At 51.3% G+C, this 57,671-nt stretch carries 50 protein-coding genes, 1 pseudogene and 1 riboswitch (1 of these 52 running past the window's edge); of the genes and pseudogenes, 23 read left to right on the top strand and 28 right to left on the bottom strand.

Features of this window, described 5'->3' with window-relative positions:
- The 3 genes from KDM89_RS16915 to KDM89_RS16905 form a co-directional block, all read right to left on the bottom strand.
- Nucleotides 1–1,645, bottom strand: partial view of a DUF3857 domain-containing transglutaminase family protein gene (locus KDM89_RS16915; protein ID WP_212689103.1) — the 5' portion only. It extends 1,067 nt beyond the left edge of the window; the window shows 1,645 of its 2,712 coding nt (coding positions 1–1,645); it begins with the start codon at nt 1,643–1,645; its stop codon lies beyond the left edge, outside the window.
- Between the two features lie 372 nt (nt 1,646–2,017).
- Nucleotides 2,018–2,530: a GNAT family N-acetyltransferase gene (locus KDM89_RS16910; RefSeq protein WP_212689102.1), complete on the bottom strand. Its 513-nt coding sequence runs from the start codon at nt 2,528–2,530 to the stop codon at nt 2,018–2,020.
- A gap of 350 nt (nt 2,531–2,880) precedes the next feature.
- Complete coding sequence (locus tag KDM89_RS16905; RefSeq protein ID WP_212689101.1) at nt 2,881–3,624, bottom strand: SDR family oxidoreductase; 744 nt, start codon at nt 3,622–3,624, stop codon at nt 2,881–2,883.
- 219 nt (nt 3,625–3,843) lie between these two features.
- Between KDM89_RS16905 and KDM89_RS16900 the strand changes: the two genes are divergently transcribed.
- Nucleotides 3,844–4,767 carry a LysR family transcriptional regulator gene (locus tag KDM89_RS16900; RefSeq protein WP_212689100.1) on the top strand — a complete coding sequence of 308 codons (924 nt, stop codon included), beginning with the start codon at nt 3,844–3,846 and terminating at the stop codon, nt 4,765–4,767.
- A 292-nt stretch (nt 4,768–5,059) separates the two neighbouring features.
- Here the strand turns inward: KDM89_RS16900 and KDM89_RS16895 are convergent, their stop codons facing one another.
- Nucleotides 5,060–5,935 carry a hypothetical protein gene (locus tag KDM89_RS16895; RefSeq protein WP_212689099.1) on the bottom strand — a complete coding sequence of 292 codons (876 nt, stop codon included), beginning with the start codon at nt 5,933–5,935 and terminating at the stop codon, nt 5,060–5,062.
- Between the two features lie 394 nt (nt 5,936–6,329).
- Between KDM89_RS16895 and KDM89_RS16890 the strand changes: the two genes are divergently transcribed.
- A complete protein-coding gene (locus KDM89_RS16890) occupies nt 6,330–7,112 on the top strand; it encodes a substrate-binding periplasmic protein (RefSeq protein WP_212689098.1) in 783 nt (260 codons plus the stop codon).
- Nucleotides 7,113–7,237: 125 nt separating this feature from the next.
- On the opposite strand, the gene KDM89_RS16885 is transcribed toward KDM89_RS16890, so the two are convergent.
- Both KDM89_RS16885 and KDM89_RS16880 read right to left on the bottom strand, forming a co-directional pair.
- Nucleotides 7,238–7,864, bottom strand: a complete 627-nt coding sequence (locus tag KDM89_RS16885; protein WP_212689097.1) for a hypothetical protein — start codon at nt 7,862–7,864, stop codon at nt 7,238–7,240.
- Nucleotides 7,865–8,006: 142 nt separating this feature from the next.
- Nucleotides 8,007–8,390, bottom strand: a complete 384-nt coding sequence (locus KDM89_RS16880; RefSeq protein WP_212689096.1) for a cupin domain-containing protein — start codon at nt 8,388–8,390, stop codon at nt 8,007–8,009.
- 390 nt (nt 8,391–8,780) lie between these two features.
- Here KDM89_RS16880 and KDM89_RS16875 point away from each other — a divergent pair, with 390 nt between their 5' ends.
- Nucleotides 8,781–11,060 carry a TonB-dependent receptor gene (locus tag KDM89_RS16875; protein WP_212689095.1) on the top strand — a complete coding sequence of 760 codons (2,280 nt, stop codon included), beginning with the start codon at nt 8,781–8,783 and terminating at the stop codon, nt 11,058–11,060.
- Nucleotides 11,061–11,118: 58 nt separating this feature from the next.
- Here the strand turns inward: KDM89_RS16875 and KDM89_RS16870 are convergent, their stop codons facing one another.
- On the bottom strand, nt 11,119–11,703 hold the full coding sequence (locus KDM89_RS16870; RefSeq protein ID WP_212689094.1) for a hypothetical protein: 585 nt from the start codon (nt 11,701–11,703) through the stop codon (nt 11,119–11,121).
- Nucleotides 11,704–12,109: 406 nt separating this feature from the next.
- Between KDM89_RS16870 and KDM89_RS16865 the strand changes: the two genes are divergently transcribed.
- The 4 genes from KDM89_RS16865 to KDM89_RS16850 all read left to right on the top strand — a co-directional run bounded on the left by KDM89_RS16865 (nt 12,110) and on the right by KDM89_RS16850 (nt 16,509).
- Complete coding sequence (locus KDM89_RS16865; protein WP_230427932.1) at nt 12,110–12,769, top strand: ABC transporter ATP-binding protein; 660 nt, start codon at nt 12,110–12,112, stop codon at nt 12,767–12,769.
- 74 nt (nt 12,770–12,843) lie between these two features.
- Entirely contained in the window at nt 12,844–14,043 is a 1,200-nt protein-coding gene (locus tag KDM89_RS16860; RefSeq protein WP_212689092.1) for an efflux RND transporter periplasmic adaptor subunit, read from the top strand.
- A 49-nt stretch (nt 14,044–14,092) separates the two neighbouring features.
- Complete coding sequence (locus KDM89_RS16855; protein WP_212689091.1) at nt 14,093–15,292, top strand: ABC transporter permease; 1,200 nt, start codon at nt 14,093–14,095, stop codon at nt 15,290–15,292.
- Between the two features lie 11 nt (nt 15,293–15,303).
- The gene (locus KDM89_RS16850; protein ID WP_212689090.1) at nt 15,304–16,509 is read left to right on the top strand and encodes an ABC transporter permease; all 1,206 of its coding nucleotides are present in this window, start codon (nt 15,304–15,306) and stop codon (nt 16,507–16,509) included.
- 217 nt (nt 16,510–16,726) lie between these two features.
- Here KDM89_RS16850 and KDM89_RS16845 read toward each other — a convergent pair whose 3' ends face one another.
- The 3 genes from KDM89_RS16845 to KDM89_RS16835 form a co-directional block, all read right to left on the bottom strand.
- Nucleotides 16,727–17,197 carry a hypothetical protein gene (locus KDM89_RS16845; RefSeq protein WP_212689089.1) on the bottom strand — a complete coding sequence of 157 codons (471 nt, stop codon included), beginning with the start codon at nt 17,195–17,197 and terminating at the stop codon, nt 16,727–16,729.
- A gap of 161 nt (nt 17,198–17,358) precedes the next feature.
- Nucleotides 17,359–18,756, bottom strand: a complete 1,398-nt coding sequence (locus KDM89_RS16840) for a chemotaxis protein CheW (RefSeq protein WP_212689088.1) — start codon at nt 18,754–18,756, stop codon at nt 17,359–17,361.
- A 12-nt stretch (nt 18,757–18,768) separates the two neighbouring features.
- Nucleotides 18,769–20,475 carry a methyl-accepting chemotaxis protein gene (locus KDM89_RS16835; protein WP_212689087.1) on the bottom strand — a complete coding sequence of 569 codons (1,707 nt, stop codon included), beginning with the start codon at nt 20,473–20,475 and terminating at the stop codon, nt 18,769–18,771.
- A 368-nt stretch (nt 20,476–20,843) separates the two neighbouring features.
- Between KDM89_RS16835 and KDM89_RS16830 the strand changes: the two genes are divergently transcribed.
- Nucleotides 20,844–21,302, top strand: a complete 459-nt coding sequence (locus KDM89_RS16830; protein ID WP_212689086.1) for a hypothetical protein — start codon at nt 20,844–20,846, stop codon at nt 21,300–21,302.
- 79 nt (nt 21,303–21,381) lie between these two features.
- Here KDM89_RS16830 and KDM89_RS16825 read toward each other — a convergent pair whose 3' ends face one another.
- A complete protein-coding gene (locus KDM89_RS16825) occupies nt 21,382–22,299 on the bottom strand; it encodes a DMT family transporter (protein ID WP_212689085.1) in 918 nt (305 codons plus the stop codon).
- A 211-nt stretch (nt 22,300–22,510) separates the two neighbouring features.
- On the opposite strand from KDM89_RS16825, the gene KDM89_RS16820 reads away from it, so the two are divergent.
- Nucleotides 22,511–23,458 carry a LysR family transcriptional regulator gene (locus KDM89_RS16820; protein ID WP_212689084.1) on the top strand — a complete coding sequence of 316 codons (948 nt, stop codon included), beginning with the start codon at nt 22,511–22,513 and terminating at the stop codon, nt 23,456–23,458.
- 22 nt (nt 23,459–23,480) lie between these two features.
- Nucleotides 23,481–24,806, top strand: coding sequence for an SH3 domain-containing protein (locus KDM89_RS16815; RefSeq protein ID WP_212689083.1), 1,326 nt, complete (start codon nt 23,481–23,483; stop codon nt 24,804–24,806).
- Nucleotides 24,807–24,883: 77 nt separating this feature from the next.
- Here the strand turns inward: KDM89_RS16815 and KDM89_RS16810 are convergent, their stop codons facing one another.
- The 5 genes from KDM89_RS16810 to KDM89_RS16790 form a co-directional block, all read right to left on the bottom strand.
- Entirely contained in the window at nt 24,884–25,396 is a 513-nt protein-coding gene (locus KDM89_RS16810; protein WP_212689082.1) for a helix-turn-helix domain-containing protein, read from the bottom strand.
- 718 nt (nt 25,397–26,114) lie between these two features.
- On the bottom strand, nt 26,115–27,719 hold the full coding sequence (locus KDM89_RS16805) for a PepSY-associated TM helix domain-containing protein (RefSeq protein ID WP_212689081.1): 1,605 nt from the start codon (nt 27,717–27,719) through the stop codon (nt 26,115–26,117).
- Nucleotides 27,719–28,264, bottom strand: a complete 546-nt coding sequence (locus tag KDM89_RS16800; RefSeq protein WP_212689080.1) for a hypothetical protein — start codon at nt 28,262–28,264, stop codon at nt 27,719–27,721. Before KDM89_RS16800 ends, KDM89_RS16805 begins: the two co-directional genes overlap by 1 nt.
- 146 nt (nt 28,265–28,410) lie before the next feature.
- Entirely contained in the window at nt 28,411–30,396 is a 1,986-nt protein-coding gene (locus tag KDM89_RS16795; protein ID WP_212689079.1) for a TonB-dependent receptor plug domain-containing protein, read from the bottom strand.
- A 529-nt stretch (nt 30,397–30,925) separates the two neighbouring features.
- Complete coding sequence (locus KDM89_RS16790; RefSeq protein WP_212689078.1) at nt 30,926–31,291, bottom strand: YfeK family protein; 366 nt, start codon at nt 31,289–31,291, stop codon at nt 30,926–30,928.
- A gap of 140 nt (nt 31,292–31,431) precedes the next feature.
- Here KDM89_RS16790 and KDM89_RS16785 point away from each other — a divergent pair, with 140 nt between their 5' ends.
- The 3 genes from KDM89_RS16785 to KDM89_RS16775 all read left to right on the top strand — a co-directional run bounded on the left by KDM89_RS16785 (nt 31,432) and on the right by KDM89_RS16775 (nt 35,401).
- On the top strand, nt 31,432–32,541 hold the full coding sequence (locus KDM89_RS16785; RefSeq protein WP_212689077.1) for a hypothetical protein: 1,110 nt from the start codon (nt 31,432–31,434) through the stop codon (nt 32,539–32,541).
- Nucleotides 32,542–32,729: 188 nt separating this feature from the next.
- Nucleotides 32,730–33,725 (top strand): substrate-binding domain-containing protein, encoded by a 996-nt coding sequence (locus KDM89_RS16780; RefSeq protein WP_329604687.1) that lies wholly within the window; start codon nt 32,730–32,732, stop codon nt 33,723–33,725.
- Between the two features lie 53 nt (nt 33,726–33,778).
- Nucleotides 33,779–35,401: an ATP-binding protein gene (locus KDM89_RS16775; RefSeq protein ID WP_212689076.1), complete on the top strand. Its 1,623-nt coding sequence runs from the start codon at nt 33,779–33,781 to the stop codon at nt 35,399–35,401.
- 45 nt (nt 35,402–35,446) lie between these two features.
- On the opposite strand, the gene KDM89_RS16770 is transcribed toward KDM89_RS16775, so the two are convergent.
- The 3 genes from KDM89_RS16770 to KDM89_RS16760 form a co-directional block, all read right to left on the bottom strand.
- Nucleotides 35,447–35,986, bottom strand: coding sequence for a DUF924 family protein (locus tag KDM89_RS16770; RefSeq protein ID WP_212689151.1), 540 nt, complete (start codon nt 35,984–35,986; stop codon nt 35,447–35,449).
- Entirely contained in the window at nt 35,987–36,373 is a 387-nt protein-coding gene (locus KDM89_RS16765) for a nuclear transport factor 2 family protein (RefSeq protein ID WP_212689075.1), read from the bottom strand.
- A gap of 288 nt (nt 36,374–36,661) precedes the next feature.
- Nucleotides 36,662–38,737 carry a TonB-dependent receptor gene (locus KDM89_RS16760; protein ID WP_212689074.1) on the bottom strand — a complete coding sequence of 692 codons (2,076 nt, stop codon included), beginning with the start codon at nt 38,735–38,737 and terminating at the stop codon, nt 36,662–36,664.
- A gap of 61 nt (nt 38,738–38,798) precedes the next feature.
- Nucleotides 38,799–39,026, bottom strand: a riboswitch (cobalamin riboswitch).
- Nucleotides 39,027–39,211: 185 nt separating this feature from the next.
- Between KDM89_RS16760 and KDM89_RS16755 the strand changes: the two genes are divergently transcribed.
- Nucleotides 39,212–40,009: a hypothetical protein gene (locus KDM89_RS16755; RefSeq protein ID WP_212689073.1), complete on the top strand. Its 798-nt coding sequence runs from the start codon at nt 39,212–39,214 to the stop codon at nt 40,007–40,009.
- Between the two features lie 79 nt (nt 40,010–40,088).
- Here KDM89_RS16755 and leuE read toward each other — a convergent pair whose 3' ends face one another.
- The 4 genes from leuE to KDM89_RS16735 form a co-directional block, all read right to left on the bottom strand.
- Nucleotides 40,089–40,754 (bottom strand): leucine efflux protein LeuE, encoded by a 666-nt coding sequence (leuE, locus tag KDM89_RS16750; protein WP_212689072.1) that lies wholly within the window; start codon nt 40,752–40,754, stop codon nt 40,089–40,091.
- Nucleotides 40,755–41,150: 396 nt separating this feature from the next.
- Nucleotides 41,151–41,351 carry a hypothetical protein gene (locus KDM89_RS16745; protein WP_212689071.1) on the bottom strand — a complete coding sequence of 67 codons (201 nt, stop codon included), beginning with the start codon at nt 41,349–41,351 and terminating at the stop codon, nt 41,151–41,153.
- A gap of 51 nt (nt 41,352–41,402) precedes the next feature.
- Nucleotides 41,403–42,818: an ATP-binding cassette domain-containing protein gene (locus KDM89_RS16740; protein WP_212689070.1), complete on the bottom strand. Its 1,416-nt coding sequence runs from the start codon at nt 42,816–42,818 to the stop codon at nt 41,403–41,405.
- 212 nt (nt 42,819–43,030) lie between these two features.
- Nucleotides 43,031–45,418 (bottom strand): TonB-dependent receptor plug domain-containing protein, encoded by a 2,388-nt coding sequence (locus tag KDM89_RS16735; protein ID WP_212689069.1) that lies wholly within the window; start codon nt 45,416–45,418, stop codon nt 43,031–43,033.
- A 346-nt stretch (nt 45,419–45,764) separates the two neighbouring features.
- On the opposite strand from KDM89_RS16735, the gene KDM89_RS16730 reads away from it, so the two are divergent.
- Nucleotides 45,765–46,502, top strand: a complete 738-nt coding sequence (locus KDM89_RS16730) for a metallophosphoesterase family protein (RefSeq protein ID WP_212689068.1) — start codon at nt 45,765–45,767, stop codon at nt 46,500–46,502.
- Here the strand turns inward: KDM89_RS16730 and KDM89_RS16725 are convergent.
- Complete coding sequence (locus KDM89_RS16725; RefSeq protein WP_212689067.1) at nt 46,499–47,095, bottom strand: hypothetical protein; 597 nt, start codon at nt 47,093–47,095, stop codon at nt 46,499–46,501. The two genes, KDM89_RS16730 and KDM89_RS16725, sit on opposite strands and share 4 nt — an antisense overlap.
- 25 nt (nt 47,096–47,120) lie before the next feature.
- Between KDM89_RS16725 and KDM89_RS16720 the strand changes: the two genes are divergently transcribed.
- Nucleotides 47,121–48,188 carry a tyrosine-type recombinase/integrase gene (locus tag KDM89_RS16720; RefSeq protein ID WP_212689066.1) on the top strand — a complete coding sequence of 356 codons (1,068 nt, stop codon included), beginning with the start codon at nt 47,121–47,123 and terminating at the stop codon, nt 48,186–48,188.
- Between the two features lie 93 nt (nt 48,189–48,281).
- Complete coding sequence (locus tag KDM89_RS16715; protein WP_230427931.1) at nt 48,282–50,366, top strand: esterase-like activity of phytase family protein; 2,085 nt, start codon at nt 48,282–48,284, stop codon at nt 50,364–50,366.
- A gap of 120 nt (nt 50,367–50,486) precedes the next feature.
- Here KDM89_RS16715 and blaOXA read toward each other — a convergent pair whose 3' ends face one another.
- The gene (gene blaOXA / locus KDM89_RS16710; RefSeq protein WP_212689149.1) at nt 50,487–51,287 is read right to left on the bottom strand and encodes a class D beta-lactamase; all 801 of its coding nucleotides are present in this window, start codon (nt 51,285–51,287) and stop codon (nt 50,487–50,489) included.
- Nucleotides 51,288–51,543: 256 nt separating this feature from the next.
- Between blaOXA and KDM89_RS16705 the strand changes: the two genes are divergently transcribed.
- Entirely contained in the window at nt 51,544–51,765 is a 222-nt protein-coding gene (locus tag KDM89_RS16705; protein ID WP_212689065.1) for a hypothetical protein, read from the top strand.
- A gap of 182 nt (nt 51,766–51,947) precedes the next feature.
- On the opposite strand, the gene KDM89_RS16700 is transcribed toward KDM89_RS16705, so the two are convergent.
- Complete coding sequence (locus tag KDM89_RS16700) at nt 51,948–52,583, bottom strand: hypothetical protein (protein ID WP_212689064.1); 636 nt, start codon at nt 52,581–52,583, stop codon at nt 51,948–51,950.
- A 214-nt stretch (nt 52,584–52,797) separates the two neighbouring features.
- On the opposite strand from KDM89_RS16700, the gene KDM89_RS16695 reads away from it, so the two are divergent.
- Nucleotides 52,798–53,655, top strand: coding sequence for a rhodanese-like domain-containing protein (locus tag KDM89_RS16695; RefSeq protein ID WP_212689063.1), 858 nt, complete (start codon nt 52,798–52,800; stop codon nt 53,653–53,655).
- 126 nt (nt 53,656–53,781) lie between these two features.
- Here KDM89_RS16695 and KDM89_RS16690 read toward each other — a convergent pair whose 3' ends face one another.
- Both KDM89_RS16690 and KDM89_RS16685 read right to left on the bottom strand, forming a co-directional pair.
- Nucleotides 53,782–54,720, bottom strand: a complete 939-nt coding sequence (locus tag KDM89_RS16690) for a C13 family peptidase (protein WP_212689062.1) — start codon at nt 54,718–54,720, stop codon at nt 53,782–53,784.
- A gap of 21 nt (nt 54,721–54,741) precedes the next feature.
- A complete protein-coding gene (locus KDM89_RS16685; RefSeq protein ID WP_212689061.1) occupies nt 54,742–55,566 on the bottom strand; it encodes a dienelactone hydrolase family protein in 825 nt (274 codons plus the stop codon).
- Between the two features lie 218 nt (nt 55,567–55,784).
- On the opposite strand from KDM89_RS16685, the gene parS reads away from it, so the two are divergent.
- The 4 genes and pseudogenes from parS to KDM89_RS16665 form a co-directional block, all read left to right on the top strand.
- Nucleotides 55,785–56,264 carry a type II RES/Xre toxin-antitoxin system antitoxin gene (gene parS, locus KDM89_RS22880; RefSeq protein ID WP_212689060.1) on the top strand — a complete coding sequence of 160 codons (480 nt, stop codon included), beginning with the start codon at nt 55,785–55,787 and terminating at the stop codon, nt 56,262–56,264.
- Nucleotides 56,261–56,731: an RES family NAD+ phosphorylase gene (locus KDM89_RS16675; protein WP_212689059.1), complete on the top strand. Its 471-nt coding sequence runs from the start codon at nt 56,261–56,263 to the stop codon at nt 56,729–56,731. Before parS ends, KDM89_RS16675 begins: the two co-directional genes overlap by 4 nt.
- Before the next feature lie 257 nt (nt 56,732–56,988).
- Nucleotides 56,989–57,420 (top strand): DUF1801 domain-containing protein, encoded by a 432-nt coding sequence (locus KDM89_RS16670; RefSeq protein ID WP_212689058.1) that lies wholly within the window; start codon nt 56,989–56,991, stop codon nt 57,418–57,420.
- 44 nt (nt 57,421–57,464) lie between these two features.
- Nucleotides 57,465–57,671: pseudogene (locus KDM89_RS16665) on the top strand (hypothetical protein); the annotation flags it as partial.

The raw sequence follows: 57,671 nt of genomic DNA, 5'->3' as shown, positions 1-57,671 counted from the left end.
AGAAACGTTCACGGAAATTGGAAGCGTAATACGTGACATTCCAGCCGTTATCGGTTTTTTTAAACATGTCCGGTGCCATAAAACCAAGCCGCACCGTCACCGCGTTATCATTCTGATCGTCATCCAGTTTAAAATCCTGCAGATATTCGACCTGCGGATAGCGCTTCTGAATGGCGGAGACGTATGCTTTTACCAGTTCATCCCGCGATTGCTGCGAAGCGTAATAACGCAGCATTTCTGCTTCAAGGCCCGTGTAGCGTTGCTCCACACGCAATTCTGCGGGACGCTTCCACTCTTTAACGATCAGCGTCTCTTTGCGGCTGTTCGCGGAAAAATCGTGCTCCGGAGTGACTTTACTTAAGGCATCAGTATCCGGACTGACAACCAGAATCTGCGAACCGGCGTGAGCCTGCCCCATTTTGTCGAGTTTGCCGTATTGCTGAGCACGTGTTGCATCCAGTTGATAAAGTTTCCCGTTAACACGTACCTGTATGATGGCGTGATCAAACAGCGATGGTGATGGTAATAAGCGATCGAGTCCGCGCCGCTGATATGTTGCAATCAGTACCGGCTGGGTTTTGACGCCAAGACGATTCAGTATCGTTGTCAGCAACAGCGCTTTATCTTTGCAATCGCCGTATCGCTGCTTTAACACGGTTTCCGGCGCAGTCGGACGGTGCGAATTTTCGCCGATCGACATGGATAAATAACGGATTTCCCTCTGCACATAGGCCAGCGCAGCCTGAACTTTCTCTTCATCACCGGGTAATGCCGACCATTCGGCAACCAGTTTATTCAGCCTCTCTCCGCTATCCGGTGCCTGAAACAGCGAATTCGCCCATACGGCAACATCGCGCCAGTTACGATACTGGCTGAATTGCAGCCAGCGGTACTGATCGTATTCCGACGGTGTAAATTGCTCTGAGTGAACTGCCCGCAAATTCTTCGCCGAAAAATGCAGCGTTGTACGCTGCCCCTGTTTTTCTTCACGCTGATTGAACTCACGCGAACCTGGTCCGATGATTTTGAAATACACCGGATCGCGTGCATCATATTGCACACTGACATGCCGGCTTAACACCGGAATACTGGAATCCCAGATAGCAGACGCGGAAAATCTGCCATTGAATACCGGATTTTCTCCGCTGATGGTGTACAGGACTTCCAGCGAATCCCCTACCCGCAAGTCATCGACAAACACCGCAGCAGTCGCCGAACCGGTCAGAATGCCGGAATGCAGATTATTTTCCTGCTGCAATAAGCGCAAATTCGCACTCAGTGTTTTATCCAGCACCTGATCACCGCGCAGAATACGGATCGTGTGAATTGCCAGCTTCTGATATTCCGGCATGTAGCGTAATTCCATCTGCGCCACACCTGCCAGTGAATTAGCCTGATTTACTTCAATCACGCGACGGTAAAAGGTTCCCGCGTCCGCACCGGTCTGAAACTGGGTATCGGTCAGACGCATCACCACCGGTTGCTTATCGGTACTGGGTGGCGCTACAGCCTCTGGTTCTGTTACCCAGCGCGGTATCGCCACACCGCGCTGTAAGGTCGCAGCCAGATCGGCCTGACTGAGGCGCTGACTGCTCACTGCATCCTGTGCGAATACTGTGACCTGCATCAGACTGGTACTCAGCATGCCCGCGAAGAGCAGCGAGCGGACAGCAGACGAAAAACGAAATGATGTAACGTTGCCAGGGACTTTTGTCACTGCGGGATGGCGATGTATTGGCATGAGGCTTGTTCTGTATGCCTGCAATGGCAGGCCGGGTCCGGAACGGAATGGCGACTAAAACGTCTCTCATCACCAACGCATCTCGCGGCGATTGATGAAATGCGTTCTGCGCAACAAAAGATGACGGGGCTTTTGCTGCAACCATTACGCTGCAAAAGCCTGCAATTTTATCATTGGATATTAATTTTTCTTTTGATGCAGCGCTCGGTTTCTGCATAAAAACGACGATTGCTGCAAAACGACTGTGCAATCTGCAAAACAGGAAGCCCCGTGAAATCAGGAATTCAGGCAGGAATCTGACAAGGATTTTTCCATCCAGACTGAACTGATACGCTGGCCATGTTTAACAGCGTATTCATCGAACACGCCGATACGGCGAAAACCGAATTTTTCGTGTAAGCCGACCGAGGCATCATTCGGCAAAGCAATGCCGACCACCGCACGGTGCAGATGCTGATCCTGCAAAGCATCGAACAGCGTTTGATACAAGGCGCTGCCTGTCCCGCTACGCCCCGCATTGGCGGCAACATAGATACTGGTTTCTATCGTTTGCCGGAATGCAGGATGCTGGCGGTAAGCCTGGCTGCTGCAATACCCGACAATCTGATCATTGATGACGGCGACATAGCAGCGGTACGGGCCATCACCAAACTGCGTAAACCACTGAGCCATCTGGCGCAGCGTCAGGTGTTGTTCATCAAAAGTTGCGAAGGAGTGATCGATATACCAGTTGCGTAATGCCATCAGCGCGGGTAAATCGTTTTGGTCAGCAGGGCGAATCAACATCATGAAAGCAGATAAGATCGTCAGAAACTCCCGTCAGCAACGGGCCTTAGCACGATTCTTCGATGGAAAAGTGGCGGATCGTATTATCAGATGAATTGCTTGCGCCATGCTGACAAAGCCATCTGGCGCGGTGACCACAAGGCCGGAAACGTATTTCATTCAGACGCATGCGGATAAAATTATTCGCAAAGCACAAAGTAAGACGTACAAAGCAGGTGCTGCAAACACAAACAGCGTATATCACAAAGGATATACGCTGTGCCTGTGACTGAAAAATCTGAAGGCGGTGCTGACAGCCGCGCAGTCATGCGAACTGAAACACACTTCACCGCAGATTTTATAACTTCAGATCATCAGAATTCCTGCGCAGTCGGACGCAGCACGATTTCATTAATCGCGACATCGGCAGGTTGTTCGATCGCATACGCAATTGCACGTGCGACGGAATCCGCAGGAATCGCTTGTTGGTAGAAGCCGATGACCGCTTCGCGGCTGGCCTGATCGCCGGAACCGTATTTCAGTTCGCTGTCGACCGCACCCGGTTCGATACTGGTAACGCGCACTTTACCGGCCATTTCCTGACGCAGACCATCCGAAATGGCGCGCACGGCGAACTTGGTACCGGAATACACAGAACCACCCGGTGCAAACACTTTAATACCGGCAACAGAAGAAACATTGATCATATGGCCACCGCCCTGTTGTTCAAAGTGCGGCAATGCAGCGGCTACGCCGTACAGCACGCCTTTGATGTTGATGTCGATCATGCGGTCCCATTCATCGGTGCGCAGCTGGCTCATTGGCGCAATCGCCATCAGGCCCGCATTATTAATCATCACATCTATACGGCCGAACTGCTCAATCGCAGTTTGCACCAGCGCTTTGACTTCTGCTTCGCGGGTGACATCGACAGCAGCAAACGCGGATTCACCACCCGCAGCGCGGATTTCTTCGGCGATGCTGGCCAGTTTGTCAGTGCGACGCGCACCCAGTACTACTTTCGCGCCGAGCTTTGCCAGATGACGCGCTGTACTTTCACCGATACCGCTGCTGGCACCGGTAATCACAACCACTTTGCCCTGAATACCTTGTTGCATGTTCTGCTCCTATTGATGTTGGTATGCGGTGAGTTCCGCGATGTCAGGCATTATGGCGTGCAGATTAAATCCAATAAATGACATAAAATTAATTTCAGTATTCCATTTTATGGAATCAAAGAATGAACAAATTACAGAATCACCGAAGATGAGTCCGGCGCGGCTCGCTGCCCTCATCTTCCGCCATCCCGCATCAACCATCTGACATCAGGACAAAACATGCTGAACCGGCTTGAAATGCTGCGCATCTTTTGCATCGCTGCCGAATGCAAAAATTTTAAGGAAGCAGCGGTACGCCTGCATATGTCGCCGCAAGCGGTGACCCGTGCGATTCAGGAACTGGAATCCTTATCCGGCGAAATGCTGTTTCACCGGAATACAAGACAAACCCGCATTACGCACTTTGGCGCAGCGCTGGCATTGCGCGCACGGCACAGCGTGGATGCGGTCGATCAATTGTTTCAGAGCTTTCAGGAAGATCAGCAAGAGCAGATACGCGGGCCCGTCACACTGACGGCAGCGGTAGCGCTGGGCGAGGATTATCTGATTCCGGTGCTGGCAGAGCTGCAACAGCGTTATCCGTTACTACAAACCGATGTGCGCTTATCCGATGCGACTGCCGATACCGTAGACGAGCAAATCGATATCGGTTTGCGGCTCGGCCATGTGCGAAATGCTTCGATGATTGCACGCCGCGTGGCACAAGCCGGTTTTGTGTTTGTCGGCACACCGGCCCTGATAGCCCGCTGCGGTGCGCCGCAAACGCTGGAAGATCTGGACAAACTACCGGTAACGGCAGTGATTGATCCGAATACCGGCCGCCCGTGGCCATGGTTTCTGGCGGACGGCCAGTTCTGGCATCCACGTCAGCCTGCGATTCAGGTGACCGACACCCGCGCCGAATGCCGCGCCATGCTGCATGGCATGGGCTTTGGTCAGCTGATCGGCTTCATGGCACATCCCTACCTGCAAAACGGCCAGCTGCAGCGCGTGTTGCCGCAGCTTGATCCAGCGCCGTGGGATTTGTACATTTACCGCCCTCAGCGCGGCCCGGTCGCACCGCGCATCCGTGTGGTCTACGATGCGCTGTGCGCAGCTTTCAGCGACACGAATCGGTTTCCGGGAATGCCGGACACAGACTGATCAGCATGAAGGTAATCAGCACAGCATCCGGTGAACCAGCCCTAAAAGCCCGTTTTGATGCTCAAAAATACCCCACGGGGTATATGAAAACGCCCGGACTTCATGCCGACAACCAGCCGTTTTTTTGAAAAACAGGGGGGAGTATCGGATTAAGGGATAATAAATCGTATCAGATGCTGTCTTCACAGCGTGATTTTTTGCCTGAGCAACACCAGAACAAATGCTGTTTTCAGCACAAAAAAGCCGGCGTGACGCTGGCTTACCGTACAAACTTTCTGAACATTTTCTTTGCTTATGCTTTGGGGGCGTGATCGTCAGGCGACAACGGATTCAACTGCATCGGTTGCGACGGGAAACTCCCCGCTAAACCGAGCGCCAGAGCGAGGCCCAGCCATGGACTGGCACCGTAGCCCATCATCGGCACGGGTGTGATGCCGCTCAGCGATACCAGCATCAGTGTCAGGTAATACAGGGCAATGCCGCGCAGGTTTTCACCGGGAATACGCCAGATCGCAATCAGTAAGGCCAGCGCGGTGCCGGTGATGCCGAGCCCGGACAACACAGAATACCGGAAGCCCAGCGCGAACACTTCTTCAACATGCGGTACGGGTGACAGTAAATCCGGCTTTGCCGCAGCGATACTCGCCGTCAGCACCGCCATCATCGCCAGTGCGACCAGCCTTACCCGTGACAAACCATGCCGCCAGCCAGTCCAGATTGCCGTGACTGAAAATGCCAGCACCTGTGCCAGATCCGGTTGCAGCGACAGGATGATCAATACGCCGCCCAGCGTCAGGGCGAACTGCTTTTCTTTCGGCAACTGAAATGCAAGGCCATGCTGCACCGTCAGTAAAATCAGCGGTAATACCAGCGGTGCGAGATACAACCGTACCGGCCCTGTCGTCAGCCAGCGTGCGGGCGTCTGAGCATGGATCAGCAGCGGCGCAGCCAGTAATGCGGTTGCAGCCACCGCCAGCGGTAAAGCCAGTCGGCTCAATGCGCTACGCTGTCTGCTACCCGCCAGTACCGCTAACAAACAAATCGCGACGGCAATTCCCTGGGTTATCCATACCAGTGAACTGACCTCAGCAATCATCAGCACCAGAACACTGCCAAAGGCGCCATAAGCAACCGGCCGGAGCAGGTCACGGACTGTGATCGGATGCATGGTTTTTCCTGAAAATATATAACGATGACAACAATACAGCATCCGCCACAGAAAATGCGGATTCCTGCATATGGAACACAACAGCAGCTTGTATCCTTTTGTTTCGGGCTTCAAATACCCCTATGGGTATCTGTGGGAAGCCAGATTTCATGCCGACAACCGGTGTGTTTTCTCCGGAAAGACGGGGGGTATCTGTAATGCGGAAAATATTGCGTTTTTTTTCGAATAAAAAGCAACAGAACCGCTTTGTCAGAAAGGCATAAAAAAAGGTCAAATGATGTAAAACGTATCGGCGAATAAGCAGCTTTCTTGTATCCTGAACATGATTCTTTAAAAACCTGCTTTTATCGAATTAATTTCTTCATTTTTCATTTTCAGTGATCCGGAATTCCGTATGCGACGTAAGGTACTGGCGATATTGATGTTACTGGCGTGTTTACCCGCCAGCGCCAGCACATCTGAATTCCGCGAGAAACTCCGCATCACGCTGACCGCCCAGTATTACCCGCCCTACATCGACAGTGCAGCAGCCGAAGCACCGTTAACCCGAATCGTGACCAACGCCTTCAGGCTGGCTAATGTGGATGTTGCACTGGCCGAAGTGCCGAATAACCGCGCCATCAGTGGCGTGACGCAGGGATTGTACGAAGGCAGCTACGGCTGGGGACATACCGCAGAACGCGCAGAAAAATTGCTGTATTCAGCGAAACCGATTTTTGATTTGCGGGTGGTTTTTTTTCACCGCAACGGTGAGGAATTTCCGTGGGAGCAACTCAGCGATCTGAAAAAGATCACCATCGGCGCGGTACAGGGCAATTTCTATTCGCCGGAATTCAGCAGCCTGCAATCCCGCGGCGTCCTGAAAACAGACCTTGCGCCGAGCGACATTTCCAATTTCCGCAAGCTGCTGAGTGGCCGCGTAGACCTTGTCCCGATTGATGCCGGCACCGGACAACTGATACTGCAAAAACATTTCACCGCTGCCGAACGCAGCCGTATCAGCATGCAGAATAAGGCGATTGCCGTGGTGCCGGTGTATGTGGTGATCAACAAAAAACTACCGCGTGCTGCGGAACTGATGATACGTTTTGATGCCGGATTTCAGCAACTCAGCGAATCCGGTCAATTGACGAAAATTCTGGAAGCATCGAAGGTAAACGCGCCAGCGGGACGTTGATACGACAAATTACTTCCGTTAACGATCGTCACTAAACAAAACTGCCGGTTAACCGCTGATTAAAAACGGTCAATCCGGCAGCAATTGTCAGACACTGGTGCTGAATAAAAACAATTTCTGTGAAATCACTCTTCTTTCTTCAGTGCTTTCTCTAACACCACATACGGCAGCGCATCTGTCATCAGAACCATGCGCTTACGAATTTTTGCATCTTCAATCAATGCACCAAGCAAACCACCGACAACACCACCGGTAGCACCTGCAGCGACCGGTGAAGCGCCTGCAGGTGCTGTCACCATGGCGGTATTGATTGTCGCCGCTGCCACATCGGATTTACCTGCAGTACCCTGCGCGACCGGAACCGGCGTACGATATTGCTTGCCGGAGAATTCATGCGAGTAAATTTTTAATTGCTTCGACGCTACATTCGATTTAGGGACCCACAAGCCACCATCCATGGTGTTGGCAACTTTCCCACCCACGACGGTGACCACCTGAACACAATCGTCCGGGCCTTTGTAATAAATACCTTCATCATCTTCCAGCACCGGAACATAAACACCTTTGGTGACGAGAACCGCCAGATCGAAATTCAAACCCAGACGAGTAGGAATCGATACGTCTTGTGTCAGTTCGATTGGTTTAACATTGGTCGACGGAGCCTTCAGTCCATCCTGAGAAATATATGGCTGATGCAAACAGCCTGCTAATAATGCCGTGAACAGAAAAACAAAGAACAGTCTGAATTTCATTATGGTGCGCTCCGGATATAGTAAAGGCACAACATTATACTGAAGCATCAACATAGAAATTAATATTCATCAGGAAACACGCTTCAGTACGTCGTTTGCGTTAACAGATTGCCGGCACGATCACCGTGACCTCTTAAGGAATCTAATCGCTCACAGGATTTTCCAGATCCTGATAATTCTCTGCCAAAAACCGTGGGGTGCAAATCGCGTAGAACACCAGATCATCGCTGCCGGTATTGCGAATTCTTTGTCTGCATCCGGCGGGGATCAGAATCACATCTTGCGGGCCGACAGTACGCGGTGCTTGGTCACCGATTTCCGCTACACCCTGCCCCGATAAAATCAGGTAACGCTCGGCGGTTTCGCGCAGGCTGTGCCAGCGCGTGGTGACCCCGGGAGCGACTCTCGCAAGCGCCACGGACATGGCTTCATCTGCAGCGGAATTAGACAACTCGGTGATGTAGCACAATTCACCGGTAAAGAACTCAGTGTCCGGCTGATACGGAAGGAAAGCAGGTTTCATCATGAACGGGAATTCTTGGATAACAGTCCCATCACGATACAACGCAGAGTAACAAAAAGCGAATGCACTCACCTGAGACCTGCATTTGACGCTGAAAAAACCTGCATTCGGGGCTCCCAAGCTTCAAATGCGGCGTTCAGCACAGCAATCCGGCGGTCGTCGGCAGAAAGTCCGGATCTCCGCAAACGCAGAATGCGGATAGCTGCATAGTTTGCATGACATTCACTGTTTGACAAGCCTGTTGTGAAAGCAGATGGCAATGGCGGATATCACTGGAAAATCAGCGCTCAGCATCTACACTGCAAGCGATGAAGAGCGACTGGTTTTCCGTTGCTTAAGCCGATCTGTGATCTGCCTGTTGTTGATTCGTGGTCTGTGGAAACGGAGGCCGGTATGACTGCCCTGCAAAAAATGTTTGCCTGCTGCACTTGCTCCGTGATGTCTCTGATAAGTCCGCTCAGTATGGCGCAGACACCAGCCGGCAAGTCAGAGGCGGCTGACAATACGGTCGTCATTTCTGCGCAAAAACGCGAAGAAACCCTGCAACGCAGCGCCATCAGCGTCAGTGCAATTACCGCAGAACAATTACAAAACAGCGGTATACAAACAGTTTCTGATGTCGCCCGGCTGGTTCCCGGTCTGAATGTCGTCTCCTCCGGCCCGGGGCAAAATATTCTGATCATGCGCGGTATTGCGTCCAGTGCCGGAAGTGCCGGTACTGTTGGCTATTACCTCGATAACACACCGGTGGCTGCGGCCAGCAATGCCTCTTTGCTGTCTTTACGCGGCGTACTTGATCCGGCCATGCTGGATATTCAGCGGGTAGAGGTGTTACGCGGGCCACAAGGCAGCCTGTACGGTTCCAGCTCGATGGGCGGCACGGTACGCTACATCAGCAAAATGCCTTTGCCTAACCGCAGCGAATGGGATTACCGCCAGTCGGTCAGCCATACTGAAAGCGGCGGATGGAATACACAGTTGAGTGCTGTCACCAATCTTCCGCTGATCGAAGACACGCTGGCAGCGAGGGTTGCACTGTTTTATCGCTGGCAGGATGGATTTATTCGCCGCGTTACGATTAATCCGGACAACTTGCTGGCGCTGCCTGACAACATGCAGAGCAGTAAAGCCAACACCGAAAAAACCACTGGCATTAAATCCAGCCTGCGCTGGTGGCTGCCGGACGGCCTCAGTATCACCGCAACAGCGCTGCACCAAAGAACCGTTACCGGCGCGCCGTTCCAGGTTGATGCGCCACCGGGCAGCATCAGCAATCCGGTACAAACCCGCCTGGTAGCAGAGCCAGGCACGCAGATTTCAGCGATTGCCAGTATTGATATCCGTAAACAATTTGAACAATTTGAATTATTGTCTTCGACTTCTTACTACTACCGCAGCGTGACCATCGATGAAGATGCGTCGCGCGTCATCAATGCTTTCTTCTCACCGCCGCAAACGCGGATTTATCCGGTGGTCATGACAGGTAACTATACGAACCGCGAATTCACCCAGGAATTCCGTTTTACCAGCGACTGGCAAGGCCCGTGGCAATTCGTCGGCGGTGCTTATTATCATCATGTGAATGCGCCGCTGGCATCGCAAATTCCAGTGACAGATGGCTACAACGCAGCGTTCGGCACCGCTTACCAAAGTTTTTTTAAAGGTTCGCGTCTGGCGACAACTGCAGAAACCGCGCTGTTCGGTGAAGCCAGCTACCAGTTCAGCAACAACTGGAGCGCAAGAGCCGGTTTGCGCGCCTTCCGCATCCATCAAAGCTTTGCGCAACAAGTAGATGGTGAATTTGTCGGCGGCAAGCCTTCTGGTGTCACCGGCGATGCCGCAGATCACGGAATTAATCCCAAGCTGAATCTGAGCTGGCAAGCGACGCCGGATCAGCTCTGGTTTGTCACCGCTTCAAAAGGCTATCGTGCAGGCGGCCCGAATAACCCGGCACCGGAAGCAACCTGCGGCAATGAAGTACGCAGCCTGAATCTGAACAATGATGCCTTAAGAAAATTCTCACCGGACAGCGTGTGGAATTATGAAATCGGCAGCAAAACCAGCTGGGATCAGCGCAGATTCACACTGAACGCGACGGCTTACCAAATGAACTGGCAGGATATTCAGCAGCAAATCGTGCTGCAATGCGGTTTTAATCTGACGGCCAATTTCGGCTCCGCCACCAGCAAAGGTTTGGAACTGGAGCTGGCCTACCGCCCTGCCCCGCAATGGCAATGGAATCTGACGCTGAACCACACCCGCGCCCGCCTGAACAACGATGTTCCCGGCACCCCGGCCAAACGCGGCGACCGGATTCCGGATGTACCGGAATGGACCATGGCGCTCGGTGCAGAATACCGGGGTTTCAGTGTCTGGCAACGTCCGGCGTTTGTGCGGCTCGACCACAGCTACACAGGTTCTGCGAATTTTCTGTATGACCGCAACAGCCCGTTTTACCAGCGCGGCAGTTATCAGCTGACCCGCCTGATGCTGGGATTACAGGAACCGGATCGCGGCAAAGGCTGGAGTGCGCAAGTGTTCGTGGATAATTTGTTCAACCGTCAGGGCGCAACCGGCTTACCGGTCGCCATCTCTGCTGATTTACCGGATACACGGCGGATTGCCGTAATCCGTCCGCGTACCATAGGCATCAGTCTGCACTGGCGGGGGTGAGCCAGTGCATAACTAAGTAAGCAACCGCAATGCTGCATCATCCGTGCAGCAAGGAAACTTACTGAATGTGTTTTATGGCTTCCAGCGCAGCGCGGTAATCATCGTCCGGTGCAGTTTCTGATACGGCGCTGACAGAAAAAATCACTTTAGGATGCACAATCGCGAAACTGGCCACACTGGCATGACGACGATTTGCCAGCACTGCAAACGGTTTTTCGCCGGGGTTGGCCGATGTGAACGTGACATAGCATCCAACCACACCATTCTGAGAAAATGCGACTGGTGTCACGGCTTTTTCCTCCGATTTCGCAACATACTGTTTTGCTCCCTCAGAAATCCAGCTGCATATCTGGCTTTCTGATGCCACCAGTTGTTCCGGCTTCGGCATCGGGGTAATCGCAATCACCTGACCATTCCGAACCGCACGGATTTCGCGCAATCCTGCCATTTCAGGAATCGGCGCAGTCGGATAGGTATAAAAACGCCAGCCTTCCGGCAGAGTAATCTTCGCACCACGTCCCAGCGCGTACTCCGGCCCGCTCTCTTCTTTACATCCCCTGTCTGTATTGCAGGTATAAGCCGGTTCTGCAGCGATAGCGGTAACGCCGGTAAGCGCCAGTACCATTGAAACAAGTAATTTCATATAAATAGAAAAGTCATGAGATGGAATTTGCGATTTTTGCATAAGTCTCTGCACAGCTTCAGACAGGCGCCGTCAAAAACGGGCATTTTTTTATTAAAACAACAAACCACACGAAAAATGGCAATCAGTAGAGGAACAGCGGCGGCATCGCCCGAATGTCATAAGCATGTTCGCCGGCAGGTTACCGGATGTATTTGCCATTGCAGGTATCGTCGTAATTTCGCCACGCCAAACATGACATTTCCCGGAAGGAAATATTCATCTGAATAATTTCGATTAAATTTCTGCTATCTTGTTGCGCTGTTTTCTATTAATAAATGTAACTTTTTTGCACAATACGTGGTCATTCATGCCCTCCGATAGCCAGCCAGTCATTCGACTTTGTCAAATTTCGAAAACCTACCATATGGGTAACGAGGTGATCCATGCACTGGATCAGGTGGATCTGAGCATTCAGAAAAATGAATATCTCGCATTTGTCGGTGCGTCCGGTTCCGGTAAATCGACGATGATGAATATTCTCGGTTGTCTTGATATCCCGAGCAGTGGTCAGTATTTCCTGCAAGGACGAGACGTCGCGCATCTGCCCGATACCGTGATGTCTGCCACACGCAACCGCGAGATCGGCTTTATCTTCCAGAATTTCCATTTACTGCCACGCGCCACGGCCTTACAAAACGTCATGCAACCGCTGATTTTTCGCGGTATTCCACCCGCCGAACGCAAGCAGCGTGCCGCATTTGCACTGGAGCGCGTCGGACTGGGCAATCGTCTGGGACATTTACCGAATCAACTTTCGGGTGGTCAAAGGCAGAGGGTAGCTATTGCAAGAGCATTGTGCGGCGAACCTGCAATTTTGCTAGCCGATGAACCGACAGGTAATCTGGATACCGGCACCGGCACAGAAGTCATGGGACTGTTCGATGCTTTGCATGCCGAAGGACAGACCATCATTATCGTCACACATGACAACCAGATCGCAGCGCATTGCCAGCGCCAGATTCGTTTGTCGGACGGAAAAATTATCAGCGACAGCAGCAGAACAACGCAAACTGTGCCTGCTTAAGTCCAGTGGGCACTACGGTAATCCTGTCTATAACAACACCATCATCCGATCGCACCGGAACATTCAGCCTGTTTATGAATAAGAAAAAACTCATCACTCTGATCGCAATCACTTGTATCTCAATACCAGTTGCTATTGTCTATTACAAACGAACCCAACCCGAAGTGATGGCGGAAGTTGAAAAAGTCGGTACAGGTGCAATACAAAGTGCGTTTTTTACTTCAGGCATGATGACCTATAAAACACAGGCAAAGTTATCACCGGAAATCATTGCAAAAGTCAGTCAGATTTACGTCAATGAAGGTCAGCCCGTCAAAACCGGACAACTGTTAATCAAGCTGGATGATTCTGCGGCGAAGGCAGAGCTGAATCAGGCGCAAGTACAGGTTGCACAGGCGACGATTGAATGGCAGCGCATAAAGACAGAAGCGGCAATGCGACAACGGGAGGCTGAACGGCAAAAATTGCTGATGGATGCAGGACTTGTCAGAGCCGAAGCATATGAACCATACCGCCAGGCAGCACAGGCTGCCAGCCTCCAAGCAGATTACGCAGAAAAATCGATTCTTCAGGCTAAAAGCGTCGTCGCGCTACGACAAAAAACGCTGGAACGTACTGAGATTCGCTCACCGATTGATGGCCTTGTGATTAGTTCGCAAATTAAAGTTGGCGAAACGGCGGTTGCCAGTTCAATCAGTATGGCCGGATCCAGTCTGATGACGGTTGCCGATCCGAACAGCATCATCGTAGAAACACAGATTGCAGAATTTGATATCGGACGTATCCGCCTGAACCAGACTGCGAACATCACGACCCGTGCAATTCCGAATGAAGTGTTCACCGGTAAGGTCTATAACATTGCCAGAACCACTAGCGGCGAAGGAAAGACAGGCGCTGATGCAAAGTCACTCAAAACCGTTGCAGTACAAATTATGCTGGATCGTACGCATCCCGATTTCATTTCTGGTATGAGCTGTGACGTTGCATTAACGGAGGCCGCGCAACGTAATGCCGTGCTGATACCGCTGACGGCATTGCGTGTGGAATCGGATAATTCAGTTGTCAAATTCGATCAGCAAAAGCGCAGATACTATGTATGGCAGGTCAAAAATGCCCAGGCTGTCAAAGTGTTGCTGGAACTGGGATATGCGGACGAGTTCAAACAGGAAGTGCGCAAAGGTCTTAAAGCTGGCGACGAAATCATTACCGGCCCGGCGGCCTATCTGGAAACACTGAAAGACGGCGCATCCGTCACTAAGGTCCGCAAACAATAATGTCGCGCTGCTTCTTTTTTCCGTCAGCTGTGCTGGCCGGAGACCTCTGATGCGTACGATTGATTTATTTGCTTACGCCTTCGGACAAGTCCGTGCTCACCTGGGACGAAGCTTCCTGACTGCATCGGGCATTTTTATTACTATCGCCAGCGTGGTCACACTGTATTCCGTGATCGAATCCATGAATGCAGTAGTCGATGCACAGTTGAATGCACTCGGTAAAGAACTGATCAGAATTCGTCCGGGTTGGGGCGAAAAACAGCTTGGCAGGCGGGAAAAAGATGCCCTGCAAACGCAGGTGACCGGGGTAGAACATCTGAGTGCTACGCAAAACATCGCTTATCGTTTTGAAAGCGCGCAGGAAATGCAAGCCAGATTTGGACGTGTGCATGCAGCCCTGAACATTTCCACGGCGACTCCAGCCTTTGCGGACCTGATGAAACTTTCATTGTTGCAAGGCCGGTTTATCAGTAGCAACGACGAACAACAGCATTTAAGAGTATGTGTAATCAGCACTAATGCAATGAAAGAGCTGGAATTACCCGAATATCCACTCGGCACACGCATACATGTCGCAAGGCACGAATTTATTATTGTCGGCGTATTTGAATCCCGAAAAGGCGCGCATATTGATGACATCTATATTCCGGTCAGCGTTGCTGAAGATAGTGGTCTGGCAAACGGGCCATGGCACTTCAGTTTCGTTCTTACAAATGAGTCACGCGTGAATGCAGTGTTGGGACAAATCCGAAACATATTACGCAGCACGCAACGCCTTGCGCCGGACGAAGATGATAATTTCACGTTACAGCGTGAATCAGAAATGCGCGTCACTCGCGACGAAATGCTGAACTATGTGGCGCTGTCCGCTATTTTACTGGTGTCAATTTCATTTCTGATCAGCGCGGTCGGCATTATGAATGTCATGCTGGTCGCAGTAAGCCAGCGGATCAGCGAAATCGGCTTGCTACGGGCAGTTGGTGCCACTACTGCACAAATTCGACTGATGTTTTTGATTGAGGCAACCGGTATCGCCTGTGTCGGTGCAATCACCGGTGTTGCCGCCGGCATCGGTATCGCCGCCGTCGTTGTTTCCCTGATTTCCAAAGATCCGACTCCGCTCAGCATACCTGTTTTACCCGTCATTACCGCAATCGTTATTTCGATACTGACAGGGGTACTGACAGGCTTATGGCCCGCATCGCGTGCGGCGCGTCTGGATCCGGTACTGGCGTTGGCCAGTGAATGAGATTGTACGAGATGACCTTCAAAGATTTACTACTGCACGCTTCCCAACAAATCCGCGCCTTTCCGATGCGCAGCTTTCTGACCATCTTCGGCATTATTATTTCCGTCGCGGGCATCATTTGCGTTGCTACTGTTTTACAAGGCATGACGCAAAGCATCAACCGCCTGCTGGCGAATATGGGGCCTGATATTCTGCTGATCAGTACAAACTATATGAAAGGTACGGCCAGAAGCAACCTGCTGACAACGAAGGAATGGCAGATACTGGCGTCACAGACCGATCTCCTGCGCGATGTGACTGCGAGCAGCAGCAGTCATTTTTCACAAATCAGCTTTGGTGATGAAAACGCCAGTGTCTCTGTGCTTGCTGTCTCAGAATCACAGCCAGAGTTGTATCGTTTATTTCCGCTGCAAGGCCGCTTTATCAACGCTTCGGATGAAGTAAGCCGTGCCCGTGTTGTCGTCATCAGTGAGGCACTGAAAACCAGACTAAACCTTCCGGAAAACGCTTGTGGCAGCATTGTTTTTCTGGGCAGTACGGCGTTCACGGTCATTGGCGTGGTGCCAGCCAAACTTAACGAGACACCGATGGGCCTGCAAATTGCAGACGCCTACGTTTCTTTTGCAGTTGCTCAGGAATTCAGTAAGAGCCGCCCTGCCTACAGCTTTGGCATGCGGGTAAAAAGTTCCGGCAGAATGTCTGAGGCCATGCAACGCATACGTCTGCTGCTACATCACTCGCTACGCACGCCGGATGGCGAAGCAGAGGATTTCCGGATAGAAACGGCTGATCAGATCCGCGAATCAGCAGCCGAAATCCAGAATATGATTTCCCGTGTGTTTTACGCGATTATCTCGATTTCATTGTTTGTCAGCGGCATCAGTATCATGAATATGATGCTGGTCTCAGTAAATGAAAGAACCCGCGAAATCGGCTTATTCAAGGCGCTGGGCGCGAGCCAGCGTCTGATTCGGCTTCAGTTTTTTCTGGAAGCAGCAATGCTTGCGGTGGCCGGTGCCTGCGCTGGCAGCATTCTCGGGTGGCTACTCGGCAATCTGATTATTATTTTTCTCCCTGATGCAATGCAAACGTCGATTCCTGTCTGGGCCGTTGCCGGCGCAGTTTGCATATCAGTCATCATTGCACTGATCTCAGCCATTATCCCTGCCGCAAAAGCGGCGAAATTGCCTGCAGTGATTGCACTGACCAAAGAGTAAGAGGATGCAATGCATCAACAGGACAAGTGAGCGTGCGAACCTGAGCTGCCGGATACGCGAAATCCGGCACTTTCAGCCTCAAATGCGGTGTTCAGCACAGCAATCCGGCGGTCGTCGGCAGAAAGTGCGGCTGTCCGGAAACGTGTGATGCGGATAGCTGCATAGTCAGCAAAATTTTTTCAGCAACAAACGCAGGGTGCGTACGCTGTGCGCTTGCTTATTCGCGAAGGTTTTCCGGTTCTGCGTAAGGGTAAAAACGGTAAGTTACGAAGTCGCGGTATCCGGTGATGCGTGACAGGCTGTGCATGCGCAGGCTGCGCTGGCGAATTTTCCCCCAGTAAATCACTTCTCCGTCTTTCAGTCGTGAACGGAAATTCAAATGATTGCCGCTGATCCCGAACTGACCACTGCTGACATTTTCCGGCGGGTTGCCTGATTTATCTCTGTGAAACCAGCGGTTGATTGTACGACGGGCAACTGCTCCGCATTCAGATGAAACACTGATTGCCGCACCGTCCGGATAAAAACGCAGGTATTCACAATAATAGGAACCATCACTGAGAACCGGTGATGTCACATAGAAGCCGTTGTACTGCAGACTGGCACGGGCAGCATTAGCACTGTTGTGCAAACTCAGACAAGGCAGCAACAAAACCAGTTTCAGAAGCAAATGCGCACGGACGGACATGGTGTTTATTGTGTGATAAAAAGATCACCATCATAAACTACCGCCAGCATGTGTTTGTCACCGGCCATCCGCCTTTCGGACTATCCCGCCTTAGGCGTTGACGGAAATCTGCAATATCTTCAGGTTCTGTGCGTACAGAGCAACAACGGACAAGTCATCAGTCAGCACTGCGACCAGTTCACCACGGTCGCCATGGTGTAACTGCCATTCACCGGAATTTCCAGAATCTGTTCCTGCTCTGCCTTGCCGGGCCAGACATGAAATTTCCCGCGCCCTGCAGGCACCATCATGCGCAGCGAGTGAATCCCGTAGGCTGTGATCTGATCGCCGCTACCGGATAAAATCGCCAGTTTCTCTATTTGGCCACTACCGTTTTGCGGCAAAGGATACCAGTCGGCCAGAGGAACAAAAGGAATCCAGCGTCCGCGCCATTCAATGCCATCTTCTGTCGGCGTCTGGTTCACCGCGACAATTTCCTGTATGCGGTCTGCGCCAATGGCAAAAACGCCGTCGGCATCGAAAATGATGTAAGGCACACGGTTACGCCGCGCCGTGTTTTGAGTACTGGTCGTAGCAGCAGTTCCTGCAGCTTTTGCCAGCATTGCTTCAGGATGGCGTCGGAACAGCTCCGGCAACTCCAGTAAAAATACCGGCTCTTGCTCCTTATCCAGCATCACTTCCGGGAAAAGCTCAGCATCCGTACTGCCCTCATCACCAACATCATCCAGCGTGCCGGAGGTTTGCCAGTCACTGAGACGCAACAACTGATCGGCCAGAATGCCCAGCGTTTCCCCGCTTTCCAGTCCGACAATCGCCACATATCCACTGCGGCGTGCATCTGCGCTGGCAAAGCCTGAAACCAAGGGAACGGGTAAGCCACGCCATCGCAACACTGACCAGTTATGCAAACTCTGCGCCTGCGCACCCAGAATCTGCTGTGCCGGAATCAGTTCCCTGACGTATTGCGCATCAAGCCAAATCTGCTTTTGTCCTGCTGCCAGAATCATCCCTTTGCGCTGGCTTTGCTGCTGTTGCTGCTGAACCTGATCATTCTGTGTCAGATGCTCAGACTCCTCCAGCCAGATTTGCAATAAGGCCATCAGCTTGCCCGACTCCAGTAGGGGCAAGGCTTGCGGTAAAGCATCCCATTGCACAATCTGATCAAATATTTCCTCGTCATCAGATTGATGGTGAATGCGCTTTAATGCGCCGTCCGGCAACGCTTGTATGCCGTTGACGCGCGATACCAGAATGCCGATTTGCCGCTGTCCATCACGCAAATGCAAAACAACAGTTCCCGCTTCCGGCGTGACAGCTTCCTGTTCCGGCTTGCTATTTTCCAGATTCAGCCATAAACGTAAATCCACAACGGGCAAAGTCCCCTCGCCGGTATCGAGCAAGCCTGCAACCGGCCCCAGCCTGCGCGGCACAGATATCAGCGGTTGCGAAAATTGTATGGCGCGGTACAGATGTGCAACGGCAATGGCAAACTGAAAGCCACCGATACTTACCCATCCGATATGAGAAACCTGCTCCTGATGCAGTTCAGCACCTTGCATTGCAGACCCCGCTTAGCGAGAAACCAGTGTTTTCAGATCATGCAACAATCCGGACACTTGCTCGGTTGCAGATACCTGATCGGTCGTTGCATCTGAAATCGCCAGAATTGAAGACGAAGTGTTTTGTACCAGTTCAACAATCGTTGAGAATTGTGATTGCACGTCTTCCGACAGGCGGCTGCCGTCCTTAACGCGATCAACGGCTTGATTAATCAGCGTGCTGATTTCCTGCGCTGCGACCGCAGATTTTTCTGCCAGCTTACGAACCTCATCTGCCACCACTGAAAATCCCAGACCGTGTTCGCCTGCACGCGCCGCCTCAATCGCTGCATTGAATGCCAGCAAATGGGTCTGATTAGAAATATCGCTGATGGTGCGCGTAATGTTTTGAATAGAGACCGACGAATTTTCGATCGCGACAATTGCTTCCCGGGTTTTCGCCAGTAACACGCTGCCTTCCGCTGCACCACTCTGCGTTTTCTGTGCAAGCGAACTCGAAGAGTGTGAGCTGGAAGCAATACTTTCAATCGATCGCGTCAGGTTTTGCAACACACCGATCATGTCGCGGATTTTTTCGTGAATCGCCTCCTCCAGTTCCACTTGTTCAGTCACATCAACCGCGAATTTCACAATCTTATAAGCACGTCCGTGACGGTCTAAAATCGGGTTATAGGTCGCCTGAATCCAGACTTCAGCACCGTGTTTTGCTAATCGTTTATAGCGATCAGATTTGAACTTTCCTTCCCCTAAATCCGCCCAGAAGTTACGGTAATCCGCGCTGTGTACGTACTGCTCCTCACAAAACATACTGTGATGTTTGCCACTCACTTCCGCTTCGGTATAGCCGAGCGAGCGCAGGAAGTTGCTATTTGCATGCAGAATATTGCCTTCCAAATCAAACTCGATGATTGCCTGAGAACGGTTCAGCGCTTCCATCTTCCCACGGGTTTCAGTCTGCAGTAGTCTTTCCTGAGAAATATCCGACGCAAACTTCATAATTTTGTAAGGTTTACCATCTGAACCCATGATGGGATTGTAGGTTGCCTGAATCCAGACCTCTTTCCCTTCTTTGCTAATGCGGCAATATTGTCCTGCCTGAAAGTCGCCCATACGCAAGCGCTCCCAGAATGCCAGATAATCGGCACTTGCCGCTTCAGCCGGATCGCAGAATATGCGGTGATGGCGTCCTTTGATTTCATCAAGCTGATACCCGAAAATTTGCAGGAATTGCTCATTGGCATTGACTACATAACCTTTGAGATCAAATTCAATCACAGCCCTGGATTTATCAATGGCATGTCGTACTGATTGCAACTCAGATAACTGTAAATGTGTTGCCGTCACATCGGTCGCCGTGACCATTACCTGCCTGTTCAGCATGCCATCTGCTGTCACCGGAGTGCATTGCAGTTGCAACCAGCGCACAGGTTGTGAGGAAATTTCAATCGTGGTCGTGAAGGGCTGGCCAGAACGCACAGCTTCAGCGAATTGCGCGATATTCCAGGCATCAGGGCTCACTTTAATGCCTGATTCGACCAGAAGTTTGCCCGCACATTCAGACGCCTCGCAATTCAGTAAATCTGCCAGTGGTACATTTACGGCAAGAATACGTGCATCACCGTCAATGAAAGCCAGCGGTAAAGGCGTATTCAGCAGATGAAGGAAAGTGCTTGGAATAGTATCAACAGTGCTCAGATTTCCAGCAGATTGCAGGCTCATTAAAATTCCTTTTTTGACAAAACGAATACGGTCTTACCGGAAATGCAACGTAAGAAACGTGTAACCCCGTTCTTATCAAACGGATTTACAACATGGGTGTCTTGTGGAGGAGGTGTGCCGGAAACCTGTACTCGGCAAATGAACCCGAACCACCGTTGCCATGCCAGTATGGACAAGTGAGAGACGCGTTCATATTAGCAAACAGACTGCGTTTGTTTTTGTGCGAAATGTCAAAGATTGCTTCAGGAGAAATGATTTTCATCGGAAACCGGAATTAGCGCAGTAACAGCCCTCTTTTCCGCTGATGTAAAAGAGTACAGGGACGACACAATACAGCGTTCATACTGATCCGTATTGCGTTCGACGTCATGCAAATTGAATCCAGTCTTTCCAGCTTAAAACAGGGAAATCATCCCACGCTGCTGGCCGCCTATACCCAGCTCGGCGCGCGTACAGAAAAAGCGCTGCAACCTCAAACCATTCCGAAAGAAAACGGTATTGTGTTGAAGCAGGCTGATTTCACACAAATGAGCAGACGTGAACTGACTGACTGGGTGCAGTTACAGGTGCGCAGCGGACGCCTTAGTGACGAACAGGCAAGTGAATTTCAGCAACTGACGCGGGGATCTCCGGAAAGTCAGGTACAGGATGGGTTTTTTTCAGATTCCAGCGCGGATTATCGTGTTAATTTTATTGCTCTGGCAACAGAGCATGTTCAACAGGCAGCAAAGAAGCAGCAAAATGATTTACTGATCGCGCATCAGCGCGTACTGGAAACCCTGCAGTCTGCACAAGGAGATGTGATCGGGATTCGTGCTGTTGCATAATTATAAATTATCAATAAGCAACAAACCGTTCCGCTACTTAATTTAAGTATTTAAATAAATACTTAAAAAACCTATTTACTTATTTTGATTTCGACTTGCCAACCAGCATCACCCCTCCAACGACCAGCACAGTCCCGGCAAGCTGTGCAACAGAAACCGGTTCACCCAGCGTCAGCCAGCTCAGCAAAATCGTCAGCATCGGCCCCAGTGTTGCGACCAGAACTGCCCTTTCTGCACCGATATAACGCACCGCCGACGCCTGCCAGAAAATAGGCAGTACGGTCGAAAAAATCGCCATCGCACTGCTATAGCCATACACTTGCCACGGCAAATTCAGAGCGCTGACCGGTCGTGCAATCAGAAAATGCGCAAATGTTGTCAGTGAAGTTACCGTCAGTGCCAGCGCCGTAAATCGCGCCGCACCGAGTTTCCGGATAACACTTTCAGAACCGGCACTGTAGATCGCATAAAACACCGCACAACCAAGCACCAGTCCGCTACCCGTGAGCAGAGCAATTTTATCGGACGTGACAGAAGCGTCATGCAGAAAACCCAGTGCAATACCAGCGTACGACAACAGCAAGGCCAGCAAAATCCGTTTCTCAAGCTTTTTTCCCATAAACATTACACCCAGCAAAACGGTGATTGAGGGATAGGTAAAGAGAATCAGACGTTCAAGACCTGCAGAGATATAGGCCAGCCCCATAAAATCCAAAAGACTGGAGCCGTAATAGCCGATCATCCCGAGAAAAAGAATACGCAACTGATCTGCCCGACTCAACTGACGTAATGAAGAAAATGCACCACGGCTCATCAGTAAAAAAATCGGAAGGGATAATCCCATACGCAAAGTCAGCAGCGTAATCGCATCCACCTTTGCAGTCTCATAGGCGAGCTTTACGAACACGGCTTTCATTGAAAAACCAAGCGCTGCCAGTAAAGCCAGCGTAATTCCGAGCTTGTACTCGCTGCGACCGGTTCCAGGACCAGCACGCATGAGCATCTCCCATTTTGTCAGGATCCCAGTAAGAAAATGTGAATTGTCGGCGGATGGGTTTGCCGGAATTTCGGCAACAGGCGTAGCAGCAGGATTGTCAGATTTCATGATCGGAGACCGCAAATTTCATGATCACCATCATAAATTGCTATATCAGTGATGATCAAATAGTATAAATTGATGAGATCAATCAGATTTCTCGATAGGACGTATGGATTTCCGACAACTGAAAGCATTGCTCGCCATTGCAGATACCGGCAGTATGACCAAGGCAGCAGAAATGCTGAATATCGTGCAGCCCGCTGTTTCCCGTCAGTTAAAACTGTTGGAAGACGATGTCGGCGCGATGTTATTTGAACGTCATCGTATGGGAATGCAACTGACGCCCGACGGCGAAATTCTGGCTGCCTATGCGCGCCGCGTATTGCAGGAACTGGAGCGGGCGCGCAGTGAAATTCGCCCCGGCCACCAGGCAATTCAGGGAAAAGTATCGGTCGGTTTGCTGCCGAGTACTGCTGAACGCTTGGCATGTACGCTGGTCAGCCGTTGTGCCGAGAAATATCCGGGTATCCGCCTGCAGTTTCTGGTGGGTTACGCCGGACATATGCAATCCTGGCTGGAGCAGGGTGAAACGGATCTTGCACTGCTGTATTACCCGCATCCGTCCGCCTTGCTGCATCTGACACCGGTGCTGGAAGAACAATTATGGGTCGTCGCCACGCCGGAGGCCGCTCTGCAATCGGATCAACCGGTACCGCTGCGTGCACTCAGCGATAAACCGCTGATACTACCGGCACCGACACATGGTATCCGTAATCTGGTTGATCACCTTGCTGCGGCCAGTCAGTTATCCTTAAACATTATTGCTGAAACCAATGCACTGGATATCCAGAAAGCGCTGGTCCGTGCCGGGCATGGCTGGACGATACTTCCACCGATTGCGTTTTATGAAGAAATGCGACAAAAAACACTTTGCGGCGCACCGCTCAGCGATGCTGGTTTGCAACGCACACTGGGCATAGGACAGTCTGCAGTCCGGCGCACACCTCCAGCAGTAGCATGTGTCCGGCAGTTATTAATGGAATCACTGTTTCAGCTGGCTGGAGAAGAGAACTGGGGCAGTAGTCACTGGATTGCAGGTCCGGTTGCATCGTCATAAGTAAGAAACTTAATCGGTTTATATGAATATACGTCATCCTTTCATCGCTGCCATTTCCGCTACTGCCTTGCTGACTGCAGTGCCCAACACGGGATACGCCGGTGTTCCGGAAGCCAGCACTTTCGGATACACAATTGCGCATCAGGTGAATTTACGCAGTGAAGCCGGCGCGCAAGCACCGGTGATTGCGCTGCTGCCTGTCAACACGGCCGTTGATGTCGCTGAAATTATTCAGAAAGATAAGCGCAACTGGGCAAAGGTCTATATCAGGAGTCCAATCAGTTCAGTAGACAATCTGATCGAAGGCTGGCTGGATCTCGGCGTTCTTGATACTGAAAAACCTGATTCAAAAAAATTATTCAAAGCCGCAAAAGCCAGCAACAATCCGCATTTACAACGTTTATTCGCTGAGCGTGCGTTTGCGATGGAACCCATGTCGGTTGAGATTCCGGCCTTTATTGAAACCCTGATTCCGGGTTCAGATCCGGCAACGGCAAAACGTTTGCAAACGATACTTTCCGGTGTGCGGCAGCGCCAGCCAGTCAGTGACGAACCGGTTAAGAAAATTTACGATTATTATGGTGGTGTGTTAAAACCGTTCGCAGAAGTCCGTGATCAGAAAATCACCATGATTACCGGAAAAACCGTTGGTACACCGGAATATTTCACCGAAAACCGCTACTATCCGGCATATTCCGGCAACACCCGAACCGGACTGGTACGAACAGAAATGCGGATTTTCAAATCCGACAGCAGCGACGTTCAAGCTGTTTTAGCCAGCTACCTGCCGGATGCTGCAGTACCAGATCCGGAAAATTTTAATGGTAAGGATATCCATTCGATGGTGACTAACTATGCGCTGGCGCCTGACCGAGCGAAACGCGAAGTGAATGCACAGGAGAAAGCACTGTTAAAAAAATTAACACTGCAATGGATACAACAACAGCCAAAATCAGAACGACAGAATTTACTGAAAGTGGTCCAGAATGAATCCGTCATACAACAGGGTGATGTGAAACTAAACTGGTATTCCGGTCATATGAATCAAAGCGGACAACAGTTTCTGATTGGACAGTGGACATTCAGTTCTCCATCGGATGCGCATTACAACAATGATCCGTTTTACGCCGCTCTGGTGATGATTGCAGAACAACAAGCCGATGGCAGCTTTAAACTTGCGCGCGGAAGCGGTAATTTATATTGTGAAGTCGACAGCCTTGTTGATCTGAACGGTGATGGCACGGATGAAATTTATGTCGAATGCCAGAGGATGGAAGATGCGTCTTACTATAAGATACTGCAGCGCGGCAAGGCTGGCTGGGACTGGGTTCCGGAAAAAACGCGTTGATGATTCGCGTGTCATCATCTGAGAAAAACAAAAAGCCCGGAAAAACCGGGCTTTTTGCTGACTGAATGCGAAACCGCTTATTCAGAAACGCGTTCGAAAGTAGAAGTTGTCACTTTCATCGATTTACCGGAAACCGCGCTCAGGCGTTCCAGCAATTTCTGACCCGGTACACGGTAGCCGCGACGCAGGATAGACAATTCAGATGCATGGATACCAATAGCTTCTGCCAGTTCTGCATCGCGATGACAATCCAGTTTTTTCGCCAGCGCATCAAAGAATTTACCGACTTTTTCCAGATCGGTCAGAATGTCACGCTCTGGTTGTTGCGGACGCTGCGCTTGCATTTTTGCTACGTCGCGACGGGTTTTAGGCAGGAAATCGGTCAGTTCTTTACCGTAAAAATCTGCCAGACGAACCAGTGTACCGATACCAATAGCACGGTTACCGATTTCATAGCTGCTGCAGTATGCCTGACGAATGCCCAGCATTTCGGCAATTTCAATCTGACTCAGACTTTTTTCTTTACGGAACTGGCGCAGTTGCTCGCCAACATATTGATTGATTTCTTCTTCAGTAAATTTAACAGCCATGATGACCTCTCTTCTCCTGAATTCCGGCACTGACAGTGCGGATTCTCAAAATATTATCTGTTATACATCAGCGAATAAAAATCTTATTTATCCGGATGATGTCCAGTTACACATGCTTATTCTGGCACAAAACCCGGTTTAGATTGTGAAATCATGTAACATTTTGGTAAAAATCTCTGTTAATTACGCAATTTAATGATAACTAAAACAATAAAACGTTTGTAAATCAAATTAATTGTAGCTTTTAATCCTTTTTTTACAACTAGCAACTAATTGCAAGATACATACTAAAAATACTTAGAAAGCAAATCAATTAACAGAGTGAAATGTTGTCAGATGCTTTAAATAAAAGCCTTCTCGCCAGACGGAGCCAGATTTTATAAGAAAAATGTTTCAGTTTTCAAGTGCGTACAATCTTATAACTTTGGCTCAAACAAAGCTCAGCTAATACCTGAATAACTATTTTTACAAAAAACTTTTTGTACTTCTGATCAGAAAAGTCCTTACTCAGACGATGTTTAGGTAAAAAATATAATCTTCGATGCTACGAACAAAGCGGCAGTATTCGTTACCGTGTGACACATCTATGCACCGGTATGTGGAAAAAACCAAATCGAAAGATGCACAAGCCAATACATATACAGATTCGCAATACATAAAATAAAAGGAGCGGCGAAAAGGCCGCTCCGGTTCAGAAAATGATTCCTGCTTAGACAAATTACATCGCAGACCACACGCTGCACATCTGACCATACTGAGCACGCTGGCGGGTTTTCATGGCGATCCAGCAAAACCCTGTCGCAGTGATCGCAGCTGTCACATCAACAGATACGATACTGAGCTCTGCATATACCCATAGACCACTTTGAGGAAACAGATAGCCCGTAAGACTAGTCAGCGGAATTGCTGCAGCAATGACTGCGCAGGCAGCAGTGAGCCAATAAGCTGCACGCGATGCACCAAGACGTAATGCTGTCAGTACACAGGCAGAAAAACTGATGTAATACACCGGAAAATACCAGGCATTACGCTCTGCGTTCATTGCCAGCAGCCATTTCGACGCCAGCATGCACACACCGACTCCGGCAACGCTGCCAAGAGCAATGCCTACCGTCAATCCACCCATGATGCGTACGGAGCGTCTTTGAGCAACAGTGACCGGTTCTGCCTGACGTGGGTTTGCCTGTTTGCGTCGCTTTTCTATCCAGAGAAGATTTCCGGTATAAAACAATATCGCACCACTGATCCCCGCCAGCAGATAAACCCAGCGCATCAGCGTGCCGCCATAACTGGCAAAATGCACAGAAAACAGCGGATCCACCATGCTGTTCCAAACATTGCCGCGCCCCGGCAACATTCGTTCATTCACTACCTCACCAGTATAAGGATTCAGTACCAAATAAGCCGCGTGAGCACCGCGCACAACATAAGCAGGATTTTCCATCGCCAGCCGTACCACTGCTCCCGGTTTTCCTAAACGCATATAGCGCAGTTCAGTCACACGGAATTCGGGCGCAACGGATTTTGCTTTCGCAATCAAATGCGTCACCGGCTGCAGGTTTATCGTCTGATGTTTTACTTTTGGCGGCGGTGTGAACATCTTGTGTTCTCCATAAATAAATTTACCGAGACTGCCGTAAAACAAGTCGTGGAATGCGAATACCACCACCGTCAGACTGATAATCAGATGAAATGGCAAACTGAATACACCCAGTAAATTATGTGCATCCTGCCAGAAACGCTTAAGATTTTTCCCGGGACGCAGAGCAAATAAATCTTTGACAAGTACCGGCAGAAAAACAATCAGTCCGGATACCAGTGCCAGAAAATACATGCCTCCGGCGATACCCATGATGTAAGCACCGGCGTATTCGTCAGCAATTTCTCCGGGTATGCCGCCAGTCCGGTGTAATAAATCGATAAGCTCTGCCAGTAAGCCCGGCGCTTGTTCGCGGACAAGCAAATCACCATTCGTATCCAGACTTGCGTAGTGGTAGCGGGCATTAACATCGACTTCATGCGTCGGCGCATGTCCGGACCAGCTGACAGGTGCGGATGATCCGGAACCGGCATCCAGTGTTAACAACAAATTTGGTGCTGCCTCCGGATAGCGACTTAATACCTGATTCAGCAAGCTGTCCGCCTGCTCAGGCGGAATAAATGTCATGTGTTCTGAGGGTGGCGTGCTCCATTGCTGCAATGGTTCTTTGAAGACTGTCAGTGCACCGGCGAAAAAACCGATAAATAATAATAATCCCGCCAGAATGCCTGTCCAGGTATGAATACTAAGGTAGGTTTTCAGGATATCGCTGCGAATCTTCATCAGATGCCTCCGCGTAACAAATGCAAGCCGCCCCATGCGACCAGATTCAGCGCCAGCAATACGCCCCAGGCATGCCAGCCCGAACGGAAGAAATATACCGTTGCCATGATCACCAGCCATACCGGTGTGATCATCCACATTAAGAATTGCACGCGGTCCGGTGTATCAATATGACCGGGGCCGCCCCAGGCAAAACAGCCTGTCACACCCAATGCCAGCCAGAAACCGGCGATTAGTCCGGCGCTGGTTTTCAGAAACCAGTGGGCTTTAAAGGTTTTATGCGATTTACCGGTGTTTCGCGGTGAAACGGAAGTCATGTTGATCATTTCGGTGACTCCGCTCGCAGTAAGCGCAAGAATGGCAACAGCGAAAAACTGCACATGCTGATCAGCAGCCACGCGAATACCATCGTCAGCACATCCCATACACGCAACGCAATCAGGCTCGCGGTCAGTTGCAATATGAGATAAACAGTCCAGCCAGTCACTGAAGATAAAGCGGTTGGCAGCAAACATTGCTGCCGGTGTGACAAGTACAGCACGCAACAGCCGGCGACCGTCAGAATCAGAAAAAGTATTTGCATATACTTCATAAGAAAAACGGCATTCTGCGCTGAGAATGCCGTACCTTTAAAAAAGGAAGATCAGAACAGCGGAAAGCACAAGGCTTCAGCGCATTGCTTCAGTAATGCTCAGAATTGCCAGTTCATACCGGCATACACACTGTGTGCCAGTTCAGTACCGGGATAAGCGGAATTCTTTTCATCCGGACGGATATTGCCAATATTTCTGATGCCGCCACGGAACTGCAATGCTTTACTGTAACGATACTGCAGACCGGTATCGAAGCGTGTATAGCCGCCGAGTTGCTGCGACTCATAGACCTGACGACCAGTGTAGTGAGCAGCGACGCTGGCACTCAGCGGCGCATTGATTTGCCACAGCAGATTCAGATGCAGCATATGGTCAGGTCGTCCTTCCAGCGTAGTGGTTTTGCCGGAATAATCGGTTCCGTCTGCGATCAGACGGGTGTAATTGCCGCGTACTTCCAGTGCCGGCGCTAAGCGCCATTTGCCTTCCAGCTCCAGACCGCGTGTTTTGGCTTGCTCGATGTTCACCCAGCGGCGTTTGGCAGCAGCGGCATCGTAATACGCAATAATCATGTCCTGAATCCGGTTCTGAAATACAACGGCAGACAATTCCCAATGCTGACCATTCAGCACAAAGCCCAGTTCACTGTTACGGCTGGTTTCGGGTTTCAGCAGCGGATTACCGGTCAGCATGCAGCGACCTCCGCAACTGACCACACTGTACTCGGGACTCAGTTGATACGGGTCAGGCGCTTTGAAGGCTTCACTGATGCCGCCTTTGATCGTCAGACCACTTACCGGTTTTGCAACCAGATACAGTTTCGGCGAAAAATGATTTCCGAAAGTGCTGGCATGGTCATAGCGTCCGGCCAGACTGAGTCGCCAGCCCTGCGCGATTTGCACTTCATCCTGCAAAAACACTGCACTGTTACGGGTTGATACCTTACCGGTTTGCAGATAGGTCGCCGGATCTTTAATCACCTGCTCACGCCAGTCCGCACCGGCGCTGAACTCATGCTGTTGCCAGCGACTGTTGGCGAGCAGATTCACAAGCGTGTTCATTTCTTTTTCTGTTCGCTGCTGTGGTTTGTTATAGCGGCTGTTGTAGTCATCCACACTCGCTTCTTCGCGACTGATACTGGCACTGGTGTTCAGCCAGCCCCAGTCGGCCAGATGCGTGACGCCTGCTGTATTTCGGGAAATTTTCTGTTCGCGGTAATCGCGCGATGTGAAATTGTAGGCAGGATAAAAACTCACATCATATAAACCGTAAGGACGCTTATCACGGTTGTGAGAAGCAGTGAATTCCAGACTTTGCGACTCAGTCAGTGTCCAGCGCAGTAAGCTGTGTAAATTCAGCGCCTGCTTTTCTTCCAGTCCCGGTGCACGATTGTTGTCTGTGGCGGTGGTTACATACCAGGGCTGACGATCCTGCATTTCTGCGATCACGGTTAAACCGAGCTTATCATTCAGCGCACCACTGCCGCTGAAACCGAGACGCCATAAATCACCCTGCTCGCCTTTCGTGACTTTTCTGACTTCGGCACTGACGGCGTTTTGCCATTCCGGCCCCGGTGTTTTGGTGATGATATTCACGACACCGCCCATCGCATCGGAACCATACAAAGCCGCCATCGGCCCGCGCACCACTTCAACGCGCTGAATACTGTTGAGCGGGAAAGCGCTGAGATCAAAGTCCCCGCCGCGCCACAAAGCGCCGGATGACGACACACGACGACCATTCACCAGCAATAAAGTGTATTTTCCGGACAAACCGCGAATCTGAATTTCTTCACGTCCACTGCCATCAGTCAGATTGACGACACCCGCTGTTTCGCGCAACAGATCAGCAAGGCTGTGATAACTGCTGCGGGTAAGATCCTCCGCTTTCAGTACGGTGATAAAAGCAGGCGCGGCAGCCTGAGATTGCGCCTTCAGGCTTGCTGTCACCACCACCGTCTGCGCCGCAGATTGTGTTTCGTCGGCTGTTGGATTCGGGTTCTGCACCTGCGCCATCGCTACTGACTGACAAAGCATTGCGACCGCCAGCGCGCCTGGCCGGACTGAAATTCGGAGAGTTTTCATCATGAAAAGAAAAAATGACCATTTATCGGAATTAAAATGATAATGATTCGCATTCCGCTAGGCAAGGAAAATTACTTGATGCCGGACAAGACTTGAAATCACAGAAGTTAAGAGGAGATCATCACTTTTCCTGAAATACAGGAAAGCAACGCATGATCTGGCCAAAATTGCACCAATTTTGTGCAAAATGCGGACTTCTGCATAAGAAAAACAGCCCTCGGGCTGGATGACCAGAGAAAGTACGGGCCTTCAGAGCATCTTATTTTTTGCGAATGCGGATAACTGCACAGTCAACAACAACTGCCCGTGGGACCCTTACCCGATAAAATTGTCTGCGAAACCCAGACCACATCGCTGCGAGATGCCGCGTTGATGGCAAATATCAGGAGCTATTCTGAAGAAGAGTGGAGGAAGGAATATGCTGCTCAGCGCAAACGCTGACACGCGGCGAGCAGCAAGCAAGACCAGTCGCAACAGCCAGACGTCACGACTGACGAAATACGTTTGACTCCAGCCTGTTTGCGGGCTTCGTTCAGCGGCCGGCGGAACGTAATTGCTGTAACTGTGATTTCAGCCAGATAGCACTATTGACAGGCGCAGCGCCCTGACAACGCACCTGATACGCCTTACCGGAAGAACTGCTCTGGCTGGCAGCCATGTCGATGAACTGCTCCGTGTTTTTGACTGTGAACTTGCCATCGACATAATCCAGCTTACGCATTAAATGCGATTTCGCTTCCGCGCCGCTGTACCAGCTGCCATTGCGGTTAAACTCGCATCCGGATTGTTCCAGTCTGGTCAGCAAATTCCGGATTTCCTCTTTTACCGGTGCAGTCATTTCAGCATTCGCGGCATTCAGGGCGCAGGCCAGCAGGCTTAACAGCAGGAATTTTTTCATAGAGTGTTTGCACGCATCGCGCGCCGTACGGAATCGGAAAAACGCTATTGTAGTCGCCCATCCACAAATTGTGACCACCGCTCATCCAGCATGACGCATTGCTCCTATAATGCGCGGGTTCGCTTTAGTTCAGGACTCACATGTATCGCCACGACTGGAAAAACCGTTTATTGCAGGCATTAAGGCCGCTGCAAATGCGTATCAGACAATTACGTTCGTGGATGTCTGCTCAGCCGCTGACGATGACAACCGGGATTCTGCAAGGCAGCGATCAGGAAATACGCATGCTCAGTCTTGGTTCGTCCAATTTACTACAGCAGGCATTCTTTGATGCCGGACACACGACCTCGGAAGTGCTGGGATATTTTCAGCCATCTCAGTCAGCAGACATTCTGAAAAAATACGGATCGCAGGCAGATCTGATGTTGTTACCGCACACGCCATTTGCCCCTGCTGCGACGGCATCGACATTGCTGGTACCTGATTATCTCGACGCAACCATCTGGTTTAACCATAGCGAAGAACAATGGCATCAGCATTTGCGTACCCGTAATAAACAGGGATTACGCTATGCAGCAAAACGCGCTTATCAGTTTCACCGTGAAACCACGGAAGAAGATTACCGGCACTTTTACGATGACATTCTGAAACCGTTTGTACACCACCGCCACGGCTACGCGGCTTATGTCGAATCCTGTGCTGCCTTCTGTGCGGATACCTATGGCGCAGTCCTTGAAACGGTGCGTCTTGAGCAGAAATCGCTGGCTGGCTTTCATCTGAAACTCTCCCCGCGCAATCCTCTCGCCTACTTCAACAAAGTCGGCATCAGTACCGAAGCCATACACGATAAACAAATGATGAGCGAACTGAACTGCCTGATTTATCAGCGCATGGTGCAGTTAGCACGCAGCGAAGGACATCACGGCTTACATCTGGGAATCACGCCGCCGATCCTGAACAATGGTATTACCTGGTACAAATCCGGCTGGGGCGCGGAATTTGTACCGAATCTCACACATCAGCGCTATCAGTTGCATTTCACCAGTGCAAAAGCTGCGCTGATCCGGCAACATGCTGCGCCGCTGGTCGCACTTAAAGACGGTCATCTGGTCGGCATTGTCTGGGGTGAAGTACTGGATGCTGCCGACAAAATCGCCTCGGCAAACCAGTGGAAATTCCGTGGTCTGGAAGACATTTACTACCACAGTATTCAGACTGGCAACCCGGTCGACACCTCCGAAACTGTCTGACAAACGCATCAGCAAGTACCGAAGTCCTGCTCTGGCGCAGGAAAAGCGATTATGCGGAATTCACGTCTCCGGGTAAATGTGCTAACGTTGTCTGCAACTTATCTGTGCAACATCTTTTTGTCATAACAAGCATGACCTGACAGTGCCGCGACCAGACCCCGCGGCCGCTGACACATAGGAGATGGTTTGTGAACCACCATGCCGCGCTGAATACTATCCGCCGCCGTTTACTGGCGTCGCTGTTACTGATTGCCACGCCGCTGACTGCAATAAGCAGTACCAAATCCATTTACTACATTACCCCCGGACTGGATCTGCCATTCTGGCGCACACTGGGCCTTGGCATCGGTACTATCGCCACACAAAACGGATATCAGCTCAAAGTGCTGGACAGCAAGAACAGCGATGCGCAGCAGCTCAGTAATATCGAACAGGCGATCCGCGAGCAAGCCGCCGGTATCGTTTTATCCCCGACAGACAGTAAATCGGCGCAAGCCGTACTGGAACTGACCAGCCGTGCGCGGATTCCGGTGGTCATTGCCGATATTGGCAGTAACGGTGGCGAATTCGTTTCGTACGTGAAATCAGATAATTACCGTGGCGCCTATGGTGTGGGGCAGGAAGTTGCAGCAGCCTTAAAAGAGCGGCGACTGAAAAACCCTGCTTTTGCCCTGTGCACGATTGCCCTGACCCGTAAAAACGGACAAGACCGCACCAATGGTTTTCTCGACGCTATGAAAGAAGCAGGCTATACCAACATGGTGGCGCTGCGTCAGATGCAAAGTTATACCAAAGAAGAAACCTATCAGTTCGTCAAAGATATTTTGCGGGAACATCCGAAAGTAGCCGCTATTTTCGTGGAAGTCGATAAACCGACACTGGGGGCGCTGACTGCACTGAAAGAATTACGCAAACTGAAAGAAGTGATCGTCGGCTCTTATGATGGCATCCCGGAATTTGTCGATCATCTCAAGAGTGGCAATCTGGTGGCTGTCGGCATGCAGCAACCACTGTTGATGGGAACACAGTCTGCCGAAATTCTGTTCGGTGCCATTCAGGGTAAAAAGCAACCGAAGCAAGTGCTGGTACCGGTACTGAACGCTACCAGTAAAAATGTCGCGGAATGGTTACCTGTCGCGGAAAAAACCGTGTTCGGCGCAGAAAAGTCAGCTCCGTTGAAATAATGCTTAACCAACGGCGATGACATTTTCCGAATCAATTTTTTCTCAATATACATATGCTGCTTAAGTATTCCAGCCTCAGCCTTCGTCTGCGACTGGGCTTATGCTTTGGCACGCTGGTCGGTTTACTGGCGGCGGTGGTTGCTGTCAGCGCCCTCGGCTTTCTGGAATTCCGTGCAAGCTCGGACAGGCTGATTTTTCAGGAATATCCGAAAAATGTCGTACTTGATGACACCAGCAATCACTTAAACAGCATTGCCCTCAGCATGCGCAATACACTGTTCCTGCGCGATGAGAGCGAAATCCGGAAAGAAATCGACAATATCACCGGCACCAATCTTCAGTTGCTGGACAACCTGAATCAATTGCATCAGTTATTCAACAATGCAGACGATGCAGGTCTGCTGAAAAAACTCGATATCATTGACTCAGCTTACCGCGTCAATCAGGATGACTTTGTGGCGCTGGTGCGGCAAAACCGAATGGGTGAAGCCCGGAATTTATTACTGGTGGAACTGCATCCGTATCAGCAACAATACTTCACGCTGCTGAACAGTCTTAAACACCATCAACGGCAACGGGTATTGCAGGAAAGCGCCGCTGTCAGCAATACTTACCTTCATGTCCGCGGCTGGACTTTTTCGCTGACGCTGGCTTCGCTGGCGGCGGGTCTGGTACTGACAGTCATCATGACCCGCTCTTTATTGCGACAACTCGGCGGCGAGCCAGCCTATGCGCAGGAAGTCGCGGCCCGTATCGCGCAAGGCGAATTTCATTACGATATTCAGCTGCATCCGGGCGATAACACGAGTCTGCTGGCAGTCATCAATCTGATGCGTAACCGGCTGAATTTACGCAGTCAGGCACTGGAAAAAGCCAATCAGGAAATGGCGGAAGTGATTGATACGCTGAAGCATACGCAGACCGAACTGGTGGAAAGCGAAAAAATGGCGGCACTGGGGTCATTAGTCGCCGGTGTTTCACATGAACTGAATACACCGATTGGCAACAGCGTCATCGCCGCCAGCACCATTACTGACCTGACACGCCAGTTCATCGGCCAGGTGCAGGACGGGCATCTGCGGCGCGCACAACTGAATGCGTATCTGGAAGAAGTCGCAACCGGTGCAGATATTTTACAGCGTAATCTGATTCGGGCCGGTGATCTGGTTGCCAGCTTTAAGCAGGTCGCCGTGGATTGTTCCAGCTCGCAATTGCGTGAATTCAGGCTCAGTGAAGTGATACGCGAAACTTTACTGACGCTGCGTCCTGCGTTTAAGAAACTGCCGGTCACTTTTGAACAAAGTATTCCGGACAATATTCATATGCAAAGCTATCCGGGACCGCTGACACAGGTCATCACTAATCTGGTGAACAATGCAGTGATACATGGTTTGTGCGATCTGCCACAGGGGCAAGTCACGGTCGCCGCTAAACTGGTCAGCGATCAGGAAGTGCAGATTAGCGTGACGGATAACGGACGCGGTATTCCGGAAGAAAACATGCACAGAATCTTTGAACCCTTCTTTACCACCAAACTCGGACACGGCGGCTCAGGACTGGGATTGCATATCGTGTACAACAACGTGACGCAGATTTTGCAAGGAAAAATCCGGGTACAAAGCGAACCCAGATGCACGGTGTTTACGCTGAACCTGCCCTGCCATATTCAAACCTGAATACGGAGCGCTGCGTTCAGCAGCGCAGCAGAAAACTTACCAGCGTCAGAATGAAGAGCCCGGTAACTGCAGGAAAGCCAGTTCATCGGCACTGGATTCCCGTCCGAGTATGGCATTGCGGTGCGGATAACGTCCGAAACGGTCAATAATCGCTTTGTGTTTCAGTTCAAACTGATAATTTTCCAGCGGTGCATGTTCGCGGTATAAACGCTCCGCTTCAACGTGAATACGAGCGGATTCACTGTGCATGAAAGGCAACAGCAAAAATGAACGCTGCACCGGATCCAGTGCGGTCAGCGCACCGGCACGGATTGCTTCCTGCGCCAGTACCAGTGCCATCCCATCCTGGCTAAATGCCTGCGGCGTAGCGCGATAGCAATTCCGTGAAAACTGATCCAGTACGATAATTTCCGCCAGCCGTCCGGCAATGCCTTTGCGCCATTCCGACAAACCACCTTCTGCCGCCTGTTTCAGTACATCACCGAAACGATCACGTATCTGCTGATCAAATGCAGCATCGACTTTCCACCACTGCGCCGGAGAAATCTCTTCAAACCAGAATTGCAAAATGTCCTGATACACGATTTATCCTATGATTTCCGAAACCGACAGAATACACCCATCCTGAAAACGAAACTCAGATCTTCCTTGCAATTGAATTTCAGTTCCGGCCTGCAATCCATCCGGCGTGGCCTGCGCCAGCGTCCCGCGAAACGCAATATCAGCATGCATGACATCGCCCTCTTCACGTAAATCCGTTATCGTTTGCTGCCGCGCTGAAAACAATCCGGCAGATCCTTCTGCCAGTTGCCGGAACGCATCCTTTCCTTCCGTACTGACCTGTACACTACCATTGGCGATGTACTGAAAATGCACCTGTTCATGCAAACAATCCAGCATGCCAACAAGATGAAACGCCTGATATTCATCCAGATAGCGCTGTATCAGCGCGACTTTCTCCGCGTGCTCCATGTCACTTCCCTCACTGGTGAAGATGTATTCTGAATCGTATTTTTTTCAAACTGCCGCTGAGATTCCGGTTCCCGTACAAAATGCTCAGGCTCATCCGGATCAATCATGCAGTCCACAAAGCTGTGTTGTAAAGCTTCGCTCCGACTGTAGCGCAAACAATTGACAAAATAATGACAACAAATAGTGGCGAAAAATAATGACGACAAATAGTGACAACAAGTGAGTATCGAATAAACCGCATCGCGGCGCAGGGACAGCGCCGCGATGTGATGATGCGTACTCAGAGAATTACCACTGCCAGCGCACACCGGCACGTACACTGCGCGGCGCGGCCGGATGCCAGTGCCGGTCATCCACTGCAACGGTTTCCTGTTTCAACTGCGAGCTGTACCAGTATTCCATGTCATGACTGCGCCGGTTCAGCAGATTCAGACAATCCAGACTCAGCGTAATTTGCCGGTTGAAACGGTAAGCCACTCTGCCATGCCACAATACCGAAGCATGCGAACGCACGCTGTTATCTTCCGTCAGCGCGCGGCTGCCCATGTAGCGACCACGCAATCCCCATTCCCAGCGCCCCTGTTCAAAGCGCAAAGCCATGCTCGCAGTACGTTCCGGCGCATCGGTGACGCGGTTATCATTCAATGATCCGTCGGTATAACGTGCATGTGACCACGCCGCATCCAGCTCCAGCCACCAGTGACGGTTGATCTGATACTGATGACTCATTTCCCAGCCATAACGCTTTGCAGGACGACCAGCTTCGGTGCTGGCGTCATCCGGCACATAGGTCAGCTCTGAATCCGTTTTCAGATGCCAGAAAACCAGACTGGATTCCAGTCCGTTCAGCCATTGCGCACTGCGTATTCCCAGTTCCCAGCCTTTGCCTGCCGACATCAGCGGCGTCGGGCGTCGTTCTGCGCCATTTTCCACTGAAGGCTGCAGCGTTGCGCCGCGTGCATCGTTACTGTGAAAGCCTCGCCCTGCATTCAGATACAACGCCAGCCCCGTAGAAGGCTGATAGGTGATATTCAGATTCGGGCTGATTGCCGATTCAGTTTTCAGGCCGCTGTTCAGCGGATTCAGTAAATCCTGCACATCGGCCCGGACTTTTTCTGCGCGCAGCCCTGTACTCAGCCGCCACTGCGGATGTAACTCTGCATGCACTTGTGCAAATGCTGCACCCTGCCACCAGTTCACGCGATGCAGTGAGCGGGTTTCAAACGGGTTTCTTTCACGGCTGGAGAATAAGGCCAGCGGACTGATCTGGTCATAGCGTGTCGTAAATCCCGTTTCCAGCGTCAGCGGTAGCCAGGCATTGTTAACAGGCTGACTGCGCAGCCAGCTGCCACCGGTAATATGCCGTTGCTCACTTTGCGTAATCTGATCACCGCGTTCGGGATCATTCAGATACCAGGTCGGATTCGAGTACAGATTCAGCCGGTATTGCATGCGATACGCCTGCCACAGTTCCCGCCGCTCGCCGTCAACCAGTTCCCGCTGTACATGCAGCCCGATCCGCTGTGTATCGCCGCCTTCGGATGGATCCAAGCTGCCGTAGCGATCAATCAGACCGGACTGCACTGCACGCTCTGGTACCTGACTGGTGGCATTCCAGCGATTGCGGTAAGCCAGCACTGACCACTGCCAGACATCTGCTCCGCTCACAGCAGAGCGCCAGCGCAGAAAACTGTTGAGCTTGCGTGCGTCTTCCGGCACTTGCCACGGGCCATCCGCGCTGGCCAGCTCCAGCGCGGCAATCCAGCGTCCGCCTGCAAACTCGCCACTGTTGGCGTGCATCAGCCTGCGTTCGCGCCCGCTGCCTGCCTCCGCCACCAGCAGCGGGCCTTCGAGTGACGATACATACTGAATCCGGTTTGCCCCTACCAGTGAAAAATCACCGTCGCCTGCGTAGTACGGCCCCTTGCGGAACTGCACTTCACTAACCAGTTCCGGTATCAGTAAATTCAGATCCAGATAGCCCTGGCCATGTGCATGCGAAGGCATATTGATCGGCAACCCGGCCACGCTGGCAGATAAATCCGTACCGTGATCCAGATTGAAACCGCGCATAAAGTACTGATTCGCTTTACCACTGCCGCTGTGCTGCGAAACAATCAGCCCCGGCACACGTTCCAGAATTTCAGCCGGACGCTGCACCGGCAAAGCCTCAAACTCCGCAGCGCTGATAATGCCTGCACTGGCGGAAACGCTTTGTTTTTGCAGGGAATTTTTTTGCTGTTGCACGATCACCTGCTGTACCACAGGCGTAACAGATTCCGGTGCTTCAGTGGCACCGGCTTGCGCATACGCAGGCAAGGCAAAGCCCAGCCCCGCCCATGCGAGACGACGATAAGATTTCATGATGAATATAAACGAGCAGCGATTCCCTGATCATCCCCGTGATCCGGAACCCGAAGGGCCATGCAGGCCCGCTATTCTGGCCGGTATCCGGGCTGGCGCATCAGTATCGTCGTCTTCCCACCGGTGAAGGCAGTGACTTGGGTGACGATACGGAGCCTGAGCGGCTCAAACGCTTACCGTTGCGGGGGCAGCGCAGGTTGGATTTGTGCTGAACAACACAGAACTCCCTGCTTCCCGTTTAACTTCACGACCGGAACAGCCGCAAAGCACCAGAACAGCGCGCAGTCTAAATGAATTCGGCATATGCCGTCAAAAATTCATTTCTTTCCTGCCAATTCCTCTGCCAGATTCAGCAACGATTGCTTACAAATGCATACAGCATAGTTACGCTATAACCGTTACATTTTCGGCAATCTGCACAGCAGCGTTCTGCGAAATGTGCATCTGTTCAATGGTAATGATGGGGTGATCCTGATGAAGAAAAGTGTTTTGTATTCTGCAGTACTGAGTTGCGCTGTGTTGAGCGCTTGCGGTGGCGGTTCGGGTGGTAGTGGCAGCGGCAGTGGTTCCTCGTCCGGTGGTACGGGTACGCCGTCACAAACTGCGCCAGGGGGCATTTATCTTGGCTATTACGCTGAAGATCCGAAAACCAATCCTGAAGATCCGACGCTGGGTGCGTTTGTACTGAATATGCCGTCCAGTAACACCAGCTTTTCCGGCGCGATGTTTTTTACTTATGTCGGCTGTCAGAGTGAAAACGTGGGTGTCGTCAGTGGAAATAAAACTGATGCCGGTATCGCAGGTAACTGGAGTGGCAGTCTGGATGGTGTGATGAATACCGGCAGCTACACAGGCAGCTGGCAGACAGCCACGCAGTCGTACAGCGGGACATTTACCAACGCAGGCGGAAAGCAATTCCGAGATCTGCGTCCGTGCATCCAGTATTACATTGCACCGAATGGCAGCTTTGAAATGTTTGCTGCAGAAAAACTGATTCCGGATACTTTCCAGATCAGTCTGAGCGGTCGCACGCTGTCGTGGAGTAACGTGAATGGCAGCACGATTGCGCTGGTGTATGTGATGAACCCGCAAATCGTACAAACTGCGGGCAATCCGGTGATCTGGCAAGCGATCGTACCTGCCAGTGGCAGCATCACGATTCCGCAAACGGTGAATCTGAAAGCCGGTACAGATTATCTGGTGGGTGTGGCGCTGACTTCAGACAGCCTGCAGCGTCTGGCCTTTGGCAGCAAACGCTTTACTGCGCAGTAATTCTGAGCTTATACCGGCCGCTTTGTGCAACAGAACTTTAAGTTGCACAAAGCGCTTACTTTCTATGACCGCATTTCAATCACAGCGTGGCACTGGCCAGCTTGGCGCCGAAGCCGATGAACATTGCACCGACTCCGCCTGTGACGCCTGCGGATAAACGACGGCGTTGACGGAAAGATTCAGCCAGACGTACGCCGATAAAGATAATCACAGTCAGATAAGTGAAACTGCAAATCTGACAGATCAGCGCCAGCAATCCATACGACAGTAAAGGATGCTCAAAAGCCGGATCAACGAACTGGATGAAGAAGGAAATGAAAAACAGGATGGCTTTCGGATTCATCAGGCTGATCACCAGCGCTTTGGTAAACGGATCGCCGGGTTCAATAGCACGCTGGACTTCTGCCACCGCCTGATTCCGGTTTTTCCAGCCCAGCCAGCAGCCGCGCAGCATTTGCAAGCCTATCCACGCCAGATAAGCAGCACCGACGTATTTGACGACATAAAACAGCGAAGGATTGGTTTTCAGCAAAGATGCCATTCCGCCAGCGGATAACACCATCAGAATCAGATCCCCCAGAAAAATGCCGCAAGCACCGCGATAGCCCTGACGCACCCCACGCTGCGCTGCGACACTCAGTACGTACAAAGAATTCGGCCCCGGCAGCAGAACGATAAAGATCGTGCCGATAACAAAAGTCCAGAAATCAGTGATGCCAAAGGTGGCGTGGATCAGTGCGTTCATAGGAAATAGAATAATGAGGTCAGATGAAAGACGCTGACATTGGAGTCAGCGAATGATGCCTGTTCATCATAACACCGTCTGTTAAACGGCACAGTGCGGTGTTTACTTAGAACTCATTTCATAAATACCCGCGAGATGCGTTTGCCTCATAGCGCGGGCTGGCAAGGCGGACAAGGCAGTGAATAGCGGTGCTATTCACAACGCGTCCAACGCTGTCCAGCGTAGGCTATGAGGCAAACCCTTCGGGAACGGAGGTGTCGGGTGCATTGCTTTGTTGCGTCGCTTGCACAGGCACCAGCCTGTGCTGCGCAACGGCGCCGCGCACTGCATCCCGGCACCTCTCGTTCGCACTCGTGGCTATTGATGAAATGAGTTCTAGAAACCAGTCACCGCCAACTAAGTTCCGGATGCCGAATCGTCCCTCAGCCTTTTCTGAAATTCTGCTTCCTGTTCGGGTGTCAGCGAGCTGGCGACCTCCTCCATCACATCCAGCACATTGCCTGCACCATCGTAGACGTACATGAAGACTTTGCCGTCTTTTCTGACCATTTCAGTCCAGACTTCATCGTTTAAGGCTTTTACGCGGATTGCTGTCATTGCTATCTCCTGATTTGAAAAACGCATTTCATCTTAACAGGAATATTGATGTCACAGCACGGCTTGCAGTGACAAGATGTCTGTACAGACAATTTGCTGCAGCCAGTCGCTATCGTGCGAGATCACAAGCATGGCGCCCGGATAGGCACGCAAAACCTGCGTCAGATGCTGGCGTGTGGACAAATCCAGATGGTTAGTGACTTCATCCAGTATCAGTAATGCCGGCGTATCGGCAGCGATCAGCGCCAGCATCAGGCGCACCCGTTCGCCACCGGACAATTGCGCGGCCGGACAATACGCCAGCCGGTCTTCCCGCAACAGAAAACGGGCCAGATGCTCGCGGATTTGTGTCATGTGCCAGTCCGGCCTGCGTTGCTGCAAATGCTTTATGCAGTCGGATTGCGGCTGTAACAGCGCGCCATACTGATCTATCAGGCTGATACGCGAGCTAGGCGGCACATACCAGTCACCGGCCAGCCGCAAATGCGGCGCTGAGGTGATGGCCTTTATCAGCGTGGATTTGCCGGAACCATTCGGCCCGCAGAGCGCGATGCGCTGCCCCGGCATCAGCTGGCAATCCAGCGGTTCCTGCAGCGGCTTGCCAAAACCGAACTGCACCTGATTCAGTTGCAAAATGGCTGAATTGCCGTGTTTCTGGCCTGAAAGCAGGTGAAATGCGGGTTCCGGCACAGCACCCTGGCTGACGTCGGCGAGAAGTCTGGCCGTCCGGTTTTGCTCGGTGCGGATATCTGCACAGAGCTGGTCGCTGGTACGGGTTCCGCGCCCGAGTTTTGTCGCTGAGCGGATTGTGGCCCAGCGCCGCTCCTGTATCGCCTTTTTGCCGCGCTGACGGGCGTGTGCCGCGCGCTCCTGTTCCTGCATGCGACGCTGATGTGCTTGCTTGAGGTTTTTCTTTAACTGCTGACGCTGATGCTGCAAGCTCTCCAGCGCTTGCTCCTGTGCTGTCAGCCAGTCGGCATACCGGCCCTTAAACACGGTCAGTTGCTGATCATGGACAATCCAGAGCTGATCACACAAAGCCTCCATCCAGTCAGTATCATGGCTGATCATCACCAGCGTCCCGGGGTAATAACGTAATTGCTGCAACCAGTACTGCCTTTGCTGCTGGTCCAGATGATTGGCCGGTTCATCCAGCAATAAGATATCCGGCATCTGCGTCCACAAGGACTGCAACGCCGCGCTGACCCGTTCGCCGCCGGACAGCGGCGCATCCGGCAAATGCTGCGGCAGATAGCCACAACCGGTCTGCGGCGCCAGCACCAGCTGTCCGCTGTCAGGACGCAGCTGCTGTGCCAGTAACTTGAGTAAGGTGGATTTACCGCTGCCGTTATCACCAACAATCGCAATGCGGTCGCCAGCGTGTATACGCAGAGAAATATCAGAAAAAATGGTATGGGAAGCAAAGGAAAGGCAAACGCCTTCCAGGCGGAATAAACAAGCAGACATACGGCACCTGAACGAGTGGCAAAAAGGAAGAGAGTTTTTTGCCCGCAGCGGGCAATCAGGCGGCGATGTTCATGTCTGAAAAGACCTCGTCAGGTACGCTGAATCAGCGGAATTGAAAAATGCAGGCTGCATTTTAATTGCAGCATTCAGCAACCGGCAAGAAAAAAATGGCTGCCCGAAGGCAGCCATCTCAAAGCAAGCCAGACTTCAGCTCACCATTTGTAAGACGCTTTTGCATACACGAAACGTCCGTTAAACCCGTAAGGCGAGAATGTGCTGTAAGGCAGCGTTCCGCCGGAATTCAGATTCCCTGCAGAGGTCACCTGATCAGGATATTTATTGGTCAGATTATCGACACCACCTGTCAGCGTCCAGTTACCGGTACGATAGCTGGCAGAAATGTCAGCCACTGTATTGGCGCTGTAAGTCTGATCCAGTGCCGGATTGGTTTGCGGCGACACGAAGCTGCCGTAACGCGTGACCTGCAAATGGGTAGCCCATGGACCGCGACTGTAATCAGCACCAAGGCTCAGCTTATTTTTCGGCGCAGTGACTGTAGCGCGCTGAATCGTCTGGCGATCAATCAGGGTCAGATTGTTTTGCGCCAGAATCGCCGGATTGGCAGCAATATTTTTGACGCTGGTGTTATTGCGGTTAAAGCCCAGCGTCAGTCCCAGTTTGTCGGCATCAGTCAGTGCCAGCTGATAACTGGCCACCACATCAACACCACGAGTACGGGTATCCATTGCATTCGTGAAATAACGCGCTGCCCCCACCAGAACACCTTGGTTTGCCAGCAAAGCCTGCAGATTCGCTGGCAGCACCAGATTGCCGGAGTACAGAATCCGGTGATCAATATCGATCTGATAGGCATCGATACTGACCGACAGTGTTTTCAGCGGTTGCAATACTGCACCAAGGCTGTAGTTGCGGGATTTTTCCGGTTGCAGAGGTTGCGCTCCCAGTGCTTTGGCCGCAGCAGTAGCGACGCCGAACGTACCGGTATCCACCAGCTGCGAAGTCCCGTTAATGGTGATCAGGTTGGTTGTCGAAATCGTATAGTTTTGCTGCGCCAGTGACGGAGCACGGAAACCGTTCGATGCTGCAGCACGCAAGGTCAGCCACGGCGCAGCCTGATAACGGCCGGATAATTTACCGGAAGTCACCGCACCAAAATCGCTGAAGTTTTCATAGCGTATCGCAGCAGATGCACTCAGTGCCGGCGTGAATTCCGCTTCCAGTCCCGCGTATAAAGCCTTGCTGTGACGCTGAAAATCACCCGAGTTGGATGGCTGAAAACCGGCAAAACCCTGCGCGCCGCTACCTGTGTAGGAATTGAACTCACCTGCGCCGATACGGTACTGATCGCGACGATACTCTGCACCCACCGACAAGGTTGCCGGATTCTGCAAGCCCGGCAGTTCGATCTCGCGGCTGGCATCTGCATTCAGTACAGTCTGAATATTGGTCAGCTTACCGGCATAAAAACTGGTTGGACTGTTCGCACCCAGACTCAGGTTAACGCTATTGGTCACATCCAGACTGAATTCATTCTGGCCATAATTTGCACTCAGATCCCAGCGCCAGCCATCATTGCGGCCACGCACACCCAGTACCGAACTCACATCTTCACCTACACTGGCCTGATTCGGAGAAAAGCCCTGCGGGTACAGCGGCGTACGTAAGGTTGTACCGGAGGTATAGGCTGTACGCCACGTAGCAGCAGCATCTGTCTGACGACGTGATAAGTTGGCGTAGCCGTAAAGTTCTGCCGTGTCGGTCACCGGCACTGCGGCATTGATAGTGGCACTGGTTTGCACCACACGCGGATCACCCTGTTTCTGATTAATCTGACCGTAACGTGGCTCTTGCGGATTGCGTAAATCCGGCAACGAGCGGTTAGTTTCCCCCAGCGATTTTTGCTCAGCGCTGACACGTATCCAGCCTTTATCAGCCAGCGTTCCGCCGGTCGTTGCACTAAGATTCCACTGATTGCCGTCACCTGCACTGAAACGTCCGGCACTAAGGCTGACTTCGCCACCTTCTGCACCTTTTTTCAGAATGATATTGATCACACCTGCAATCGCATCAGAACCATACTGTGCTGCCGCGCCGTCACGCAGTACCTCGATATGATCAATGGCAATCAGCGGAATTGTGTTCAGATCGGCGGGAGCGGAGCCGCGACCAGCGGTGCCGTTCACGTTCACGACTGCGCCGGTATGCAAACGTTTACCGTTGACCAGCACCAGAGTCTGGTCCGGAGACAAGCCGCGCAGTTGTGCAGGACGGGTGGCAGATGTGCCATCGGCAACAGCAGGACGCGGAAAATTCAGCGATGGCAACAGGCGATTCAGTGCTTCACCCAGTTCACTGCTGCCGCTGGCCTGCAAATCTTTGGCGCTCAGAATATCTACCGGCGCTTCGGAATCAGCTACCGTACGTTTCAGGCTGCGGGTTCCGGTGACGATGACGCTTTGTGCTTCATTTGTTTCTGCGGCCGCCAGCGCATCCTGCGCCAGTCCTGCAAGGACACCTGCGACCAGTACCGCGGTCAGTTTCGGTCGGATTGCTTCTTTGCTTTGTTTCGTTGCTGTCATTCTGCTTTCCTCACTAGTATTATCACGCTGCGTAATTGTTGTATCCAATACGCATATCTTTTGACATATCTTACTGAGGGCTAGCAGGGTTCCAAACGATGCAATTTTCCTTTCTAAATAACCTAAAGTTATAAACGATTTTTTCTTTATTCAATAATTGATATATTGACGATCATAGAAGGCTGCTTTTTCTCACATTACGTTGGAAGTCACTCAGCCATTCCGGAAATTGAGCACGAGCATTCAACAGGGCGTTGCGACACTTGCTGCACGTCTTATGTGATGAAAAATGCAGTACAAACTGTTTGTACAGTTACAATGTCGGACAAACTCCGAATTCATCATCATGAGCACACTTTTCTTTTGCGGCGATACACACGGACAGTTCGATCATCTGATCGAAGCTGCGCGCCTGCACAAGCCAGCTGCAATGATTTTGCTCGGTGACATTCAGGCAACTGCTCCACTGCACGAGATTTTCGCGTCGGTGATGGAACACACAGAAATCTGGTTCATTCACGGCAATCACGATACCGACAGCGTCGCCCAGTACGATCATTTGTACAATTCCAGCCTGGCCAGCAATAACCTGCACGGACGTGTCTGTGAAGTTGCCGGCTACCGTATCGCCGGACTGGGCGGCATTTTCCGTGGTCAGATCTGGATGCCGGGACAAGCGCAACGCTTTTTCGATCCGCCAAGCTATATGGCGGCTGGCGGTCGCGGCAATCAGTGGCGCACCGGCGTTTCCCGTAAACACCGCAGCAGTATTTTCCCGTCCGATATTGCCGGTTTACAAGGTCAGAAAGCCGATATTCTGGTCACGCACGAAGCGCCATCCTGCCATCCGCATGGTTTTGTCCCTATCGACCATCTGGCGCGTCAGTTAAAAGTCCGCGTCAGCTTCCACGGCCATCACCATGACCGGCGCGACTACAGCCGCGACGTCCCGCGCCTTGGCTTTCAACCATTCGGCGTCGGCCTGCGCGGCATCACAGCGCTGAACGGCGAAGTGATCCGCCCCGGCGATATGGATCATGTGGAATTCCCTGTCGATCCGCGCCGCAGACCACGGGGTGTTTAACTCTTTTCCGCCCGACAAAATTGCGGCTGCAGCAAAGGCGCAGTCACTTGTGCATTGCCCAGTTGGTCACGTGTCAATGGCGCTGAAAACTGGCAATCCACCTTGACATGCACACGTTGAGAAACTTGTGTGGCGATCAGCGCGGCGAGCTGTGGTGCTGCCTGATCCTGACGCCAGCATAATGCCGTCAGTTTTGATATATGCGCAGGATCGTTAAGAGTGAGAATTTTCTGATGCGCTTCGGTGACGGCGGGAATGCTGAAGCGCCCTTCTTCCGATATTGAAACCGGTGTTCCCACGTCAGAACAAGGTTGATTTGTCCCCGGCATCGCCCCCAGATACATCTGAACATCCGAACGATTCATCCCAGCCATTTTCACGATACCGCTGATCTCCGGCGTGATGAACGCAGTCTGCGAAACCGAAACGCAAGCTGCTTGTAAGAATAGCAGACCTGTCAGGCTAAGTCGTTTAACCAGTGTTTTCATTCGCAGATCAATTCCTAAAAAAAATTGGCAGTTGACGGAATGTGAAGGACTATACATACCGTTCCCCTGCTGGTGAAGATCCCTGAGCAATACGGTATCATGCATTTTCGTTTGTTTGATGGATTACAGAATGTCAGTGACGGCAGATTACACATTGTGGCAACAGAACCCTGAGAAAGCCTTTGCTGCCTTTATCGTTTCGTCCCGCTATCTGGATTATTCGCGCAGACAAACCAGCTCCGCACTGGAAAGTGTGAATGAAGGCCAGCGCAAAATTTCTGCACGTTCGGCTCATATTTATCAAACGATGTTCGCACGCCTGTGCCGCTGGCTGCGCGAAAACGGGATATCACTGCTACAGATGACGGACGAGGATCTGCATCGTTTTCTGACACAAACCACGGAGCAAGGGCAAGCGGTGCTGAAGAGTGCGATTCAGTACCGTTATTTGCGTATGGTCGAAAATGTATTTGAATATCTGGCGCGCAGTCCTAATCCGGCGAAAGGTGTTTTATCGCAGACACTGACTGCAGGTTTGCGTCTGAAAGGCAAAGATGCGAACAGCGTTGTGTTAAGCGGCGCACAAATTCAAGCCTTCATCGCAGCCCTTCCTTTGTCCAGCGCCATGCCGAGTAGCAGCAGACCGCATGCAGGCTGGAAAAAGCGCCGTGACCGTGCCATTCAGTGCATGATGCTGGGTGCCGGCTTGCGTGTTGCGGAAGTGATCGGACTGCATCGTGATGAAGTTGCCGGAGAACTCAATAGTGACGGAAGTTTGCTGGTACAACTGGAACCAGTCGATAAACATGACACGTCCTATGCACACCAGACCGCTGTACGACCGGAACTGGTGGACGACGTACTGAACTGGATACGCGAGCGCGATATGCTGCCGGTAGGCGGCGATTTACTGTTTCCCGGAACGCACGGCGAATTACTGAATAAAGCCACCGTGTATCTTCAGGTCAAAAAAACCTTTTTACGCGCGGGTCTGAATCTGCCGCGCATGGGTGGCCGAACCTTACGTAATACGTTTGCCTTACAGGAGCTGGATCAGAACACCAGTATCGGCGCGGTGCGCGAAAAACTGGGACTGGCAGAAAACCGCTCAGTTCTGAAATACAAAGAGCGGCACCGCAAAAGCAATTCCTCTGCAGAACCAGATCAGCAGCACGAAACCACGCCACCAACAAACTGAAGCAGACTGAAGCAGCCTGAACCTGCGTTGTCATCAGGCTGTCATTGCTTGTTATTACAGTCATGATTTTCTGTCTTTGTCGATCTGAATATCATGATGAAACGCATCCCCTTCCCTGCCACCATGACGGCAGCTGCAGTTGCCGCCATGGTGTTATCTGCCTGCGGTGGCAGTGACTGTGCACAATCCGGTACCAATGCAACGCCGGTCAGTGTGTCCGGTGTTTTTCTTGATGCCGCGGTAGAAGGTCTGGATTACGAAACCGGCAGCACGAAAGACAGCACAAAAGCTGACGGTGGTTTCAGTTGTAAATCCGGTGACACCGTGAGCTTCAGTGCCGGTGGCGTTAAACTCGGCAGCGCAGCCTGCGGAGAAGTGATTACGCCGCTGGAACTGGCGAAATCAGCGACACCGAAAGATGATTCCGTCATCAACCGCTTGCTGGCATTGCAAACGCTGGATGAGGATCAGGATCCGTCCAACGGTATTCGTCTGGCACCTGCGGTAAAAACAGCGCTGACTACGCAAACACTGGACTTCAATGCAAAGCCGGACGATTTCCATGCTGCACTGAATAAAGTATTAAGCGGTTTGCCAGCTGCCTATCAGGGACGCAGCGTCGATAATGAGCGCCGCAATATGGCGCGTGAACATTTTGAAGACACGCTCGCGAGCAAAGCCGGACGCGCTTTTAACGATACGTTTACACAAACCAACGGCGCAGGTGGAGTAACGGTGAATGTAACCCGTTATCAGATCAAAGCTGACGATAAATTCTACGTGCCGTATGAAGGCACTGATGCGGGCATCAAAGCAGATTTTCCGAAAGGTTTTTTACCGGCTTACGGCTCCGGTCTGGCATTTAAAGGGAAAACGGCTGACGGCAATCTGGAGTTCTTTGCCATCACCGACCGTGGACCAAATGGCGACGGGCCGAAAGTACCTGCGTCGCTGATTACCCCAGGAGCTACCGGCACTGTTGATGCAAAATTCTTTCCATCACCGTCGTTTGCACCTTCTGTCGGCATTATCAGCGTCGGTAAGGATGGTGCTGTGCTGAAATCCAGTACGCCAATCCGCTTTGACGCAAATAGCAAAGCCAGCGGACTGCCACTGCCTCCGGGCAAAACAGGTGCTACGCTGGAAGCGCCGCTGAATGATGCTGCCCGTTACGATGCCAAAGGCAAAGCTACCTTCAGCGAATTCGGTCTGGATACCGAAGCAATTTCATATGATGCGGCAAAAGGTGTGCTGTGGGTTTCGGATGAATACGGTCCCTTCATCGTGAAAATCGATGCTGCCACCGGCATCATTCAAAAGAAATATCAGCCCGGAACCAACCCTGGCGACTTACCAGCTGTACTGGCGAAACGCCGTGCCAACCGTGGTATGGAAGGTCTGACGCTGGACAACGCCAGCGGCAAATTGCAGGGTTTCATTCAGAGCCCGCTGGATGATGGTAAGGCCAGCATCGTGCTGCCGGGTGCAGATAAAGCCAGCAGCGAAAATATCCGTGATTACGCAAAACTGGTGCGCTGGGTGGAATTTGATCCTGTCACAGAAAAAACCCGTTTGTACGCTTATCCGATTGATCCGTCCATGTATCAGGGTGGAAAAACCGGCAATGCCAAACTCGGAGATCTGGTAGCGCTGGGCAACAATCGCTTCATCGTCATTGAGCAGGGCACAGGACCGGATGGCAAAGTATTTAACCGCCTGATGCTGGTGCAGATTCCTTCCAATGCAACGGATATCGCCGCTGTTTCCACCGATCTGGAAAAAAGCAGCATGACCGGTGCTGCGGTGAACGGTGTGAACTTTGCCGATGTGATACCGCTGCGCAAAACTCTGCTGCTGGATCTGAACCAGACCGGCTGGAGCGCTGAAAAAGCGGAAGGTCTGGCACTGGTCGATGAATTCACTCTGGCGCTGGTGAATGACGATGATTTTGGCTTAAAGACAGGCGTGTTCGGTGCCAATGGCCAGCAGATCAGCGGTGCAGACATCACAAAATGCACCTACGACGCCAATGGTCAGATGCAGGCAGGCGCTGCTGCAAGTGGCTGCACGGCAGGTAATACCGCACGTGTAACACGCGGTGCAGATAACGAGCGCATCAATCGTCTGTGGCTGTTCCGGTTCAACAAAAAACTCAGCGAATTCTCGCTGCCGCAATAAATTGCCGTTGATATCTCTGCACCGTTTCCGGCTGCAGAGATATACAACCTGTTTCACTGCAATTTATTTGCTTTCAATACCGCCCGTAAACCGGGCGGTTTTTTTATTGCCTGCTCAGTCTTAAGGCTTTGCAGGTAATGTGGAAAGTAAGACAGGCAAGCGTTGCAACATTGCTTCGCGCGCACGCGGTCCGGCGAAACTGTCCTGTTGCTGTTTATCCTGTATCAGTTGAACGAAAATCACTTTACGGTTGCTATTTTCCGCCCAGCCAACAAACCAGCCGAATCCGCGTGACCAGTCTTCTTTCCCGTCAGGGCCATCCGGTATACCGCTTCCGGTTTTGCCATGAATTTCCCAGCCTGCGATATCCGGCTGAATACGGGTAATTTTTGCAGTCATTTCCATCGCATGCGCCGAAACCGGTAATTGTCTCAGAACCAGCTTACGTATAAACGCCGCCTGCTGATAAGGCGTAATTTTCAGTGAAGATGTCAGCCAGCTGCGCGTCAGACCATCATGCTTACCGGGATTCCCACTGACATCCTGATTCCCGTAATCAAACGCTTGCACATAACGCCGGAAAGCAGCCATACCAAGTTTTCCGGTGATTTCCTGCGAATACCAGACAACAGAATTTTTCATCCACATCACCGGTGTGGTTGTCTGCGCCCAGCTTTCAATCATGGCGGAATAGGAAGATTTAAACGGCATCGCCGGTGTTTGCTCGTCGCGCAGAATGCCGGCGTCGTAGCCCATTAAAGCAATCGGAATTTTAAAGCTGGAATTCGGTGGCATCGCGTGATGACAATCGCCCTCTTCCATCAGGGTTTTTCCGGTTTCCGCTGACACAAGTAAAGTACAGTCCGCGCTGGCGGGTGCAATGGCAGCCATCAGTACGGTAGCAAGCATTAAGTGTCTGATTCGGTGATGTATTTTCATAAATTCCTTTCAGGGATTGTTTCCTGTTGATACAGCCGGATACACCTGCATGCCAATGCTCAGACCAATATAGAAAAAATTTTCTACACCAAGAATACATTTTCTAGAAAATTTTGTCTACATGAATTTAACAGGATTTTGCTTTACACCTTCCAACGATGCTTGCTTTTCCGCAACGCAGACCGTATGCTGAAATGACAGTTCGATGACATTTTTCAATCACGTCAGGGAGACCATCATGCAACAACAACGTCAAGCACATCTGTTGATGGCCATCGGTTTATTCGGCATTGCACTCTGGATCATTGCACGCCAGTTGTTTCCTTCAATGATGCCATCGGATCTGGTACAGGGAATGTGGGTCGGCTCGCTGACTGGTCTGGAATTACTGGCACTGTCGCTGATGTCGCAGAAAAAAACAGCGAAAGCCCAGGCTACGCAACGTCGTCGCCGCTTCTGACCATTCGCCGCACATAAAGCAAACGGCAGCCCGGTTCAACCGGCCTGCCGTTTTGTTTTATCTGATTGTCATCTGATTATCTATTTTTCCGGTGATCTGTTTTTCAGCTCGACTGATTCAAATGATTATCAGATCCGGCAATTGCGTTGCATCCATCTTTGTATATCTGAACAACACATCCATCACTGCCCGGCTTTGATTGCAAGTTTTGCACTCTGTATATCCATGCACACCAGATGACCCGCAAAAAATTCATACCCCAGAAATCCGTCAATCACCGGTACGTGCACATTCACCAGCCTGAAATTCTGTTGCCCCGTCCAGCCCTCGGTTTGCAAAGTCAATCCGGTCAGAACCTGGCCTGCATCACCTGACCAGCGTGAACCGGTTTTCAGAATATTCTGATTCGCACCAGTATCCAGTCCCAGCGCAACCGCTTGCGCATCCTGCGTAAGGCGAACATAAGGTAACGACCCCAGCATTTGCAAAGGTACAGTCTGCGTACCGCATTCCGGCGCAAGGCTTCCTGCGGGGTGCAAGCGCAATTGCGCGTGCGCGTAATCAATGACCAGACTGTATTGTCTGAGCCAGCCCATACCGAGATAACCATCGATCCCTTCCGAAATGCTGGCTTTTTTCCACGGCACAGCCTTAAGCTGCACTGCTTTCCCGCTTTGTAATGCCAGCTGGCGCACCTGTGTCGCATCGGAAATCAGATCATGACGCAAAGCCAGCGCCGCACCGCCACCGGTATCCAGCAGTAAACGAACCGGCTTGCCATCCAGCTCTGCTTTCAATACCGGAACTTGCTTTTGCATTTCCAGATGCAGTATTTCAGGCGACTCACCGGCACTTGCGCTGCTCGCTAAAAGCGCCAGACTTAGAAAAACAGAGAAATTTTTCGCCATCCCGCCGAATGTTTGAACTGTCATTTTATTGGTCACAATATAAATATATTTATAATAAACAGCGCTTAGTTCCACTATCCAAGTCTGCGGAAACTTATAATTTATGTTCTAACAGGACAATCATATGACAATTTTTCAGCATACATCGCGTTTGCTTCTGACTGCTGCTCTGACCGGGTTGCTGAGTGCCTGCGTAACAACACAGGATTTCAGTCATATTCCGAAGGAACCCGGAACACAGGCAGCATTACAGAAATATATGACCGAAAAAAGTGCGAAGGCTTTCGCAGTGGCTGAAAATGGCAATTTCAGCTATTCGGAAAATGCCCCTAATATGGCGACTGCCATTTATGGCGCATTATTGAATTGTGAAAAATCGGCAAACGCCCGATGCACAGTGGCCGCAATCGAAAATAACAGCACGCTGCCGCTGATGACTGCGCAAAAAACAGAAAATCAGAAACTGATTGCCGGTATGCAAATGAAACATCCGAACGAGCTTATGCCGCAGACAAACTGGTTCAAACCGGCTGCTGACGCTGTTCGTCCCCATTCCTCCGGTATCCACTACGCGACACCAACCACCATCAAGGGTGTGAAAACCATTGCTACGCCCGAACTACTGAAACGGATGAAAGAAGGTTCGATTACCTTGCTGGATACGCTGGGGATTTCACGCATCAATGCAAGTTTACCCGGTGCATACCTGCTGAATGGTGCGGATTATGCCTCAACCGATAATGACAAAAATAAGGCATTCGAAGCGCGGCTGGAAAAAGTGATGGCACGTTATTTTCCCGATAAGTCACAAGCACTGGTTGCTTATTGTGCTTCAGCAGAATGCTGGCTCAGCGTCAATGCATTAATTCATCTGAGAAATATTGGCTACACCAATCTGTACTGGTACCGAAACGGGGTTACCGACTGGACATATCAGGAATTGCCGCTCACCAATAGCTACCAGTTCATCGCCGTTGAATGATCAGCATATGACCTGAATGCTCAAATGGATTGCAGATATAAAAACAAACTTCGCATGAAGTCTGTTTTTTCCACATTTATAATATTTATTAGTTTTTTAATTAACTTGGTAAGATCAATGATGTTTTCAGGACGAAGGCTTTAACCAGTCACTAACCGGCAAATCCGCGAATTTTTTCATCTTTTCACCAACAAACATCTGCGGCTCTGACGGCTCCAGCTTTTCTTTTTTCTCCCGCGCTGCAATATCTTCCTTCAGCTTCACAAATAATTGATTCAGGCTCAGCGTCGGATCAGGCGCTTTACCCATCAGCGCATCGATGAAAAAGGTATTTTCTGACAACGGCTGACAACCATAGGAAACCTTATCCGCGGCAGCTGCAGCCAGGATGATCCGGTTTTCTGCTTTTAACACGGGAATCATAGAGCCGGAATGGCAGGCAGAAATAATAATCAGCGTCGGTATTACTTTGAGCTTCCGTAGATTAATTTCCAGATAGTTATCAGTAATCGGCCCGGAGTATTCGCCATCCAGTTTGACACCCAGAATATGCTCATTTCCATGACTCGAAATCATGATGACTGCCAGATCTTGCGGATTCGCCTGCTTGCCAATTTCGAATGTTGTGTTCTCGATACCCGTTAAAGTGGCCAGTGGTACTTCCATCTGCTCTACCGTCTGATCGTTATAAGCGATGTAAGAAATCATTCCCGGATACAAGGCTTTTAATCGCTCAGCGGCTAACTTCACATCACCGGCAAACGCCTTCGATGAGCCTTCGAGACCGAAACCCGCGTACCACAAACGCGGCCCCGTCATTGCTTTTGCTGCGGCCTGATTTTTTTCCCTGATCGCAGTACGGATTGCATTACTCTTTTCGAAGCCTTCCTTACTGGTCAGCAACAAAGGTTTCGCGGGCGTATCCGCCTTCTTTTCAGTCGCTTCAGTGCTCTGTGCGGCCTTTGCAGTTGCCACAGGTTCAGCATCCGGCGCTGGAAAAGCGAGCGCCTGCAGACTGAGCATAACTGTGCTGGCAATCAAGACGGAGAGTAGATTCTTTTTCATGGCCGAATTCAGAAAATGAATTTATTTTGTCTGCTGCTGAAACAATGCCAGCATTTTGCTCCATGCCAGCTCTGATTGCGCATCGTCGTAAAACGGCATGTCAATCACGCACCAGCCATGCTTTGCCGGATAGACCTGCACATCGGCCTGTACACCGGCTTCCTGCGCGCGCTGTTTCAGGGTGTCTTTTTCTTCCGGATTTTGCTGATCATCGTCCTCGCCAATCGCGAAATGGAAAGCCGCTTTGCTGTGTGCGATCAGTTTGTCAGGGCTGGTGGATTGCGGTGTGACAAGAAATGCGCCGTGATAACTGACTGCCGCCGCGATACGGTCCGCACGTGCAGCCGCTGCGCGCACTGCATACGACGCACCCAAGCAATAACCAAAAGTCGATACCGGTTTTGTGGTGTCGGTTGCGGCATGCTGATCCAGAAAATTCACATACGCGACCGTATCCGCCGCCACGCCTTCCGGCTTGATGCGCGCCACCATCGGCCAGGCGGAATCTTTATTGTTCATCCAGTCGGTAAATTGCTGATACAGCGGCGCAACGCCTTCGCGGTAATAAATATTGACCAGCAACACTGTGTATCCCTGCGCCGCCAAGCGGTCCGCCATCATACGTTTTGCGGTACGCAAACCTGCGATATCCGGCCACATCAGCACCGCAGGCCAGCGTCCCTCTGCCGGGCTGACCAGATACGCATTCGCCTTACCATCCGGCGTATCAATCAGCACTTCTGCGCGGCGCAATGCCGGTAATTGCGCATGCTGCCATTGCGGTGCAACGGCGTTCGGATCAAATGCCGGGCTACTCTGACCGGCCGCTGTATTCTGGTCACACATCTTCTTACCTCGTTATGCAAAATATCGGATTATTGTACGATGATTCGCACATATATTAATTTTTTAATCATAAAACGTCGCTTTGCAACACGTGGCAAAGCGCCTGATTTCTGTATCACTGCACCACTGTTTCTCCATCTGCTGAATTTTTAAGCAAACCTGCGAAATCTGCTATAATCTGCTCATCTGCACAGTTTTTATTGCGCAAAGGAGCAATCATGCACGCCACCGTCAGTTCCGCCCTGCAACAGCCCGTCGCTGGCCGTCATTATTCTTTTGACAGCTTCGACAAAGCCTTCACCATGCCTGCCATGGAAAAAATCGAACTGGTGGAACACGGCGTCAAAGCCAGCGACTTCAAAAAACTGGTCGAAGATATGGGACTGGCGCAGGAAGAATTGTCACGTGCGCTGCGAATCTCGGTCAGCACCATTAACCGCAAAGTCAAACGCGATGAAATTTTGTCGATTGATGAAAGCGAGCGCGTGCTGAACATGGCATCGCTGATCGGACAAATCAGCGTCATGGTCTCCAGCGCAGATACCGGCTTTAATGCCGCGCAATGGGTCGCCAGCTGGATAGAACAACCTCTGCCCGCGCTCGGCGGACGCCGTCCTGTGGAATTTTTAGGTACCAGCAGCGGCTTTCAGATGGTATCGAACGTTCTGCGCACCATGCAAAGCGGAGCTTATCTGTGATCACCGCGTGGCGCATCGCCACCGACACGCCGGGCTACACTGCCGACGATATGCAGGGGACCGGCGCCAAACTCACCGGCGGCCGCTGGAACCGCGAAGGCACGCCGCTGGTGTATTGCGCCAGCAATATCTCGCTGGCTTGTCTGGAAACGCTGGTGCATCTGAACGCAGGCCTGTTGCCACTGAACCGCTATCTGGTATCCATACAGATTCCGCCCGCCGTGTGGCAAGCGGCAGAACACTTTGACGCAGCCAGTCATATCGGCTGGGATGCGATACCGGCAGGCAAAGTCAGCCTCGAATATGGCAGCCAGTGGGCCACCAGCATGCGCTCTGCCCTGCTGCTGGTACCGTCCGTCATCGTGCCGGAAGAACTCAACATTCTAATCAACCCGCTGCACCCCGACGCCAGCACCATCCGCGCCAGCAAAACCCGCAAGTGGACTTACCACGCCGTATCGCGCTGATCTGATTGTCCGGATCAGCACCACCAACCGGCGTTTTCACTGAGCGGACTATGCAACTATCGTCATCCGCCATTTTCAAAAGCCCGGACGTTCTGCCGACGACCGCCAGGTTGCTGTGCTGAACACCGCATTTGGGGTGTTTTGGGGCGATTTTTGGACAATTCTCAATAATTTCCATAATAAAAACACCACAAACCTGCGCATGCGGATTATGCTGATGCTTCCGCCATGCCGTCTGTAACTGCAGGAGGTCGTCTATGAGCAGCAATAAAACTGTGCCAACCGATGCCAGCGTCAGCGCGTATCTGGCAAATATCAGCAATGAAGCACGCCGCAAAGATTGCGAAGCGCTGGCAGAACTGATGAGCAAAGCCACCGGCCAACCGGCTGTAATGTGGGGGACTTCGATCGTCGGCTTCGGCAGTTACCACTACCGTTACGACAGCGGACGCGAAGGTGATATGTGCGTAGTGGGATTTGCTGCGCGCAAGAATGAGATTGCGATTTACGGATTAAACGCAGCGTCTGAGCACGAGAAGTTTAGGCAGCAATTGGGGAAACATAAAGTAGGAGCTGGATGTTTGTATATCAGAAGCCTCGAGAACTCTGACCTGAACCTATTACAAAAATGGACCAGAGAAGCTTTTTTGGAAAAAATTAACCTAATCGATATGAATCGATACGAATGAAATCCAGAAGTTTTTAATCCCAAAATAAAATCAAGGAGAAATAATTGTCAAATTTATCATCGCTTGGAGAAAATGCAAAACATTTAGCGAGAAATCCAATCGGAATTATCGCGCTTTTCATTGTTTTAATTTATGGATTTGCCTCACTGACGATTATATTTGGGACAAAAATTCCTGCCGACGGACTAATTCCTTTAGTTTGGTTTTTGGTTTTCTTTCCCTGCTGCGTATTATTGCTTTTCGGTTGGCTT

The sequence above is a fragment of the Cognatundibacterium luofuense genome, assembly GCF_018139685.1.
In the GTDB taxonomy this organism is placed as follows: Bacteria; Pseudomonadota; Gammaproteobacteria; order Burkholderiales; family Burkholderiaceae_D; genus Undibacterium; species Undibacterium luofuense.
Note: the sequence above shows the minus strand (reverse complement) of the source record. Positions and strands in the feature narration are given on the sequence as shown.

Bases quoted from the DNA above. Each gene is read 5' to 3' on its own strand.
- KDM89_RS16840 (WP_212689088.1), bottom strand. From the start codon at position 18,756: ATGCAAGGTGCTGAACTGCATCAGGAGCAGGTTTCTCATATCGGATGG.
- KDM89_RS16900 (WP_212689100.1), top strand. From the start codon at position 3,844: ATGCTGAACCGGCTTGAAATGCTGCGCATCTTTTGCATCGCTGCCGAA.
- KDM89_RS16820 (WP_212689084.1), top strand. From the start codon at position 22,511: ATGGATTTCCGACAACTGAAAGCATTGCTCGCCATTGCAGATACCGGC.
- parS (WP_212689060.1), top strand. From the start codon at position 55,785: ATGCACGCCACCGTCAGTTCCGCCCTGCAACAGCCCGTCGCTGGCCGT.
- KDM89_RS16765 (WP_212689075.1), bottom strand. From the start codon at position 36,373: ATGGAGCACGCGGAGAAAGTCGCGCTGATACAGCGCTATCTGGATGAA.
- KDM89_RS16860 (WP_212689092.1), top strand. From the start codon at position 12,844: ATGAATAAGAAAAAACTCATCACTCTGATCGCAATCACTTGTATCTCA.
- KDM89_RS16845 (WP_212689089.1), bottom strand. From the start codon at position 17,197: ATGTCCGTCCGTGCGCATTTGCTTCTGAAACTGGTTTTGTTGCTGCCT.
- leuE (WP_212689072.1), bottom strand. From the start codon at position 40,754: ATGAACGCACTGATCCACGCCACCTTTGGCATCACTGATTTCTGGACT.
- KDM89_RS16785 (WP_212689077.1), top strand. From the start codon at position 31,432: ATGTATCGCCACGACTGGAAAAACCGTTTATTGCAGGCATTAAGGCCG.
- KDM89_RS16905 (WP_212689101.1), bottom strand. From the start codon at position 3,624: ATGCAACAAGGTATTCAGGGCAAAGTGGTTGTGATTACCGGTGCCAGC.
- KDM89_RS16875 (WP_212689095.1), top strand. From the start codon at position 8,781: ATGACTGCCCTGCAAAAAATGTTTGCCTGCTGCACTTGCTCCGTGATG.
- KDM89_RS16695 (WP_212689063.1), top strand. From the start codon at position 52,798: ATGACAATTTTTCAGCATACATCGCGTTTGCTTCTGACTGCTGCTCTG.
- KDM89_RS16790 (WP_212689078.1), bottom strand. From the start codon at position 31,291: ATGAAAAAATTCCTGCTGTTAAGCCTGCTGGCCTGCGCCCTGAATGCC.
- KDM89_RS16850 (WP_212689090.1), top strand. From the start codon at position 15,304: ATGACCTTCAAAGATTTACTACTGCACGCTTCCCAACAAATCCGCGCC.
- KDM89_RS16870 (WP_212689094.1), bottom strand. From the start codon at position 11,703: ATGAAATTACTTGTTTCAATGGTACTGGCGCTTACCGGCGTTACCGCT.
- KDM89_RS16730 (WP_212689068.1), top strand. From the start codon at position 45,765: ATGAGCACACTTTTCTTTTGCGGCGATACACACGGACAGTTCGATCAT.
- KDM89_RS16760 (WP_212689074.1), bottom strand. From the start codon at position 38,737: ATGAAATCTTATCGTCGTCTCGCATGGGCGGGGCTGGGCTTTGCCTTG.
- KDM89_RS16865 (WP_230427932.1), top strand. From the start codon at position 12,110: ATGGGTAACGAGGTGATCCATGCACTGGATCAGGTGGATCTGAGCATT.
- KDM89_RS16805 (WP_212689081.1), bottom strand. From the start codon at position 27,719: ATGAAGATTCGCAGCGATATCCTGAAAACCTACCTTAGTATTCATACC.
- KDM89_RS16745 (WP_212689071.1), bottom strand. From the start codon at position 41,351: ATGACAGCAATCCGCGTAAAAGCCTTAAACGATGAAGTCTGGACTGAA.
- KDM89_RS16910 (WP_212689102.1), bottom strand. From the start codon at position 2,530: ATGATGTTGATTCGCCCTGCTGACCAAAACGATTTACCCGCGCTGATG.
- KDM89_RS16830 (WP_212689086.1), top strand. From the start codon at position 20,844: ATGCAAATTGAATCCAGTCTTTCCAGCTTAAAACAGGGAAATCATCCC.
- KDM89_RS16715 (WP_230427931.1), top strand. From the start codon at position 48,282: ATGATGAAACGCATCCCCTTCCCTGCCACCATGACGGCAGCTGCAGTT.
- KDM89_RS16895 (WP_212689099.1), bottom strand. From the start codon at position 5,935: ATGCATCCGATCACAGTCCGTGACCTGCTCCGGCCGGTTGCTTATGGC.
- KDM89_RS16815 (WP_212689083.1), top strand. From the start codon at position 23,481: ATGAATATACGTCATCCTTTCATCGCTGCCATTTCCGCTACTGCCTTG.
- KDM89_RS16835 (WP_212689087.1), bottom strand. From the start codon at position 20,475: ATGAGCCTGCAATCTGCTGGAAATCTGAGCACTGTTGATACTATTCCA.
- KDM89_RS16880 (WP_212689096.1), bottom strand. From the start codon at position 8,390: ATGATGAAACCTGCTTTCCTTCCGTATCAGCCGGACACTGAGTTCTTT.
- KDM89_RS16825 (WP_212689085.1), bottom strand. From the start codon at position 22,299: ATGCGTGCTGGTCCTGGAACCGGTCGCAGCGAGTACAAGCTCGGAATT.
- KDM89_RS16705 (WP_212689065.1), top strand. From the start codon at position 51,544: ATGCAACAACAACGTCAAGCACATCTGTTGATGGCCATCGGTTTATTC.
- KDM89_RS16690 (WP_212689062.1), bottom strand. From the start codon at position 54,720: ATGAAAAAGAATCTACTCTCCGTCTTGATTGCCAGCACAGTTATGCTC.
- KDM89_RS16720 (WP_212689066.1), top strand. From the start codon at position 47,121: ATGTCAGTGACGGCAGATTACACATTGTGGCAACAGAACCCTGAGAAA.
- KDM89_RS16725 (WP_212689067.1), bottom strand. From the start codon at position 47,095: ATGCATGATACCGTATTGCTCAGGGATCTTCACCAGCAGGGGAACGGT.
- KDM89_RS16855 (WP_212689091.1), top strand. From the start codon at position 14,093: ATGCGTACGATTGATTTATTTGCTTACGCCTTCGGACAAGTCCGTGCT.
- KDM89_RS16670 (WP_212689058.1), top strand. From the start codon at position 56,989: ATGAGCAGCAATAAAACTGTGCCAACCGATGCCAGCGTCAGCGCGTAT.
- KDM89_RS16700 (WP_212689064.1), bottom strand. From the start codon at position 52,583: ATGCAAAAGCAAGTTCCGGTATTGAAAGCAGAGCTGGATGGCAAGCCG.
- KDM89_RS16890 (WP_212689098.1), top strand. From the start codon at position 6,330: ATGCGACGTAAGGTACTGGCGATATTGATGTTACTGGCGTGTTTACCC.
- KDM89_RS16775 (WP_212689076.1), top strand. From the start codon at position 33,779: ATGCTGCTTAAGTATTCCAGCCTCAGCCTTCGTCTGCGACTGGGCTTA.
- KDM89_RS16795 (WP_212689079.1), bottom strand. From the start codon at position 30,396: ATGATGAAAACTCTCCGAATTTCAGTCCGGCCAGGCGCGCTGGCGGTC.
- KDM89_RS16810 (WP_212689082.1), bottom strand. From the start codon at position 25,396: ATGGCTGTTAAATTTACTGAAGAAGAAATCAATCAATATGTTGGCGAG.
- KDM89_RS16735 (WP_212689069.1), bottom strand. From the start codon at position 45,418: ATGACAGCAACGAAACAAAGCAAAGAAGCAATCCGACCGAAACTGACC.
- KDM89_RS16755 (WP_212689073.1), top strand. From the start codon at position 39,212: ATGAAGAAAAGTGTTTTGTATTCTGCAGTACTGAGTTGCGCTGTGTTG.
- KDM89_RS16685 (WP_212689061.1), bottom strand. From the start codon at position 55,566: ATGTGTGACCAGAATACAGCGGCCGGTCAGAGTAGCCCGGCATTTGAT.
- KDM89_RS16740 (WP_212689070.1), bottom strand. From the start codon at position 42,818: ATGTCTGCTTGTTTATTCCGCCTGGAAGGCGTTTGCCTTTCCTTTGCT.
- KDM89_RS16885 (WP_212689097.1), bottom strand. From the start codon at position 7,864: ATGAAATTCAGACTGTTCTTTGTTTTTCTGTTCACGGCATTATTAGCA.